Source organism: Mogibacterium kristiansenii (assembly GCF_029224645.1).
Lineage (GTDB): Bacteria > Bacillota > Clostridia > Peptostreptococcales > Anaerovoracaceae > Mogibacterium_A > Mogibacterium_A kristiansenii.
Genome location: NZ_JAQXUZ010000027.1, coordinates 1 through 57,671, shown reverse-complemented (window position 1 = coordinate 57,671; position 57,671 = coordinate 1). Strand labels below are relative to the sequence as shown.

47 protein-coding genes and 1 riboswitch (1 of these 48 running past the window's edge) are annotated in these 57,671 nt (G+C 48.5%); of the genes, 42 read left to right on the top strand and 5 right to left on the bottom strand.

What is annotated here, in order from left to right; genetic code table 11:
* Positions 1–503 carry the 3' portion of a xanthine phosphoribosyltransferase gene (locus PUE40_RS08170; protein WP_154554004.1) on the top strand. 70 nt of this gene lie to the left of the window's left edge, so only the last 503 of its 573 coding nucleotides appear in the window; the start codon falls outside the window, past its left edge; it ends in the stop codon at positions 501–503.
* A 68-nt stretch (positions 504–571) separates the two neighbouring features.
* Here PUE40_RS08170 and PUE40_RS08165 read toward each other — a convergent pair whose 3' ends face one another.
* Entirely contained in the window at positions 572–1,546 is a 975-nt protein-coding gene (locus tag PUE40_RS08165; RefSeq protein WP_277672477.1) for a L,D-transpeptidase, read from the bottom strand.
* Positions 1,547–1,727: 181 nt separating this feature from the next.
* Positions 1,728–1,894: riboswitch (Lysine riboswitch) on the top strand.
* Positions 1,895–2,035: 141 nt separating this feature from the next.
* On the opposite strand from PUE40_RS08165, the gene PUE40_RS08160 reads away from it, so the two are divergent.
* The 7 genes from PUE40_RS08160 (at position 2,036) to PUE40_RS08130 (ending at position 8,863) form a co-directional block, all read left to right on the top strand.
* Positions 2,036–3,673: a Na+/H+ antiporter NhaC family protein gene (locus PUE40_RS08160; protein ID WP_277672476.1), complete on the top strand. Its 1,638-nt coding sequence runs from the start codon at positions 2,036–2,038 to the stop codon at positions 3,671–3,673.
* A gap of 169 nt (positions 3,674–3,842) precedes the next feature.
* Complete coding sequence (locus PUE40_RS08155) at positions 3,843–4,571, top strand: pentapeptide repeat-containing protein (protein WP_154554007.1); 729 nt, start codon at positions 3,843–3,845, stop codon at positions 4,569–4,571.
* A 19-nt stretch (positions 4,572–4,590) separates the two neighbouring features.
* Complete coding sequence (gene pgeF / locus PUE40_RS08150; protein ID WP_277672475.1) at positions 4,591–5,358, top strand: peptidoglycan editing factor PgeF; 768 nt, start codon at positions 4,591–4,593, stop codon at positions 5,356–5,358.
* Positions 5,359–5,461: 103 nt separating this feature from the next.
* Complete coding sequence (locus PUE40_RS08145; protein WP_277672474.1) at positions 5,462–6,145, top strand: MBL fold metallo-hydrolase; 684 nt, start codon at positions 5,462–5,464, stop codon at positions 6,143–6,145.
* 161 nt (positions 6,146–6,306) lie between these two features.
* Positions 6,307–6,834 carry a ribosome hibernation-promoting factor, HPF/YfiA family gene (gene hpf, locus PUE40_RS08140; protein ID WP_277672473.1) on the top strand — a complete coding sequence of 176 codons (528 nt, stop codon included), beginning with the start codon at positions 6,307–6,309 and terminating at the stop codon, positions 6,832–6,834.
* 197 nt (positions 6,835–7,031) lie between these two features.
* The gene (locus PUE40_RS08135) at positions 7,032–8,432 is read left to right on the top strand and encodes an O-antigen ligase family protein (RefSeq protein ID WP_277672472.1); all 1,401 of its coding nucleotides are present in this window, start codon (positions 7,032–7,034) and stop codon (positions 8,430–8,432) included.
* A gap of 134 nt (positions 8,433–8,566) precedes the next feature.
* Positions 8,567–8,863, top strand: coding sequence for a DUF5301 domain-containing protein (locus PUE40_RS08130; RefSeq protein ID WP_277672471.1), 297 nt, complete (start codon positions 8,567–8,569; stop codon positions 8,861–8,863).
* A 481-nt stretch (positions 8,864–9,344) separates the two neighbouring features.
* Here PUE40_RS08130 and PUE40_RS08125 read toward each other — a convergent pair whose 3' ends face one another.
* The 3 genes from PUE40_RS08125 to PUE40_RS08115 form a co-directional block, all read right to left on the bottom strand.
* Positions 9,345–10,580, bottom strand: a complete 1,236-nt coding sequence (locus tag PUE40_RS08125) for a L,D-transpeptidase family protein (RefSeq protein WP_277672470.1) — start codon at positions 10,578–10,580, stop codon at positions 9,345–9,347.
* Positions 10,581–10,691: 111 nt separating this feature from the next.
* The gene (locus tag PUE40_RS08120) at positions 10,692–12,404 is read right to left on the bottom strand and encodes a GH25 family lysozyme (RefSeq protein ID WP_277672469.1); all 1,713 of its coding nucleotides are present in this window, start codon (positions 12,402–12,404) and stop codon (positions 10,692–10,694) included.
* A 218-nt stretch (positions 12,405–12,622) separates the two neighbouring features.
* Positions 12,623–14,107, bottom strand: a complete 1,485-nt coding sequence (locus PUE40_RS08115; protein WP_277672468.1) for a GH25 family lysozyme — start codon at positions 14,105–14,107, stop codon at positions 12,623–12,625.
* A gap of 162 nt (positions 14,108–14,269) precedes the next feature.
* Here PUE40_RS08115 and PUE40_RS08110 point away from each other — a divergent pair, with 162 nt between their 5' ends.
* From PUE40_RS08110 to PUE40_RS08000, 24 genes are all read left to right on the top strand, one after another.
* Positions 14,270–15,445, top strand: a complete 1,176-nt coding sequence (locus PUE40_RS08110; protein ID WP_277672467.1) for a CDP-glycerol glycerophosphotransferase family protein — start codon at positions 14,270–14,272, stop codon at positions 15,443–15,445.
* Positions 15,436–16,596, top strand: a complete 1,161-nt coding sequence (locus PUE40_RS08105; protein WP_277672466.1) for a CDP-glycerol glycerophosphotransferase family protein — start codon at positions 15,436–15,438, stop codon at positions 16,594–16,596. Before PUE40_RS08110 ends, PUE40_RS08105 begins: the two co-directional genes overlap by 10 nt.
* Positions 16,597–16,659: 63 nt before the next feature.
* Positions 16,660–17,367, top strand: a complete 708-nt coding sequence (locus PUE40_RS08100) for an IspD/TarI family cytidylyltransferase (protein WP_277672465.1) — start codon at positions 16,660–16,662, stop codon at positions 17,365–17,367.
* Positions 17,367–18,392, top strand: coding sequence for a ribitol-5-phosphate dehydrogenase (locus PUE40_RS08095; protein WP_277672464.1), 1,026 nt, complete (start codon positions 17,367–17,369; stop codon positions 18,390–18,392). The genes PUE40_RS08100 and PUE40_RS08095 overlap by 1 nt, the downstream gene beginning before the upstream one ends.
* Positions 18,393–18,427: 35 nt before the next feature.
* Positions 18,428–19,807 carry a CDP-glycerol glycerophosphotransferase family protein gene (locus tag PUE40_RS08090; protein ID WP_277672463.1) on the top strand — a complete coding sequence of 460 codons (1,380 nt, stop codon included), beginning with the start codon at positions 18,428–18,430 and terminating at the stop codon, positions 19,805–19,807.
* Positions 19,808–19,822: 15 nt separating this feature from the next.
* Complete coding sequence (gene tagD / locus PUE40_RS08085) at positions 19,823–20,224, top strand: glycerol-3-phosphate cytidylyltransferase (RefSeq protein WP_277672462.1); 402 nt, start codon at positions 19,823–19,825, stop codon at positions 20,222–20,224.
* 150 nt (positions 20,225–20,374) lie between these two features.
* On the top strand, positions 20,375–23,293 hold the full coding sequence (locus PUE40_RS08080; protein WP_277672461.1) for a bifunctional glycosyltransferase/CDP-glycerol:glycerophosphate glycerophosphotransferase: 2,919 nt from the start codon (positions 20,375–20,377) through the stop codon (positions 23,291–23,293).
* Between the two features lie 98 nt (positions 23,294–23,391).
* Positions 23,392–25,974 (top strand): CDP-glycerol glycerophosphotransferase family protein, encoded by a 2,583-nt coding sequence (locus PUE40_RS08075; protein ID WP_277672460.1) that lies wholly within the window; start codon positions 23,392–23,394, stop codon positions 25,972–25,974.
* A gap of 16 nt (positions 25,975–25,990) precedes the next feature.
* Positions 25,991–27,448, top strand: coding sequence for an MBOAT family O-acyltransferase (locus tag PUE40_RS08070; RefSeq protein ID WP_277672459.1), 1,458 nt, complete (start codon positions 25,991–25,993; stop codon positions 27,446–27,448).
* A 17-nt stretch (positions 27,449–27,465) separates the two neighbouring features.
* Positions 27,466–28,683, top strand: a complete 1,218-nt coding sequence (locus PUE40_RS08065; protein WP_277672458.1) for an alginate O-acetyltransferase AlgX-related protein — start codon at positions 27,466–27,468, stop codon at positions 28,681–28,683.
* Positions 28,680–30,311 carry an LTA synthase family protein gene (locus PUE40_RS08060; protein ID WP_277672457.1) on the top strand — a complete coding sequence of 544 codons (1,632 nt, stop codon included), beginning with the start codon at positions 28,680–28,682 and terminating at the stop codon, positions 30,309–30,311. The genes PUE40_RS08065 and PUE40_RS08060 overlap by 4 nt, the downstream gene beginning before the upstream one ends.
* Positions 30,312–30,347: 36 nt before the next feature.
* Complete coding sequence (locus PUE40_RS08055; RefSeq protein ID WP_277672456.1) at positions 30,348–31,544, top strand: glycosyltransferase; 1,197 nt, start codon at positions 30,348–30,350, stop codon at positions 31,542–31,544.
* A gap of 301 nt (positions 31,545–31,845) precedes the next feature.
* Positions 31,846–32,055 carry a hypothetical protein gene (locus PUE40_RS08320; RefSeq protein ID WP_418888097.1) on the top strand — a complete coding sequence of 70 codons (210 nt, stop codon included), beginning with the start codon at positions 31,846–31,848 and terminating at the stop codon, positions 32,053–32,055.
* Positions 32,056–32,131: 76 nt separating this feature from the next.
* The gene (locus tag PUE40_RS08050) at positions 32,132–32,317 is read left to right on the top strand and encodes a hypothetical protein (protein ID WP_277672455.1); all 186 of its coding nucleotides are present in this window, start codon (positions 32,132–32,134) and stop codon (positions 32,315–32,317) included.
* A 168-nt stretch (positions 32,318–32,485) separates the two neighbouring features.
* Complete coding sequence (locus PUE40_RS08045) at positions 32,486–33,268, top strand: ABC transporter permease (RefSeq protein WP_277672454.1); 783 nt, start codon at positions 32,486–32,488, stop codon at positions 33,266–33,268.
* The gene (locus tag PUE40_RS08040; RefSeq protein ID WP_277672453.1) at positions 33,268–34,023 is read left to right on the top strand and encodes an ABC transporter ATP-binding protein; all 756 of its coding nucleotides are present in this window, start codon (positions 33,268–33,270) and stop codon (positions 34,021–34,023) included. The genes PUE40_RS08045 and PUE40_RS08040 overlap by 1 nt, the downstream gene beginning before the upstream one ends.
* A gap of 119 nt (positions 34,024–34,142) precedes the next feature.
* Positions 34,143–35,708 carry a L,D-transpeptidase family protein gene (locus tag PUE40_RS08035; protein ID WP_277672452.1) on the top strand — a complete coding sequence of 522 codons (1,566 nt, stop codon included), beginning with the start codon at positions 34,143–34,145 and terminating at the stop codon, positions 35,706–35,708.
* 127 nt (positions 35,709–35,835) lie between these two features.
* Entirely contained in the window at positions 35,836–37,068 is a 1,233-nt protein-coding gene (locus tag PUE40_RS08030; RefSeq protein WP_277672451.1) for an ATP-grasp domain-containing protein, read from the top strand.
* Positions 37,069–37,081: 13 nt separating this feature from the next.
* Positions 37,082–38,389 carry a phenylacetate--CoA ligase family protein gene (locus tag PUE40_RS08025; RefSeq protein WP_277672450.1) on the top strand — a complete coding sequence of 436 codons (1,308 nt, stop codon included), beginning with the start codon at positions 37,082–37,084 and terminating at the stop codon, positions 38,387–38,389.
* Complete coding sequence (locus PUE40_RS08020; protein ID WP_277672449.1) at positions 38,376–39,632, top strand: hypothetical protein; 1,257 nt, start codon at positions 38,376–38,378, stop codon at positions 39,630–39,632. Before PUE40_RS08025 ends, PUE40_RS08020 begins: the two co-directional genes overlap by 14 nt.
* Positions 39,633–39,748: 116 nt before the next feature.
* Positions 39,749–40,531 (top strand): LbetaH domain-containing protein, encoded by a 783-nt coding sequence (locus tag PUE40_RS08015; protein WP_277672448.1) that lies wholly within the window; start codon positions 39,749–39,751, stop codon positions 40,529–40,531.
* A 6-nt stretch (positions 40,532–40,537) separates the two neighbouring features.
* Complete coding sequence (locus PUE40_RS08010; RefSeq protein WP_277672447.1) at positions 40,538–42,073, top strand: glycosyltransferase family 2 protein; 1,536 nt, start codon at positions 40,538–40,540, stop codon at positions 42,071–42,073.
* 47 nt (positions 42,074–42,120) lie between these two features.
* Positions 42,121–44,034: a hypothetical protein gene (locus PUE40_RS08005; RefSeq protein WP_277672446.1), complete on the top strand. Its 1,914-nt coding sequence runs from the start codon at positions 42,121–42,123 to the stop codon at positions 44,032–44,034.
* A 148-nt stretch (positions 44,035–44,182) separates the two neighbouring features.
* Complete coding sequence (locus tag PUE40_RS08000) at positions 44,183–45,493, top strand: hypothetical protein (RefSeq protein ID WP_277672445.1); 1,311 nt, start codon at positions 44,183–44,185, stop codon at positions 45,491–45,493.
* An 82-nt stretch (positions 45,494–45,575) separates the two neighbouring features.
* Here PUE40_RS08000 and PUE40_RS07995 read toward each other — a convergent pair whose 3' ends face one another.
* Positions 45,576–45,824 carry a TM1266 family iron-only hydrogenase system putative regulator gene (locus PUE40_RS07995; protein WP_154554039.1) on the bottom strand — a complete coding sequence of 83 codons (249 nt, stop codon included), beginning with the start codon at positions 45,822–45,824 and terminating at the stop codon, positions 45,576–45,578.
* Between the two features lie 168 nt (positions 45,825–45,992).
* Between PUE40_RS07995 and PUE40_RS07990 the strand changes: the two genes are divergently transcribed.
* The 10 genes from PUE40_RS07990 to panC all read left to right on the top strand — a co-directional run bounded on the left by PUE40_RS07990 (position 45,993) and on the right by panC (position 57,142).
* Positions 45,993–46,973: a DUF5688 family protein gene (locus PUE40_RS07990; protein ID WP_277672444.1), complete on the top strand. Its 981-nt coding sequence runs from the start codon at positions 45,993–45,995 to the stop codon at positions 46,971–46,973.
* Positions 46,974–47,218: 245 nt separating this feature from the next.
* Positions 47,219–47,998, top strand: coding sequence for a nitrogenase iron protein NifH (locus PUE40_RS07985; protein ID WP_154554041.1), 780 nt, complete (start codon positions 47,219–47,221; stop codon positions 47,996–47,998).
* Entirely contained in the window at positions 47,998–49,326 is a 1,329-nt protein-coding gene (locus tag PUE40_RS07980) for a nitrogenase component 1 (RefSeq protein ID WP_330636980.1), read from the top strand. Before PUE40_RS07985 ends, PUE40_RS07980 begins: the two co-directional genes overlap by 1 nt.
* A 12-nt stretch (positions 49,327–49,338) precedes the next feature.
* Positions 49,339–50,427: a nitrogenase component 1 gene (locus tag PUE40_RS07975; protein WP_277672443.1), complete on the top strand. Its 1,089-nt coding sequence runs from the start codon at positions 49,339–49,341 to the stop codon at positions 50,425–50,427.
* Positions 50,424–52,760 carry a carbamoyltransferase HypF gene (gene hypF / locus PUE40_RS07970; protein ID WP_277672442.1) on the top strand — a complete coding sequence of 779 codons (2,337 nt, stop codon included), beginning with the start codon at positions 50,424–50,426 and terminating at the stop codon, positions 52,758–52,760. The genes PUE40_RS07975 and hypF overlap by 4 nt, the downstream gene beginning before the upstream one ends.
* Positions 52,751–52,957, top strand: coding sequence for a HypC/HybG/HupF family hydrogenase formation chaperone (locus tag PUE40_RS07965; RefSeq protein WP_154554045.1), 207 nt, complete (start codon positions 52,751–52,753; stop codon positions 52,955–52,957). Before hypF ends, PUE40_RS07965 begins: the two co-directional genes overlap by 10 nt.
* Positions 52,957–54,039: a hydrogenase formation protein HypD gene (hypD, locus tag PUE40_RS07960; RefSeq protein ID WP_277672441.1), complete on the top strand. Its 1,083-nt coding sequence runs from the start codon at positions 52,957–52,959 to the stop codon at positions 54,037–54,039. Before PUE40_RS07965 ends, hypD begins: the two co-directional genes overlap by 1 nt.
* A 19-nt stretch (positions 54,040–54,058) precedes the next feature.
* Positions 54,059–55,066, top strand: coding sequence for a hydrogenase expression/formation protein HypE (gene hypE, locus PUE40_RS07955; RefSeq protein WP_277672440.1), 1,008 nt, complete (start codon positions 54,059–54,061; stop codon positions 55,064–55,066).
* Between the two features lie 339 nt (positions 55,067–55,405).
* Positions 55,406–56,233 (top strand): 3-methyl-2-oxobutanoate hydroxymethyltransferase, encoded by an 828-nt coding sequence (panB, locus tag PUE40_RS07950; RefSeq protein WP_154554048.1) that lies wholly within the window; start codon positions 55,406–55,408, stop codon positions 56,231–56,233.
* A 42-nt stretch (positions 56,234–56,275) separates the two neighbouring features.
* Entirely contained in the window at positions 56,276–57,142 is an 867-nt protein-coding gene (panC, locus tag PUE40_RS07945) for a pantoate--beta-alanine ligase (RefSeq protein WP_277672484.1), read from the top strand.
* Positions 57,143–57,671 lie beyond the last annotated feature (529 nt).

Genomic DNA, 57,671 nt, shown 5'->3' with positions numbered 1-57,671 from the left:
CCTTTCTGAATCATCAGATCGATGTCAGTCTGATTCGTCAGATTGCAAAAGCACTGAAAGAACATTTTGGAAATCGGGAGATTACCAAGGTGGTGACCATAGAAGCGTCCGGAATTGCCATTGCAAGCATCACGGCAGAGGAGCTCGGCGTGCCGATGGTGTTCGCCAAGAAGTCCAAGAGCCGGAACCTGAATTCGGATACCTATAAGTCCCGGGTATATTCCTATACCCACGACCGCTATTACGATATTGTGGTGAACGAGAATGCCCTGAACGACAACGACAAGGTGCTTCTCGTGGACGATTTCCTGGCGAACGGGCAGGCCATGCAGGGATTGCTGGACATCTGCCGGCAGGCCGGAGCGGATGTTGCCGGAATCGGCATCTGCATTGAGAAATCCTTCCAGCCGGGCGGAAAAGCACTTCGGGAAGAAGGATACGATGTTCTGAGCATGGCAAAGATTAAGAGCCTGGAGAACGGAACCGTCGAATTTGAACAATAAAAAAACGAATCGTCAAAAGGAGCTGCGCAGTAGACACACTGCAGCAGCTCCTTTTTCAAATCCAAATTTTAATCTCCCACAATTACCGGTGTGCCGATGTCAACCTTTTGGAACAGTTCTCCGGCGGCGTAGACCGGCATATTGACGCAGCCGTGAGAGCCGCCGTACTGATAGATATTTCCGCCGAAGGCACCTCGCCACTGGGCGCTGTGGATTCCGAAGGATCCGCCGATAAAGGCCATCCAGTATTGAACGGTGACATCGTAACCCTGCCCCTTGAGGCGGGTGCCGGTGCTCATGGAATTGATATAGTAACTTCCCCGAGGCGTATCGTGAACTCCTTGGGTGCCGGTAACCACCGGCGAGGACATATTGATTTTACCGTCAACGAAATAGGTCAGCTGTTGTTTCGGGATGCTGACGTAGATGTAGGTGCCCATGGCGCCGTATTCCGCTTTTTGAACGTGGAAAGTGGCCTTGGCCTGGGAAACGTTGCCGTAGGGGTCGGTGGCGGTGGCGTGTACGATGTAGTTCCGAACCTTGTGAACGTTGATTTGCTCATGGGAGAGCTTCAGCTTCACCTTGCCGGAATTGTCGGTGGCCTTGAACATTCCTTTTAGCAAATCCTGAAGTTCGTAGTCCGTCAGCTCCGTATCTTTGAAAATATAGACATCTTTCGCCTTCTTGAATTTCGGCTTTTCCATATCCTTGATGGTCACCTGGTATTTCCGGTAGACCTGATCCTCGTAGTAGATGGTGAGGGGATAGGTGCCGGGACGGTCGTATTTGTGCCCGGAAACCTTATTTCCATGATAGACGACGGAAGAGTTCTTCTTTACATATTTCTGTTCTTCTTTGGACAAGGTATCCATGTTCACGTATTCGGATATGTCCGTAGATACCGCGGTGCCGTAGTTGACATAAATTTCCGAGTGGGCGTATTTCTGATTCAGCTCCAGCAGCGGACCGCAGCCGGTGAGGGCGAAAACCGCCATCAGGCAGAGCAGCAGCGGAATCACCTGCCGACGTATTTTGCTTGGCATAAAATATCCTCCATTAATGTGCATATGCCTTGAGATTATACTATAGAAATCATTTTGCCGCAAATAACAATACCGCAGATTGTACGAAAAAAAGTGTTTGTAGAAAACAACAAAAAAATTGAAAAAATTGTTGACAAGATCATGAAAAAAGTTATAATAAGATAAGTCAACTGAATAGACCTGATTCGATAGAGGTTGCGGAAATCAAGAGTACGGAGTTACGGACGCAGAGGATGCGGTAACTCGGGAAAGGGAAATCCGCCGAAGGCTGAAGCATCCTACAGCGGAGGCCTGGGACATCGCAGAATATGCGATGGACTGTCACACATGTGGAGCGCTATCAATGGTATATATTTGTACAGAGAGAGTTTTTTTGAGTACTTAGCCATGGATACGTTTCAGACGTTATTCAGGGCTTTTTTATTTACACTTTACGAGAAGTCTGCAACAGAAGGGTATTGCAGAGAAAAGAACAATGGGAGGATTAAAATGACACATTCAATTCGAACAAGGCTGAATTACATCTTCGGCCTAGCGATTCTGATAATCGCTTCTATGCCGGCACTTTGTTTCGCAGCAGAGGAAACGGCAAAGAAGCCGGCACTGTACGCAACCGGATTTTCGGTTCTGCCACCGCTGATTGCCATCGTGCTGGCGCTGATTACAAAGGAAGTATACAGTTCCCTGTTCATCGGCGTTTTCGCAGGTGCAGTGCTGTATGCCGGTGCCAACTTCAGCGGCATCATGAACCACCTGCTGCAGGACGGCATCATCGCATCCCTGTCCAGTGCCGGTAACGTCGGAATTCTGATTTTCCTGGTAATCCTGGGCATGTTCGTTGCCATGATGAACCTGAGCGGCGGATCCGCCGCCTTCGGAGAATGGGCTTCCACCAAGGTAAAGAGCAGAAAGCATGCGCAGTTCACCACCATCCTGCTGGGAATTCTGATTTTCGTGGATGACTATTTCAACTGCCTGACCGTAGGAAGCGTTATGAAGCCGCTGTCCGACAAGTTCAATATTTCCAGAGCAAAGCTGGCATATCTGATCGACGCAACGGCAGCTCCGGTCTGCATCATCGCTCCAATCTCTTCCTGGGCGGCTGCAGTATCCGGCTTCGTTCAGGGTCAGAACGGACTGACCATCTTTATCCGCGCGATTCCGTACAACTTCTATGCGCTGTTCACCATCGTGATGATGTTCGCCATCGTTGCAATGAACTTTGATTACAGCAAGATGGCAATCTATGAAAAGAACGCCATTGAGAACGGCGACCTGCTCACCGTTCACGAGAACCTGTCCTCTCAGGACGAAGAGATTTCTCAGAATCATAACGGTCACGTCGCAGACCTGATTGTTCCGGTAATCGTGCTGATTATCTGCTGCCTGATGGGAATGATCTACACCGGTGGATTCTTCAGCGGAACATCCTTTGTAGACGCTTTTGCCGGCTGTGATGCCGCTGCCAGCCTGTCGCTGGGCAGCTTGGTTGCACTGATTATTACCATTGTATACTACTGTGCGCGCCGCGTCCTGACATTCCGTGAATGCATGGGCTGCGTTCCGGAAGGATTCAAGCAGATGGTATCCCCAATCCTGGTTCTGACACTGGCATGGTCCTTGAAGTGCATGACCGACAGCTTGGGCCTGGCTCCGTTCGTTGCAGGAATGGTTGAAAAGATGCCGGCTAGCTGGATGGCACTGATTCCGGCCGTTCTCTTCGTCATCTCCTGTGCACTGGGCTTTGCATCCGGTACATCTTGGGGAACTTTCGGAATCCTGATTCCGATTGCGCTGGCAATTACCGCATCCCGTCCGGATATGATGATTCCGGTAATCTCCGCTTGCATGGCCGGCGGCGTGTGCGGCGACCACTGCTCGCCGATTTCCGACACCACCATCATGGCTTCAGCCGGTGCCGGATGCAACCACATCAGCCACGTGGAGACACAGCTGCCATATGCGCTTACCGTATTGGTTATCTCCACCATTTCCTACGTCGTTGTGGGATTCACCAAGTCCGCAATTCCGGGACTGATTGTCGGTGTGGTTCTGCTCTTCCTCTTCCTGAACATGATGAAGAAGAGACAGGCACGCATGAACATGGTGGCCAACGCAGAAGCGTAGGAACATCGCATTGCGAGATATCGAGGTAACCTAAAAAAACATTTTGCAAGCCGGGGCTTCCGAGGAAGCTCCGGTTTTTCGCTGGGCGAAATGGGTGGACTTATCTCCTCAAACAGAATATACTTTACGTGTAATATTCCGGTGCACGGATGAAGAGGGGAGGAAAACGATGAATTCATGGGAACAGAGTTATACCACTAATGAAATTCTGGAGATGATTCGAAATCACGACGGAAAAGAAACGTTGAATCTTCGGAAATGCGAAATCCAAAATGCGGATATTTCCGGCTGGGACATTCCGGAGAACATTGACTTCGAGTGGAGTGTTTTTACCAATGTAAACATGACCGGAACCACCTTTCGAAAATGCAATCTGAATCACGTATGGTTCAAGGAGTGCAGTACGGAGAGCATTCGGTTTCTGTACTGTGACGTGCAGGAGGCGAATTTCCGGTGGATGAATTTCCGGGGAGCGGATTTCTCCGGTTCCAATTTCCACCATACTTTGTTTGAATATGCCAATACCGAGGATATAACGGATAACGAGGACACGAAATTTTTCCGGATGGTATGTCCGGCAACCGGGCCGTTCATCGCCTGGAAGTGCTGCACGGAGCTTCGGGTGGTGCAGCTTCTGGTGCCGGCGGATGCCAAGCGGGTGTCGGCCACGGCGGAAACCTGCCGGTGCAATAAGGCGAAGGTGCTGTCCATCAAGAGCATTGATGAGACAAAATCCTATGATTGGGCCCAGTCCACGGTGGATCCGGATTTCTACTACGAAGTGGGGAAGTGGGTGGAGCCGGCCAACGGGTTTGAAGAGAACCGTTGGCGGGATTCCTCTCAGGGAATTCACTTCTTTATGGAACGGCAGCAGGCCGTGGATTATCAATCGAAATAGGAAAGGATTATTGTTTTTTATGAATTTTAACGATTACAGCGATGATATCGTATTTGGTTTTAACACCCGTACCGGCGGTGTCAGCACCGGGGTGTACGATTCCATGAATCTGAGCCTCACCCTTCCGGACGATCCGGAAGATGTCATGAAGAATTACGAAATATGGTGCCGAGACCTGGGAGTCCGTATGCAGGATCTGGTCATCGGTCTCCAGACCCATACCAACAACGTGGTTCGGGTGGATGAGCGCAACAAGGGGCAGGGGCTTTTCCGAACCCGAATGAAGGATGTGGACGGAATGGTGACCAATGTGCCCTGTGTGGCGCTGGTAACTTATCATGCGGACTGCACGCCCGTGTACCTGTACGATCCGGTGAAAAAAGCCATCGGTATGGTGCACGCCGGATGGCGAGGCACGGTAAAGGAAATTGCCGGAGCAGCGGTTCGAAAACTTCAGACGGAGTTCGGAACGGAACCGGCAGACCTGGTGGCCATGATCGGTCCGTGCATTTCCAAAGAATACTTTGAATGCGACCGGGATGTGGTGGATGCGGTACGGGCCATGAATATTCCGGCAGAGGAAATGATTTCCTACGACACGGTCAAAAATAAATATCACGTCTCCATCGCCGGGGTGAACCGGCTGGTGCTGGAAGCGGCCGGCGTTCCCGGGGATCATATCGACATGCAGGACCGGTGTACCTACGGAAATCCAAGCTTGTTTTTCTCCCATCGCCGGGATGGATTGAAGAGAGGCGGTCACTGCGCATTGCTGATGCTTCGGTAGATTTTGCGCCAACCCCATAAAGGCAGAGAATTCGGTTGAAAAAAAGCGCTGAATAGGTTATTCTAATATGAGTGTTGAAAATTGAAGTAAAGGGAGTGTTATTATGAAAATTACATGGATTGGACATTCGTGTTTCAAAATTGAAGAGGGTGGATATTCCATCATTATCGATCCGTATCAGGACGATTGCATCCCGGGACTGGCTCCGGTTCGAGAGAAGGCCAACGAGGTTCTGAAGAGTCATGAGCATGACGACCACAATGCTGTAGACAATGTGGAAATCGTAAAGACCGTGGCTTCTCCGTTTAAGATTACCACCATCGATACGTTCCACGATGAAAAGAACGGAACCGAGCGCGGTAAGAACAAAATTCATATCATCGAGACAAAGAATCAGCGGGTGGCACACCTGGGCGACCTGGGCTGTGAACTGACAGATGAGCAGATGGGACAGTTGTATCAGGTAGATGCACTGCTGATTCCGGTAGGCGGCGTCTACACATTGGATGCGGCACAGGCGGCACAACTCACCGTGGATTTGGATGCCAGACATACCATTCCGATGCACTACAAGAGCGTAGAAAGTGAATTCGATCTGCCGGAGCTGGGCACCGTATACGATTACACCCTGCGTCTTTCAGGTGTGTGGGTGAATTCCCTGAACACCCTGGACCTGGACGAAAAATATCCGGCAAAGGTAGTGGTTCTCCAGCCGCAGAACATGACCAAGAAGTTCATGAGCATCGGCGAGATGGAGAAAATGAGCAATACAAAGAATGCGAAGTAGTCCCATTCGAATGCGGCAAAAACAAATTTAATGAAGCCAAAGGTGACCGGTGGGAACACAAAAAGTTCTCCGCCGCGTCACCTTTTTTATTTGGAAATGACAATACATTTTCGGAGAGATGTGGTATAATTCAATTAACCCAATTAAAGGAGGTCACAACTATGAAGGTTATGATTACAGCGAAGAATTATAAGCCGAGTGAGCGTCTGCAGGACAACATCGAGAAGAAATTTTCGAAATTAGAGAAGTTCTTCGATGAAGATGTTACCGCGAATGTGATTGTTTCGAAGTTCAAGGACAAGACGAAGTTGGAAGCAACGATCAATACCAAGCAGACACTGTTTCGTGCCGAAGAGATTTCGGACAACGTGTATGAGGCAATGGATCTCATCATCGACCGACTGTCCAGCCAGATGAAGAAATTCAAAGGCAAGCTGGAATCCCGGTACAAGGAGAACAAGGCGCTGAAGTTCGAGTTCATTCCGGACGATGAAGAGGAAGAAGATAATCTCACTGTTGTGAAGAGAAAACAGTTCGAGCTGCAGCCGATGAATTATGAAGAAGCCATTCTTCAGATGGAGATGCTGGGACACAATTTCTTCGTATACTTCGATATGGATACGGAATCCACCAACGTGGTATACAAACGGAAGGGCGATGCATACGGTTTAATTGAAACATACAGATAGAAGGCAATCCGATCCCTATCCGGACGTGACCGGACAACTGAATATTGATTTTATGGGGCTGTCATCGAGGCAGCCCTGTTTTTATGAAGTAAAAATAGGTAATTCCCCGGCCTTGCGCCCATTTTCTTGACACCGCAAAAACCCTACGGTAATATATTGACATGAGTAGAAGAACTCCGAGGAGACAGGGCGCATCGGTGTCGAGACGAACATCTCAGCACGGAAATGCCGGCCGGACCCGGGCGGGTTCCAGGGCATCCCGGAATGCGTCTCGGAAGAACGGCGGCGGCCGAAGACATGCAACGAAACAAAGGGCATATACCACCTCCGAGAGTCGGATACTGGACTTCCTGGCCACCATACCGGCCATGATTGTGATTCTTATTACCCTCCGGGAGATTTTTCTGGCGGTAACGAATTCCGCAATGGGGAAGGAACAGTACACGAAATTCCCGGAGCTTTTTCAATTTGGCAATTTTATTATCATTATTGTAGGAATTCTCTATGTCGTGCTGTCCAACATGGTTCCGGTGAAAAAGAAGCCTCTCCTGCAGCGGAATCCGGAGTTTCTGTTTTTCGGTATCTTTATGATCTGCATGGCGCTTTCCACCTTGGTGAACGGCATCGATGGGAAGGCCATCCACGGAATCCCGTATCGGAATCAGGGCATCTTCCATTTTGCCTTTTACATATTGATTTATTACTTCGTTTCTTCCAAAGTCAAGCTGCAGCAGCTTCGGAAGTTTGTGCTGCTGTCCTTTCTTTTTACCGCGGATGTGCTGGGCGTTACCGCAATTGGGCATCAATTCTTCCTGAACATTTCGGCTTATTCCGGGAAAAAAGGCCTGAGTGCGATCTTCTTTAACAGCAATCACTACGGATATTTTCTGGCCATGGCTTTGATGGTGGCGGTAACTGCTTTTATCGTGGGCGATAAAGTGTGGGTGCGGGAATTCGGCTTCCTGTCCGGGATGCTGAACTTAATCGTGTTGTTCATGAACAACACCTTCGGAGCGATTCTGGCTTCTTTCATCAGCTTGCTGGTGGTGCTGTTACTGTCGCTGATCAAGCTGCCGAAGAGCAAGTGGCGGGCGGTATCGGTGGCGTCTCTGATCATCGCCATTCCGCTGGCGGGGGGCGTGCTGCTGAACGCCCAGTTCGACAATTTCGTGGTGTTGCTGCAAGATATTGGAAAAATCATGTCCGGAAGTTCCGATGCGGCATCGGCCGGAACCAATCGGTGGGGTCAGTGGGTCAAAGCCGTGCAGTACATTCAAGAGCATCCGCTTCTGGGATATGGCTGCGAGGGGATGGCAGACCGGATGATGAACGATGTCGGCATTTCCAATCCCCACAACGAGCTGCTGACCTATGCGCTGTTCTTCGGCGTCCCGGCGGCGGTGTGCTATACCGTGGCGGTGCTGATGATTTTCTTGAGGCACCTTGTGAGCGGTGCCTGGAAAGATCCCTATGCACTGATGGCGTTTTCCGCCGCATTGGCGTATTTTATCTCTTCATTTTTCGGAGTGGCCATGTTCTATACCACACCGTTTTTCTTTATCATGCTGGGGTACAGCTCCGGGAAGGGGAAACGGTGAGGAGTTAACGAAAGTCGAGTGAATTTATGAAAAAAGCGAACTTATTCTTTCTGATTACAATGATTGTTATCGCTTGTGTTTTATCGGGATGCGCCGAAAATGATAATGCAGAAATAGTGTAGGAATCTTCTAAGTTGCAAGAAATAAACCTGACTTTGTACAATGGAAAAAGTGTAAATGTGACGGAATCAGAGAAAATAGAAGATATAGTGAAGGTAATCAACGGTGCAACACCTACAAAAGAAGAATCTGTACAGGATGTACCGGATGCAGAGCAGTATGGAAAAATTATCCTTGTATCGAAAGAGGATGAAAGAACCCTGTATTACTATGAAAGAGAGGGTAAATACTATATTGAAGAACCGTATGTAGGAATCTATCAATGCGATCAAGATCTTAATTTGTATTTTAAATCCATCGCGGACCTCTAGTTCGGGCACCCGGTGCCTTTGCCGGCTCCCATGTTGGCGTCGACCTCTCCGCAAAGCCTTTATCCTCCGTCGGGACACGCCAACATGCTCAGGATTTTTCCGACCTGTCGGCGTCATTGTTGGCGTCGACCTCTCCGCAAAGCCTTTATCCTCCGTCGAGGCACGCCAACATGCTCGGGATTTTTCCGGCCTGTTGGCGCCCATGTTGGCGTTGACATCCCCGCAAAGCCTTTATCCTCCGTCGGGACACGCCAACATGCTCAGGATTTTTCCGACCTGTCGGCGTCATTGTTGGCGTCGACCTCCCTGCAAAGCCTTTATCCTCCGTCGAGGCACGCCAACATGCTCGGGGTTTTCCCAGTTTGCCGGCGCCCAAGAATGAAAAAACCTGCATCCGGAAAGCTTTGTTAAGCTGCTGCTGACCGGTGCAGGTTTTTGCTTTGTTAAATCCCAAAGAGCAGAAGGAAAATCATAATCGGACTTACTTCCGGATGATGACCCGTGTGCCGTTCGGAACCATCTTGTACAGCTTGCTGACCTTGGAGCGCGGCATATTCACGCATCCGTGGGAGCCGTTGTATTTGTAGATGGAACCGCCGAATTGGGAACGCCAGGAGGCATCGTGCATTCCGTAGGATTGTCCGATGAAAGGCATCCAGTAGCTTACGTGACTTACGTATCCCGGACCGGTGAGATTTACGTTCCGAGCTTTGTGATGCAGTTTGAATCGACCGGTAGGCGTTCCGCATCCTCGTCCGCCGGTGACCACATTGCTCTTTAGTTTTACCTTACCCTTGACGTAGTACTTCAGCGTCTGATCGCTGATGTCGATCAGAATATATTTTTTGTAATTGTACGGACTGTAGCTTGCCCGGCGGTATTGCTTCTTGGTGATGGCACCGGTCTTCTTGTTGGGACGGATGGTGACATCGTGGTATTTAAACGCCTTGGTTTTCGCCTTGGCGGCGGAATCGAAATAGTAGTAATACTTTCCGGACTTCACCATCTTCTTGGTGGTGAGCTTTCCGCCTTTATTGCAATAATAGGTGTTGCTCTTCCAGCGGAAACGACCTTTCGCCGTGCGGAGGACGCCTTTGGAATCGGAGTAGTAGTAATACTTTCCCCATTTGTACACGCCCCGCATGATGACACCGTTTCCGGCTGCCCGGTAGGTTTTCTTGCCGAGCTTGAACGTCTTTCCTGCGAGAATCTGTCCGCCGTTCTGAACGTAGTAGAGTCTGCCGCTGCAGGAAACGAAGCCTCTTGCCGTGCGAATCACTCCTTTTCCATCGGCGTAATAATACGCCGTGCCGATTTTCAGAATTCCTCTTTGCAGGATACCGTCGTTATTGAAATAATACTTTTTTCCCTTGATGGTATTCATTCCGGTGACAAAATGATTCTCCGTATCGTAATAGCGGGTCTCATTGTTGTCCGAAACCCAGCCCAAGTTCTTTGGGGATTCCGGGGTGGTCGGGTTTTCCGGAGATGCAGAATTTTCCGGTTTCTGTTCTTGCTTTTGTTCCGGATTCTGCTCCGAAACCGCTGAATCCGACTCTTTCGAAGCCGGCGGTTCGCCGGATTCTTGCTGCACCGCGGAATCGGTACCGGTCGCAGCGGTGTCTGCTGCGAAGATGCTGTTCATGCTCAGCGCCAGGGTTAGGACGAGCAGCAGCGCGAAAAATGAAATAAACCGATTCTTACCAAAATGTTTCATCAGTCTGAATTCCTTCCTTTGATTTTCTGATAATTATTCCCATTCAGTGTAGCCCTTTTCGTAACAGAAAGCTATAACCGAATGGTTCAATTTTGGGGACTGCATTGGAAACTACAATGCCCAATAATTTAGATCCACTCGTCCGCTGATTCCCGGAACTTTCCCGGAGCTGGTGTACTGCCAGCATCGGTATGAGCCCTTGTAGGTGACGGTGTCGTTGTACTGCGCCACCCATACCCGATAGCCGGACAGTTTCTTCATGTCCAGGTTGTTGTTGAGCCAGCTGGTGCTGGCATAAATCATCGGGGTATAGCCCTTGGATTTCACATAGTCGCAAAAAGCTTTTACCGCCGCGGTTCGCTTGGTCCGGTTCAGCTTTGAGGAGGATGCTCGTCCGCCCGGGTAATTCTCGGTATCGATAACCAGCGGCAAATTGAGTTTGCAGCCGGATTCCTTCACCTGCTTGACGGCGAAGGCGGCTTCCGCCTGAGCTTCTTTTACCGTGCGTGCCTGCGAGAAGTAGTAGGCTCCTACGTCCACTCCGGCGGCGGTGGCCCGCTGTATGTTTCCCTTGTGTTTTTTATCTCCATTGAATGTGCTGTCCGGATGGCATTTTCCATCCTTCGTTCCGGAGTAGCCGCACCGCAGAAAGGCGAAACTGATGCCGCCGGATTTCACCTTTGCCCAGTCGATATCCTTCCCTTGATAATAGGAAACGTCGATGCCTCTCATATATTTCCGATTCGAAGAGATAATGGATCCGGATGCGTTCGCAGTGTAGGTGTATTTTCCCACCTTAAAGGTGCCGGTGAGGGCAGCGGCCTTCGGCCCGGCGTAGTAAATGTTGCTTCCGCTAAAATAAAAACGGTTGGTATACAGGGTGCCGCTCTTTCGGCTGTAGTAGGACTTTCCCTTCCAGGTAATCCGGCCGGCCTTTTTCCGCAGTTTTCCGCTGGAAGTGGAGTAGTAATAGTACTTTCCCCATTTGTGCACGCCCACCTTGATGCGCCCGTCGGAACCGGCCCGGTAGGTGTACTTTCCGATTCGGAAGGCTTTGCTCTTCTGAATCTTCCCGCCTTTTCGAATGTAGTAACGGTTCTTCTTCCAAGTGATAAAGCCCTTGGACTTCCGAAGCCGCCCCTTGCTGCTGGAGTAATAATAGCTTTTTCCCCATTTGTATACGCCGACTTTTATTTGACCTTTTTTGTTCGCCCGATAGGTGTATTTACCCACCTTGAACGTCTTTCCGGTCTGAATTCGGCCGCCTTTTCGAACGTAATACTTATTTCCGTTCCAGGTGACAAATCCGGCTTTCTTGCGAATCTTTCCCTTGCTGTCCCGGTAAAAATAATATTTTCCTTTGCGAAGGACCCCGGCTTTGCTCTTGGGTTTGGACGGTTTCTCGGACGGCGGTTGGATCGCGTTCGATTCTTTTACCGTAAAACGCATCCGGACGCTGTCTTCATATAGGATTTCCCAGCTGCCGATTTCATCGGTGTTCAGAAGATAGAGACCTTCCGAATCCGGCTGAAGGAGGATTTCCTTAGAAGTATCCGCAGAACGCTGCCGGAGAACCGGTGCAGTGCCGGAGTCTTCCTGCGAAGAGGTGCCGGATTCAGTGGATTCGGCAGCTGAAAAACGCAGGTATATTTTCTTATTCTGCTCAAAAGTGACCGATTGACTCGAATCGCAGCTTTGCCAGCTTTCCGCATTGGACGAATCCGCAGTGTATTGCAGGACATCCGTTTTCCCGAAACAGGGAAGGGGAGCGAGCATCATTACAAGTGCAATGACTGCGGATAAAATAATTCGATTGTATTTCATGAAAAAAATCCTTTCATTTGATGATTGATGACGGAATAAAATCTGCATTGTTATTCCTTAATTATAATATAGGAGCTTCCGGAAGGGAAGAATATAAGGAAAACAAAAAGAGATGAGGGAAAATCTCATCTCTTTCTTCGGGAATGTGATACGGTATGTGTAGGTGGTACCGAAATCAAATTCTCATGTGTATAGGTGTGTAAATTTATGATGGCGATTTAATAATACCAGTAGTCCATATCTACGCGGGTGCTGATTCCGTTTACTTTGCCGGAACTGGTGTACTGCCAGCATTTATAGGAGCCGCCGTAAGTGACCTTCTTGTAATACTGAGCAACCCATACATAGTAGTCAGACAGCTTGCTCATATTGAGCTGATTGTTGAGCCAACTGGTGCTGGCATAGATCATCGGCGTATATCCCTTGGCTTTTACCTGCTTGCAGAACGCCTGAACCGCTTCGGTTCTCTTGGTCTTGGAAAGTCTGCTGCTGGATGCCCGTGCACCGGACAGGTTCTCGGTGTCGATGACAACCGGATAGGTGACATTTACACCGGATTTCTTAATCTGCTTGATGCAGAAATCGGCTTCTTCCTTGCCTTCCTTCGCATTGATCGCTTCCGTAAAGAAGTAGACGCCCACATCGATTCCGGCTGCTTTCGCGCCCTTGATGTTTCTCATAAAAGTACTGTCGGTGTACAGCTTGCCGTTGGTGCTTCCGCGGTAACCGCAGCGAATGATGGCAAACTTCACGCCGGAGGCTTTCACCTTCTTCCAGTTGATTTCGTACTGGAAATAGGATACATCGATTCCGATGGCTTTGCCGGTATTCAGCTCGATAATCCGGCCAGTAGATGTGGTCTTGTAGTTCTTTCCATCCACTTTGAAGGAGCCGGTCTGAATGGCACCGGTGGAGGAGGCGTAGTACCGGTCTCCGCTTACGGTGATGAACTGATCCTGATAGATTTTTCCACCGGATGCGGCATAGTAACGCTTTCCGTTGTAATTAATCCAACCCTTGGTGGTCTTCACCCGGCAGTTGGAATCACCGTAATAGTACTTGGATCCGTATTTGAAGATTCCTTTTCCCAGGCGGCCGGTGGCATACGCCTTATAGGTGTAGCCGGAAACCTTGAAGGTGTGACCCCATTCAATCTTTCCTTCGGAGTTCACATAGTAGCGGTTTCCGTTGTAATTGACAAATCCCGGGGTGGTTTTTACCACGCCGTTGCTGTCCGCGTAGAAGCGGGAAACGGTTCCGTATTTGAAGACGCCGGTTCCCAGTCTTCCGGTTGCGTAAGCCTTATATCTCTTTCCTTTTAACTTCAAGGTGTGGCCGGTATAGATGGTGCCGCCTTTGGTGACGTAGTAGCGATTGCCGTCGTATTTCACGAATCCCGCGGTGGTCTTCACCTTGCCGGAAGAGGCATCGGAGTAGTAGTAATTATCTTCATGAGAAAAATGTCCTTTAACAAGGCGACCTTTCTCATCAAAAAAATACTTGCTTCCCTTGATGGTGGCAAAGCGGTTCTTGTAGTATTTGCCGCTCTTGTAGTAGTAGTACGTATAGGAACCGGACTTCTTCCAGCCGGTCTTGCTCTTCTTGGTTGCTCCCTGAGCCGGAACCATGGCCAGCGCAAAAATAAGAAGCACCGCCAGAATTGCGATTCCGATATTGATTTTCTTCGTGTGTTTCTGAATCATAACGCTTTCGTCATTGCCCTTTCTTAAATACCTGTAAGGATAATATCATTGTTGGGAATAAAATGCAATAATATTATTTGTAAACTGGCGGAAATATTTTATCGGTTAACTTGTGACAGGGGCGGTTATGTGCTAAAATCGCACTATATTGAGGTGATACCAATGAGATATATCAGATATTGTATAAATCTTATGACTGCCGGCGTTTTTATTCTGTTGAACCGGATTATCGGCATCTTCTGTCCGGTGCGAAAGAACAAAGCGGTATTTATTTCCGACGTTCGCGCAGAGAACGGCGGAAATTTAAAGTGCGTATATGACGCCATGGGCGAAGACTACGAGAGAGCCACGTATTTCAAAGCAGATCGGCGGAATTGGAGTTCCTTCGGAAAGTTCTGCAAATTAGTCTATGACATGACCACGGCAGAAGTTGTTTTTCTGGAGGATTATTTCCGTTACACATCGTATTACAAGGTGCGAGAAGGTCAGAAAATCTGCCAGCTGTGGCACGGTGCCGGCGCCTTCAAGAAATTCGGATACAGCCGGGCGGAAGGAAATGAGAATATTCGCATCCATAAAGGATACCGGAAGTATACCCACGTGATTACCAGCAGTGAAGCCATTAATTCTTGCTACGCAGAGGCATTCGGCGTAACTCCGGATAAAGTGCGGGCCACCGGTGTTCCCCGGACGGATATTTTTTTCGATGAGGAATATCTGAAGGAAACGAAGACACGGCTGTACGAGACGTATCCGCAGCTGCGGGGAAAGAAACTGATTCTCTTTGCACCGACGTATCGAGGTCTTCGGGCGGATGATGCAAGCTATGATTTCAACCGGATTCCGCTGGATGAAATCTACGAAGCGCTTCACGAGGAATATGTGTGGGCCTTTAAATGGCATCCGGCACTGTACAACAATCTTGCAAACGGCAAAGTCCGGATGCCGGATTTCGCAAAGTATCCGGATTTCTTTCTGGACCTTTCGGAAGAACGGGAAATTAACGATATCCTGACGGTTACGGATGTGATGATTACGGATTATTCTTCCGTTATTTTCGATTACTATTTGACCGGCGGCAGGGTGGTGTATTATCCGTATGATTTCGACACCTACTATAACGGCCGGAGTTTCTATTTTGATTACGAGGAATACCTCTTTGGCCCGGTGGCAAAAACACCGCAAGAACTCATTTCGGCAATTCAGGCGCCGGCGGAGGACGAGTCGGAGATTCGCCGGAAGTTCGGGGAGAAATACATGTCCGCATGCGACGGCCGCGCCACGGAACGGGTTATCCAATGGGTATTTGAGAAGAACGGGAGTGAAGAATGCAGATAATGCTGAAAATTGCCATTGCCATCTGTAACGGCATCTACGGAATTCACAAGCTGTTCCCGGTTCGGAATCGCATCGCCATGGTGAGCCGGCAGAGCAGCACCTTGACACTGGATATGCGCCTCCTGAAGGAAGAACTGGAACGTCAGAATCCGGAGGTAGAAATTCTAACCTTGAACCGGATGATTCCACCGGGATTGGCGGGTAAAATTAAATATCTTTGGTACATGGTAACCCGGGAGATGCACGTCTTCGCTACATCCAGAGTCGTGCTTCTGGAAGGGTATTGCATCAATGCCAGCATTCTCCATCATCGGAAGGAGCTTTCCATTATCCAGCTGTGGCACGCACTGGGTGTGCTGAAACAGTTCGGGTACTATGCGGTAGGAACGGAAGAAGGACACAGCGAGGCCTTGGCAAAGGCGATGCACATGCACGAAAATTACGAATATGCTATCTGCAGCAGTGAATTCTGTCGGCCCTACTATGCGAAGGCCTTTCGTATGCCGGAATCTCGGGTAAAAGTATGCCCGCTGCCGCGGACAGATTTGCTGACGGACCGGGAATACCGCCGCCGAAAGCGGGAAGAAATTATTCGGAGGTATCCGGAATTGGGCAAACGCCCCAATGTCCTCTATGCTCCCACATTTCGAAATGGAGAGGATATCACAGAACATTTAGATTCTTTATTCGAAGCGTTCAATTATGAAGAGTATAATCTGATAGTAAAACTCCATCCGGTGGACCGAACCGGCATCCATCGAGATGAGATTTTTGAATGTCCGGAATTTACGGCGATGGAGCTGTTCAGCCTAACGGATGCGTTGATTACGGACTATTCATCCATTATCTATGAAGCGGCGACAGCAGAAATTCCAATCTATCTATACACGTTCGATTTGGATCGGTATCTGGAGCGGAGAGGTTTTATCATCGATTTCATGAAGGATATTCCGCTGGAGAAATATCGGAAGCCGACCGAGTTGCTGGAACGGGTGTATGAAGATGAGAAAAGAAGAAGGGCGGAGAGTGCAGAACTGCACCTGGATACGAGCCAATCGTTCATTCAGAAATACGTACAGCCGGGGACCGGAAATACCCGTCGGTTGGCGGAATGGGTGCTTCAGGAACTGGCGAAGTCCAGTAAATCTTGAACATTATACAAATATGAGATATAATTACATGATTTAACTCTGATACATGAGGGAGGAAGAAAAATGGTATACGGCGTTGTTCTGGCAGGTGGCATCGGAAGTCGAATGGGAAATGTGGATCGTCCGAAGCAGTATCTGCACATTGGGAAAAAACCGATTATTGTTCATACAGTAGAGAAATTTATCATCAATGACAATTTTGAGAAGGTAATCGTTCTGTGCCCGGCACAGTGGATTACTTATACGAAGGATTTGTTCCGGAAACACCTTCCGGAGAACAGCAATGTGGTTGTGATTGAAGGCGGAAAAGATCGAAACGGCACCATCATGAATGCCATTCGCTACATTGAAGAAACCGACGGATTGAATGAGGAGACCTCTTTGGTAACGCACGATGCGGTTCGTCCTTTCGTGACGCATCGAATCCTGGAAGAGAATCTGGAATCCGTTCGAAAGGGAATCGCTTGCGATACGGTAATTCCGGCAACGGATACCATCGTGGAAAGCGTCGATGGAGAGACCATCGCCAGCATTCCGAACCGGGCGAACTACTATCAGGGACAGACCCCGCAGAGTTTCCGGGCGAAGAGATTCAAGGATTTGTATGAAACCTTGAGCGAGGATGAACGGAAGATTCTGACCGATGCGGCGAAGGTGTTTGTTGTAAAGGGTGATAAGGTGGCATTGATTAAGGGAGAGACCTTTAATATCAAAGTAACCTATCCGTATGATCTTCAGTTGGCAGAAACGCTGCTGGGAGGAGAGAAGTAATGCTGAATACAGTATATCGGTTGGTAGAGCCGCGACGAATTGAGTCGGAATTCTCCAATATTGATGTAAATGGTGATTCGGTGCTGGTGCGTCCGACCCATTTATCTATTTGTAACGCAGACCAGCGCTATTTCCAAGGGACCAGACCGCCGGAAGTGCTGAAGAAGAAATTGCCGATGGCGCTGATTCATGAAGCAATCGGTGAAGTAATCTACGATCCGAAAGGGGATTTTGAATCGGGCCAGAAGGTGGTAATGGTACCGAATACTCCGATGGAGGAGGATGACATCGTTGCGGAGAATTATTTGCGCAGCAGCAAATTCCGTGCCAGCGGATTTGACGGTTTTATGCAGGATATCGTAGCCATGAGACGGGACCGAGTTGTGGCCGTGCCGGACGGAATCGACGATTACGTTGCTGCTTTTACCGAATTGGTATCCGTAAGCTATCATGCCATCGATCGCTTTGACCGGAAAGCACATGGAAGAAGAAATGTGTTGGGCGTATGGGGCGATGGAAATCTTGCTTTTATCACATCATTGCTTTTGAAGAAGAGATTCCCGGAGAGCAAGGTGTACATCTTCGGAAAGCATGAATACAAGATGGATGACTTCGTCTTTGCGGACGAGACGTACTTCATCGATTCCATTCCGGAAGATTTGAGAATCGATCACGGGTTTGAATGCGTAGGTAAAGCCGGTTCCGGTACATCCATCAATCAGATTATCGATTACATCAATCCGGAGGGATGCATTGCGGCACTGGGCGTTTCCGAAGACCCGGTACCGATTAATACTCGAATGATTTTGGAGAAGGGATTGACACTCTACGGAAGCAGCCGAAGCAGTGCGGATGATTTCCGCCATTTGCTGCAGTTCTACAAAGAGCATCCGGAAGTGGTGGATTATCTGTCCAGCATTATCGGAGAAATCGTAGAGGTCCGCACTATCAAGGATATGACCCATGCGTTTGATGCGGATATCCAGAAACACGGCGGAAAGACCGTTATGGTGTGGAAGAAATAGCGAGCGAAACGAATTGATTTGAGTGGGGGAATAAAATGAGTATCAGGCAGATTTGCAAGAATCTCCGAACCAAGGGTTTTAAGGAAACCTATCGAATTCATCGGGTACACAAATGCGAAGAGGGTTTGTATGGGTATGCGACGAACCGGCCGTATGGAAACTTGCCGCTGGAGAAGCGGCATAAAGCGCTGGAAAAAACCGTCAAGTGGGAAAAGACCTTGGAAGAGCTGGATCCGAAGAAGTATAAAAAGTTCAAGAAGTGGCTGAAGCCGCATTATTTGAAGGAAGTGATTCCTCAAAGATATGCGGAACTGGTTCGGCAGTGCGATGTGAAAGACAAAGTCGTCTTTATGGAGAAATATGGGCCAACGACGCCGTCCAATAAGTATATCGCCAAGGTTCTTCAGGAGGAAGGCAAGTACGAGGTTGTGAAAATCGGGCTGGACAAAAATCACAATTCTGATTTTGGAATCTTTGAGAATGTGGTTCACCTGGTGGAGGAGATGGCGGATGCGAAAGCAGTCTGTATCTCCAGTGCAAACCAGTACCTCAGTCATGTGGAAATCCGTCCGGAAACAAAATTTATCCAGCTGTGGCACGGTTGCGGTTGTTTCAAAAAGGTGGGATATTCCACGATAGACAGTAATAATTTTGGGCGAAGTGAAAAGAATCTTCAAGAGTATGAGCAATATCATAACTACAGTTATGTGTGTCTGCCGGCAGAGGATCAGAAGTGGGTATTCGAAGATGCCATGCGCATTCCGCGAGACAGCGGAAAGCTGGTGCCGGTGGGGGTTTCCCGTACGGATCAGTTCTACGATCCGGAATACAGCAAGGCAGCTAGAGAAAAGCTGGAAGAGAAGTTCCCTCAGATTGCCGGAAAGAAGATTATTTTCTACGCACCGACGTATCGAGGCAGAATTTCTCAGGCGTACACTCCGAATCAGTTGGATGTCGCAGCCATGGGTGCGGCCTTGAGCGATGAATACGTCCTTTTGATTAAGTATCACAGCTTTGGATGCAAGACGAGGCCGGCACTTCCGGAAGAATACGCCAATTCCTTTGCATTCGATATGAATGCGAACGGTATCTTGGATATCGAATCGTTGCTGGCAATATCGGATATTCTGATTACGGATTATTCCAGCGTGGGTTTTGAATTCGCAATCCTGGAACGGCCGATTGTGTTCTTTGCGTATGACAAGGATCAGTATTTAGACGAACGGGGAATGTATTACGATTATGAAGAAATTACGCCGGGACCGATATGCACGGAAACGGAAGAAATTATTTCATATATCGATTCATTAAAGGATGGATTTGACGATACTGAAATCAAGAAGTTTAAAGAGCAGTATGTGAAAATGTGTGATGGACATGCCACCGAAAGAACGATTGCGTTGTTTGATGAATAGACGAGGAGGAAACCGATGAAGAGAGTGATTACATATGGAACCTTTGATTTGCTCCACTACGGTCATATCAATCTCCTGCGTCGTGCAAAACAACTGGGGGATTATCTGATAGTCGTGGTTTCCAGTGATGAGTTCAATTGGAATGAAAAGCACAAGAAGTGTTACTTCACTTATGAGCAGCGAAAGGCTCTGGTGGAGGCGGTGCGCTATGTGGATTTGGTCATTCCGGAGACCAGCTGGGATCAGAAACGTTCGGATATGCATGAATATCATATCGACACGTTTGTCATGGGAGATGACTGGATTGGAAAGTTTGATTTTCTGGAAGATGAAGGCGTTGAAGTGGTATATCTGCCCCGCACACCGGAAATCAGTTCCTCCCAGATTAAAGAAGATTTGAATATGCAGAATAAGTAGAAAAAGAATCTCAGGACGACATCCTGAGATTCTTGCTTTTCTTGAAGAAAGTCGCAAACTGGTATATAATAAAGAGCTAAGTGTATAAAAATCGGTGATAGGGAAATCGATTTTAGATATAGAACCATAATGTACGAAAGGAAGTTTTATATGTCACCAAAAGTATCCATTATTGTTCCTGTATATAATGCGGAAAAAACATTGCCGCGGATACTGGATGCAATTAAAGCACAGACTTTTGAAGATTATGAAGTCATTTTGATGAATGACGGCTCCGTGGACGGAAGCGAACAAGTTATGAGAGCGTATTCCGAGGAAGATGAACGTTTTCGGGTATACTCTCAGGAGAATAAAGGTGTCAGCGCCGCAAGAAATGCCGGTTTGGATTACGCTCAGGGCGAGTATATTCTCTTTTACGATGCGGATGATTTCGTGCCGGAGGATGCCGTTCAAAAGATGTATCATAGAGCCCGGGAAAAGATGGCGGATCTGGTAGTGGGCAAGACGGTGATACATTACATGTCGGAGGAAACACTATCAAAGCCGTCGGTTACCCTTTCCGAACTGGAAGATATTCCGAAATATAAGACTACGATGGTGTGGAACTTCACTCTCTGCAACAAGATGTTCCGCAAAGCGGTAATTGACGAACAACACATTCGTTTTAACGGAACTTCTCACGGAGAGGATGGTGTATTCCTGTACGAATTCATCCGGAATTGCGAAACCATGGTGGGTTGCGAACGAGAAGTTTACAATTATTACAAGAAGGGCTTTATGGAGGAATCCTCTTTAAGCCAGAGCGTGTCCACTGCATCTTTCCGGGATATTTGCAAAAATTTTGAAACAATTTGCCGTACTTTAGATGCCATGGCGGAGGAAGAGCTGGCGAAATTTGATAAGACACAGCAGTCCGGTCCGGCTTGGGACGAGGAGCGTTGGCGCTGGAGAAGATTGAAAGCTACTGTATGGAAACGGTTTGCCGGTATTTCTATTCTGAATGAATATTATCGGATGATTTGGCGCAGCGATGAGGATTTGTATCCTCTGCTGAAGGAATGGCTGAAGAAATGTGAAGAAAACATGTTGCCCAGTCAGTGGCAGGGAATTCTGGAGGATCATGCGGATTTGCAGCTGGAATCGGGACTTCTGTCAAAGGAAGAACTGGCAGAAAATCCACTGATTTCGGTAATCATTTCAGACAAGCTTCCGTCAAAATATGTAAATAAAGTACTGAGTGCGTATTATCATCAGATTTTCCCATCTTTCGAAGTGCTTGTGGACGAGTCCATGGCAGATGCTGTAGCGGAAGAATACAAAGGCATGATGAATCTGCATTTCTTAGAACATCGGGATACCGCTCACTGGAAAAAGGAGGCTCTGCAGCAGGCAAAAGCAACGCACTGCATTTTCGTGGAGGAACCGATTTATCCGGTGGCACGGACTATTCGTCAGATGTTCGAAGCGATGGAAAAGGGGACGTTCATCACTGCACCGCTTCTGCAGTATTCCAACGGGGAATACAAACCGCTGAAAACGCAGTCCACGGCGTTCATTAACGAATTTATGATGGTTTATTATCGGTCGCCGTACAACCAGCTGGATTCTACCTGGGGAAATAAGATTTTCAATGTGAAGAATCTGCTGGCCAAAAAGCGCCTCTTCGAAAAGAAATCCGAAACGGATATGAACCGTTTGTACAACAATTCCAAGTATACGAAATTTACGGATAATTCTTTCGTAACGGATTTGACGGATCAGGATATTCTGAAACGGGTGGAAAAACTCTCCGTTAAACTGGGATATCCGCGAAAGCTAAGACAAGAAGCGAAGCGGCTGGCTCGAATTGAAAAGGAATCCACCCGCATTGTCCCGCTGTCGCTGAGGCTGAAAAAGTGGAGAAATAAAAAGCTTCGTCAGGGATACAAGTTCCTGACTTTAAAGGTGATATTCCCGTTGTACTATAAGTGGCATGCCCGGAAGCCGATTGAAAAGAACAAGGTTCTTTTTGTGGTAAACCGGAAGCCGACGCTGCCGAATTCCATGACGTACGTACACAGTTTGCTGGAGAAATCCGGGAAGTTTGATATTCACAATAAATTCCTGCTGAACCTGTCTCTGCGGTATCGCCAGAAGTTTAAGGTGGATTTGGAATTCATCAAGGATTTGGCAACGGCAAACTATGTATTCTTAGATGAAGCGACGGTGACCACCTGTGGAATTCACAAGAGACCGGAAACAAAAATCGTCCAGCTTTGGCACGGATGCGGTGCCTTCAAGAAGTTCGGCTTCAGTACGGCGGACAAGATTTTCGGTGGAAATGCAAAGGAGCAGTCCCGGTATCCGATGTATCGAAATTTCGACTTGGTATGTGTCAGCAGCCCGGAAGTGGTATGGGCTTACGAAGAAGCCATGCAGCTGGAAGGGAAAGGAAATGTTAAGCCGGTGGGTGTCAGCCGAACGGATGTATTTTTCCGGGATGATTATATTGAAGCAGCGAAGAAACGGGTCATCGAACAGATTCCGGCAGCGGCGGAGAAAAAGATTATTTTGTATGCTCCGACATTCCGCGGTCATGTAGCAAAAGCCTATGGCCCGGATCAGTTTAACTATGATAAGCTCTACGAAGCTTTGGGAGATGAATATATTATCTTAATTAAGCATCATCCACTGGTGAAGAAACTTCCGGATATTCCGCTGGAATACCGTGATTCGTTTGCATACGATGTATCTCGTACGATGGAGATTGAAGATTTGATTTGCGCTTCTGATATCTGCATTTCGGATTATTCGTCGTTAATCTTCGAGTACTCTTTGTTTGAGAAACCAATCATTCTCTTTGCGTATGACTTGGATGTGTACTTTGATTGGCGCGGGTTCTACTATGATTACTTCGAAATGGCTCCGGGACCGGTTTTAATCAGTACCGAAGAGATTATCGATTACATTACTCATATTGATACGAAATTCGATCGGGAGAAGATGCACGCATTCCGCGAGAAGTTCATGCGTTCTTGCGACGGGCACTCTACGGAACGAATTTTGAACGAAGTGGGCTTAAAGCTGTAAAAAAGTCTGGGCATGATGAGCACCATCGTGCCCTTTTTACTACCGAAAGCTATACGGTTTTGGATTAGAAAAGATGTTGGACGTACGGAGAAAAATGTATGAAAAAGATTAGTATAATTATCCCTTTAATTGACGAAAGATATTGTGAAGCGACGAATATTCAAGAAGGAATGAATTGCATTCTGAACCAGAGTTTGGAAATGAGTTCGATGCAGCTTGTTTTTTTGCCGCTTCTTAATCGTCCAATACTCATTCAGCAGTTAAACGAATACGCTCTGTCCTATCCGGATTCCGTGCATATCCTTCCGGCTCCCGATAAAAATACGGACATTGTTTCGATGGTTTCCGAAGCCGTGACCGGAGAATACGTTCTTTTCTATGATATGGGAAACCGATGGGAAGAACATGCACTGGAGAAGGTGTATCAGCATTTTGAAAAAACGCCGAATTCATTTGATCTGTGCTTGTGCAACGAAGTTTTTCAGAAAAAAACATCTTCGAAGAGCACGTTCCGTTTTATGTACAAATCCGGCAACACATTTAAAGATGTTCGAGAGAATCCAAGATATTTGGCGGTTTCCCTGAACAATGTGATTTTTCGAAGAGATGCTCTGTGTCGGGCTGCGATGAAATTAGAAAACCAAATTCGGGCGTATTCATACGGTTGGGACCTGATGCTGATTGCGGAAATTCTGAAAGAGAATCCGGTGGTTGGAATCGCTGCTTCTGCAGATTTCATCTATTGCGGTTCCGAAGAACTTAGCGGACAGAAACCGGTAGAAGCCAATGAATATCCTGAGGCACTTCGGCGCTTGTTCTGTGCGTTGAAGGAAGGATGCGTGACGGAATTGGATTCCTATATTCAAAATTTGCAGATGTATATTATGCGTCAATATTTGGAAGGCACGGATACCCGGGGTGAATTCAGCGAAGAATGCAGAACGGAGTACATCCGGCTGCTGCGTCAAGAATTGGCCGGAATTCCGGATGATATCATTGACAAAGCACCGGGGACGGTGAAGCGTCAGCGACTGGGACTGTATGTCCTGAAATACGGAAAGCATATTCTCCGGAATCTGAAAGAATCCTCCGGGCAGCTTGCATATAACGGACATCGTCTGGTTAATTTGAAACATGATTCATTTCGTTTCTATACGATGACGGTGGAACAGGGGATGCTCCATATTTGCGGAAGCATCTGTGCCGGAACGTCTGAACAGAAAATAAGTGTGCTTGCGCAGGATCAAACCGGCAAGACTTGGAAAGCGACGATGCAAGACTGTTCGAGTGAAGATGTGCGAAATCGATTTGGGGAAGTGCTGATTGCCGGAAAATCGTTCTCGTTTACCATTCCGTTGCGGGATAAGATGAAGCTGACGTTCATGCTTTCCTTTGATGGAACCGATATAAAAGTATATCCTAAAATGATGAAGGATACCGAATTAAAGCATAAATACCGTCATTCCTACACGGAGAAAAATGGATGGCTGATTCGATATAATAATGGTTCACTGTTCACGAAAAAAGCAACGGCTTGGAATCGAATCAAGTTCCATCGGCATTATCTTGCGGAACTGCGGCAGAAAAAGAGTGAAGAAGATGAATCTACCTATCTTCGAGACTGTCATTGGAAAAAGCAAATTCGGAAGATGAAGCTGAAGAATCAAATTGCTTTTGTGACGGCGCGAAGCAATGAAGAATTGCTTCCGAATATGCGGGCAGTATATGACCGAACGAATGGGAAGAAGGTGGTGTTCACCCGGATGATGCCTTACGACGATGAACAGATGAATGCGGCGATTCAGACGGTGTATTCCAGCAAAGTCGTGGTCACGGATGATTATTTTTACCTGTTCCGAAAATTCGGAAAGAAGCCGGGACAGAAAATTGTGCAGTTGTGGCATGCTGCCGGCGCTTTCAAAAAATTCGGCATGGACGGAACATCGCTCTTTCCGGAGGTGGATCACCTATACCATAAGGATTATGACTTGGTATCTGTAAGTGGGGAGAACATACGGGGGATTTATGCTCGGGCTTTCGGAATAGGGGAAGACCGGGTGAAGGCCTATGGTGTTCCGCGTACCGATGAATTTCTGGATTCGGAGTATGTGTCCCAGGTAAGGAAAAGGATTCGGAGCAGATATCCGAAATTAGATGGGAAGCAGGTGATTTTGTATGCGCCTACTTTTCGGGATGGAAAGGGACAGGATAAACATGAGTTCCGTCCGGAGATGAATTTTGAATCGTTAAGCCATTCCTTAAAAGAAAATCAAGTGTTCCTGATCTGCCCGCATCCGGTAATGCAGAATCGAATTGTGACGGGTTCGTACGAGAACATCATTCAGGTGAAGGATTTCACTACTAACGAGATGATGTGCATTGCGGACTTGCTGGTGACCGATTATTCCTCGGTCGTCTTTGAATATTCTCTGCTGAATAAGCCGATGGTATTCTACTGTTACGATTATGATGAATACAATCGGGACTTCTATTTGGACTACGAAAATGACTTGCCGGGACAGTTGTTCCGCAATTATGCAGAGTTAGAAAAATATATCAGTGCAGGCGATTTTGAGGAAACAGAGGGGGTGAAGGATTTCCGAAACCGTTATATGTCCGCTTGCGATGGAAAAAGCGGAGAGCGGATTGCTCATGTCTTAGAGAAGATGTTGAAAGAATAATAGAAAGGAAAAAAAGTTGTTATTCTCAAGTAATGTATTTATATTTGTCTATCTTCCGGTAGTATTGTTTGTTAATTACGCACTTAAATTCAGTCGCCGGGTACAGAACGTTTTTCTGTGCCTGGCCAGTTTGCTTTTCTACGCTTGGGGCGAGCCACGGTTCGTGTTGGTGATGATGGCATCCATTCTGGTGAACTGGTTTTTTGGCCTGCTGGTAGAGAAATTTAAAGAAAATGAGAATGTACGGTGGCTGATTGCACTGGATGTTTTTATCAATTTATCGATTATTTTCATATACAAATACCTGGCGTTTACGGTGAAAAACCTGAACCTGCTCTTTCACGCACACCGGAATGTGCCGGAAATCGCATTGCCAATCGGAATTTCTTTTTTCACGTTTCAGGCAATCTCTTACGTAATCGACGTGTACCGTGGACGGGGCGAGGCCCAGAGAAACCTCCTGAATGTGGGGCTGTATATCTCCTTCTTTCCTCAGCTCATCGCCGGACCGATTGTGCGGTATGAAACCATTGCGGACCAGATTAACAACCGAAGGGAAAACCTGCAGGATTTCTCCGATGGAGTGGTGCGATTCATCATCGGATTGGGAAAGAAGGTACTGCTGGCCAATAACATGGCACTGATTGCGGATCACGCCTTTGGGTTCGGAAACGGAACGGTGCAGTGGTTCGGTGCAGACATGCCGCTGACGGCAGGGATGGCCTGGCTGGGAGCGTTGGCCTACACCTTCCAGATTTATTTCGATTTCAGCGGATATTCCGATATGGCCATCGGCCTGGGTAAGATGTTCGGGTTTCACTTCGATGAAAACTTCAATTATCCGTATGTTTCCCGTTCCATTACGGAATTCTGGCGACGCTGGCACATCTCTCTGTCCAGCTGGTTCCGGGATTATGTCTATATTCCGATGGGCGGGAACCGGGTGAAGACGGAGGCAAGGCATATCTTCAACCTTTTCGTAGTATGGCTTCTGACGGGAATCTGGCACGGAGCGAATTGGACCTTCATCCTGTGGGGACTGACCTATTTCGTGCTTCTGGTGACAGAGAAGAAGCTGGGACTCCATAAGGAGGCAAAATACCGCTGGATGAATCCGCTGAAGTATATTGCAACCATGTTCTTTGTCATCATGGAGTGGGTGCTCTTCAGGGCGGATAGTTTGGGAGATGCCGTACACTATATGAGCTGCATGTTCGGAGCCGATGGCTGGGGGCTTTCCGCACCGGGAATCTTCTATCTAACCCAGTATCGATACTTCTGGCTGGCGGCGATTGTAGGATCCCTGCCGTGGGTTCCGTGGCTTGGAAAACGCTTGAAGCAGGAATGTGTTTCTGCTAAAAGGAAATGGGCCGCGGATGTGATTTCCGGTGTATTTATTGTCGGAATTCTGTTTGTGTCGGTATCGTATATCGTCATCGGAAGCTACAATCCATTTATTTATTTTAACTTCTAGAGAAGAAAGGAGAAATCATGAGAAATCGAATCATTGCAGTAATATTTCTTTGTTTTCTGCTGTTCTTCGGGGTTCGCACCGGAATGAATGTATGGGATTCCATTAACGGTACGGAAAGAAGCCACCGGCCTCAGACGGAGGCATTAGGCAGCAACGGTCAGATAAGTGGTTTTAATAAGGAATCCTTGGAGGAAATCTCCAACACGATAACGTTGAATTTAGCAAATCGAAATCAATGGATTAATCTAAATGGTATGTTTCAAAAGGGGATGGGAAAAACCGCTGACTTGGAGAAGGACTGGTATCGTCTGGAAAATGGAATGCTGATGTACAGTCTGAGAAAGGACTCTCCGGAAGATTTGCATAAATATGCGGATAACGTGGTGGAATTGTCCCGATATGTAAAAAAGCACGGAAAGAATTTCCTTTACGTGGAACTTCCGTATAAAGTTCAAGACGAGGATGAATATCCGGCAGGGGTTCCGGAATACGGGAATCCAAATGCGGACGAGATATTGAAGGTTCTTTCCTCGAAATCCGTGCACAGAATGGATGTTCGAGATATCATGAAGGATAAGAACATGAAGTCTACGGATAGTTTTTTCCGAACAGATCAGCATTGGAAGCCGGAGATTGCGCTCTGGGCGGCGGGAGAGATTTCCAAGAAATTATCTCAGGTGGATTCGGAGTGGAAAGATCATCCGGAATATCGCAATTTGAACAATTATCGGAAAGAGCATTATTCAGATCTGTTTTTGGGAGCCATTGGAAAGAAAATCGGTAGTGCTTATGCCGGAATGGATGATTTTGACATGTTAATCCCGAAATTTGACAATCAGTTTCGGTACTGCATGCCAAAGGAGAAAAAAACCGTAGAGCGGACCGGTAATTTTAAAACAGCCTTTATTGTGCCTGAGAATTTAGAAAAAGATCCGTTCCGGGTAAATACCTACGCCGCATATTGTGGAGGAGATCATCCGAGAGAATGTGTGACAAATGAGAAAGTGAAGAACAACCGACACATTCTATTGATACGGGATTCTTTTTCTTGTGCGTTGATGCCGTATCTATCCCTTTATACAAAGAATGTCACCACGTTGGATTTGAGACATTATAAAACCGAGTCTTTATACGATTACATTCGAAATCATCCGGAAATTGACACGGTAATTGTGGCTTATAATCCAAGTGCCATTACAGAGATACAATATACTTTTGACAAGGTTGTAAAATGAAGAAGATAATTAAGACGACAATTAAATCTGTTTTGTATGTTCTCTATTATGGAATCATTGCTTTGCTGCTGTATTTTGTTGTAGCCGGACGGACTTTGACGGACTGGTATGATGTTACATTCGGCACGCGATTCCGGGAAATCGTGTACACCTTTAACCTGGGGTTGACCGGCGCGGACACCAGTTTCATGAACGAAGCACTTCAGGAGTGCCGACCGGATTTGATTAAAGCGACGGCCATCGTAGTGCTGTTCATTTTGGCGGATTTGGTTTTGTTCCGAAGAGTGGGACGGAGAAAGGTTCGGGTGGATGAAGCCAAGGGACAGCACGATGCACAGAAGGAAACGGCAAAGCACGAAACGGTAGAAGCAAAGCCGGAGTACCGGTGGGTGCGAAGCAAGTGGGGTTATGCTCTCCGCGGAGTGTATCATGTGACTATTCTTTTAATCTGCATTTTTCTGGCAAAACCGGTGTATGCGTATGCCGACCAGGTGCTGGAAGTGTCGGATTTTGTGCGTTCGAAGCTAACATATACGAAAATATACGATGAAAAATACGTGGCTCCATCCTCTGTTCAGATTCAGAACACACGAAAGCAGAAGCGAAATGTTATCATCATATATATGGAAAGTATGGAGACTACTTATGCGTCGAAGAATCTGGGAGGCTATCAAGATCACAATTTGATGCCAAATCTCTATAACCTGCAGCAAGAGAACATCGCTTTTGGGGATCGAAAAGGAATGGCCGGAACGCACAATCCGTCCGGAACGACATGGACGACGGCCTCTATCCTGTCATCCTCTTCCGGAATTCCATTTGCCTTTAACATGGGAATGAATAAGAATGAAGGAAATGATGCGAATCAGGGAAAATTTGCTAAAGGGATAACCACGCTGGGGGATATCCTGGAGAAGCAGGGATACAATCAGGAATTCATCTGTGGATCGGATTCCACTTTCGGTCGAAAGAAGAAACTGTTCCGGGAGCACGGAAGCTACAAAATTTTCGATTATTACTCTGCAATCGATGCCGGATATATCGACAAGGACTACAAGGTCTGGTGGGGAATGGAAGATTTCAGAACCTATGAAGCGGCAAAGGATGAAATCCTGAAGCTATCGGAGAAGGACAAGCCATTTAACTGCACGATGCTGACGGTGGATACCCACCATGTGGGCGGATACAAATGCCAGAAGTGTCCGACGGGGAATGGTAACAAAACCGCCAACGTGGTGGCATGTGCCGATCGGCAGGTACAAGAATTTGTAGACTGGTGCAAGGCACAGGATTTCTATGAGAACACTACCATCGTCATTCTGGGAGATCACCCGCGAATGGACAAGAAACTGGTGCAGGGAGTGGATAAGAAAGATCGGGAAGCGATTGATGTGTTTATCAATTCTGCATCTCCTTATCAGAAGATTAATCAAAAGAGGACAGCAGCGACGATGGATCTTTTCCCGACCATCCTGTCTTCCATGGGTTATTCCATTGAAGGAAATCGACTGGGCTTGGGAACGAACCTGTTCTCTTCGAAGAAAACCCTGTCCGAAGAGATGGGATACGATGAATTCAATCTGGAATTAGGAAAGAACTCCCGGTTCTACCACAAAGAATTCGAATAGAATAGCTGTTTTATTGAGACATAGGCTGGAGACATCATGGAAAAACAATACGACATCAGTGTAATTCTTCCGGTGTACAATAACGTGCAGTATTTGGAGGAATGTTTAGACAGCGTTTTGGCAGAAAAAAAACTATCCATTGAGATTGTTGCGATAGACGATGGATCTACCGATGGATCCGAACAAATACTGGATGATTATGCCGGAAAATATGAGAACATTCGGGTCTTTCATCAGGAGAATTCCGGGGTCAGCGTCGCCAGGAATTTGGGCCTTAAAAAAGCAAACGGGGAATACATCTGTTATCTGGACAGCGATGACCGTTATTGTCCCGGGGTGCTGGAGAAAGGACTCGCCCTGTGCAGTGAAAAGAAACTGGACGTACTCTTCTTCACCTATGAGAATTTTTTCGAAAACGAGATTGCCGCGGAGCGATGGCAGAACAATCGGGTGAATCAGCCCATGCGAAAAAGAGAATATCCGAAGGAACCCATCTGCGGTCGGGAAATGCTTCTTTTATTCAAAACACAGCTGGAATACCGAGTAAATGTATTTCTGCAGATGGCTCGACACGATTTCCTTCAGAAGAATCAGTTTTCTTTTGAGCCCGAAATTATTTTCGAAGATATTCCCTATACATTCGAAGTACTCCTGCGGGCGGAACGAGTGATGGCATTGAATGAAGTGTTAGTAAAAAGAAGAATTCGGGATAATTCTCTGGAACATCGTCCGACGACGGTACATCGGTGCAAGAGCGCATTTCGAAGCCTGATTCTGGATTACAAGTTGGTGCGGCATTTCGGATATGATTTTCCGGAATGCGAACCGGCGGTAAGTCAGGAATTGGCGTTTCGACACGAATTTGTGAAAAATACCTATCTGGAATTAGATGAGGAGAATCAAGAGACATTCCTTCGACAGTGCAGCCCGGAGGAGCGGATTTTCTTTGAGGCAGCGATTCTTCCTCGTATACAGAAAGAACAGAAAGATCGGGCAACGATTGATCGGTTGAAGGACAAACACAGAGAAAAAGCGGAGAAGTATAAGGCGAAGATTGCAGACCAAAAGGAAACGATTCGGATACTGAAAAAAGAAAAGAAGGATTTGCAGCAGGAGAAAAAGCGCCTTCAAGGAGAGATAAAAAGAATTCGAAAATCCCGAGCTTTTCGATTGGGCCGATGGATATTGAGACCCTTTTCATACATAAAACGACATATGAAAGGTAAGCGATAAAAGTTAAATTTTGATGAGTGTATTTTTGGGATTAGGGGAGTGATTTCAATGAAAGGATTACTTGTTTGTTTTGTTTAATCTTGAGTTTTGTTTGCGTGCCGATTGGCAGTCAAAACAGCTATGGTGCAACGAAAACTAAAGCACAAAGTAAATATGTTTCCAATAAAGTTTGAAAAAATGGAAAAAAAGGATGGCATTCCCGTGCCGGAAGAAAGTATTACTGTGTGAAAAAAGGCAAGCTGGCAAAGGGCTGGAAAAGGATAGAAAAAAACAAGTATTATTTTGATAAAAAAATGGGTTCATGCTGCGATTTCGTCAAACGATTCGCGGTAAAAAGTACTATTTTAATTCAAAGGGCGCAATGAAGACCGGTCTGGTTAAGTTTAAGGCTGGGAACTGGTGGTATGACAAGAATGGGAAACAGATCACCGGATGGAAAACGGTTTCGATAAACGGGAAAAAAGAAAAACACTGTTTCGATCCGAAGACGGGCATCATGATTCCGGGATGACCAGTGGGTCGCGTCCGTGGAGGATTTCAAGGAACAGACGCAATATTTATACGAACACGATTATAAGACGCTGTCCATGGATGAGTATTATGATTGGTATAAGGGAAAACGTACGCTAAAGAAAATGAGTATTGTATTGACCATTGATGATGGGGATTACGAATTATATTATTTGGTAGCTCCGGTTTTGAAGAGATACGGATTTGCCGTGGTCGGTATATCGGGTGAAGATCAACGGGCAGATGAAAATGGACGTCTTTAAAAAGAAGGTAGAAAGTCAGTAGCTTCAGGAAATAAAAAGATATGAGTTTGGAGCACGCGGAACTTTCGGATTGACAAATGAGACATTTTATTCATATAGTTGAAATGAGTGACTTTATGCGTTATAATAGCGTGGTTTATGTTAACGTTTTTTTTAAAAGGTGGGTGCATGAATAAGTTTTTTTCGAATATAAAAAAGTATCACAAATATGCAATTCGAAGTGCGAAGGCAGAGCTCAAGAGTGAAGTTGCGGACTCCTACTTAAACTGGTTGTGGTGGATTATCGAACCGGTATGCTTCATGCTGATTTACACGTTTATTTTTGGATATGTATTTCATAACAAGACGCCGTATTTTGCATCTTTTGTATTTATCGGACTGACTGCTTGGGATTTCTTCAACCGCATGGTGAAGGGTAGCGTAAAGCTGATTACCAGCAACCGGGATTTGGTCAAGAAGGTATACATTCCGAAGTATATTCTGTTGTTGGCAAAATCCTATACGTATCTCTTTAAAATGGGAATTTCCATGATTATCACGTTCTGCCTGATGTTCGCTCAGGGAGTGCGTTTGAGTTGGCATATCATTTTCTTTATTCCGATTATAGCGATTCTCTATATTTTGACCTTCGGAATCGGAATGATTTTGATGAATTATGGGGTTACGGTAAACGACTTAGCAAATCTCACAAACGTGCTGCTGCGAATGGTATTCTATCTTTCCGGTATTTTCTATAATATCAATGAAAGATTGGCAGGACCTTTGTGTTTTATCCTGCTTCGTGTGAACCCTATTGCGATGCTGATGAACGAACTCCGACGGACGATGCTGTACAATCAGTTGCCGAGTTTCAAGTGGCTTCTGGTATGGCTTGGCATTGCGTTGATTCTGAATGTAATCGGCATTCATTTAATTCATAAAAATGAAAACAGTTATGCGAAGGTGATCTAATGAGTGATAATGAGAAGAAAATTGCACTGTCGGTAAGAAATTTACATATCTGCTACCGCGGCCTTAAGAAAACATCCATTCGATCCAGTTGGATGCGGTTGAAAGATAAAGTTGAAATTTTCGAAGCTCTCAAAGGTGTAAGCTTTGATTTGGAAGAGGGAAAGATTCTGGGAATCATTGGCAAAAACGGAAGTGGTAAGTCCACCATGCTTCGGGCCATTGCGGGAATCTTCTCTCCGGATGAGGGAACGATTGACCTGCACGGTCGTCGGGTATCCTTGTTGTCCATCGGTGTTGGTTTTAACAAAAAACTGACCGGAAGAGAAAACGTATATCTTTCCGGAATGCTGCTGGGTTTCTCGGAAGAACAGATTGCGGAAAAGGAAAAAGAAATCATCGATTTCGCAGATATTGGCAAATTCATCGATCGTCCGGTAAAAACTTATTCTTCCGGCATGTATTCGAAACTGGCGTTTGCGATTACGGCGATTTTGGAAACGGATATCATGTTGATTGACGAAGTATTGAGTGTGGGCGACCAGCGCTTTAAGGAGAAGAGTTACAATAAGATGAAGGAACTCATCTCTGATGATACGCGTACCGTGGTAATTGTTTCTCACAGCTTAGGTACAATTGAAGAATTGTGCGATGAGGTTCTTTGGTTAAACGACGGCGAGATGATTGAACAGGGAGATCCGGCAGATGTGCTGCCGAGATACACGGAGTTCATGAAATCTAATAAGAAAAAGAAATAAGTTTAAACAGATGTTTTATAAAATACCCTTGCGGTAGTTTATTGATATTTTGGCTCCGTTATGCTAAAATCACGGAAACGAAGAAACAAATTTATCAACTTGATGAGAAAGGAAGATGTATGTTTAAAAAGAACGGAAAGAAAGCCGTAGCGTACGTAGCCTTGCTTTTAACATTGATTATGTGTCTGGGTACTTTGTTGGAAGGTGCAATTGCATTTGCAGATGTAGATACGCCAAATGCTTCAACGCAGACCGGCGAAACGGTGCAGGAGGATACGCCAAAGGCAGAAGAATCTGCTACAGATGGCGAAGAGCAGACAAAGGCTCCGGCGGAGGATGAGAATACGAATCCAAATGTTTCCGGAACTGCCGCTTCTTCAGAAGTGGTGACAGATAAACTAAAGATGACGGTTGCTCCGGTAAACAACAGCCTGTATCTGAACGTATCCGGAAAAAAGAAGGTAACCGTTCAGTGTGAACTGGATGCCGGATACAAGGCACAGACTTTTGATGTCTTTGACCAGACGAAAAATGTTGCAGTGTCGGAAGGCATTGTGATGGGAAGCAAAGCAACGGTTACAGTTGAGGACAATCACGTGTACTGTCTTAAGGCTAAGGCCACAGATGCTTCTGCAAAGGAAGTAATCCTTCGGTCTAAGGAAACGTATTCCGTCAACTTCCCGAAGAATGTAACCGACTTAAAGGCGTCCTGTGCCAAGAAGGACAATTTGATTAAAGTAACTTGGGATAAGGTGAATGGTGCAAATCGGTACTACGTTTATCGGAATACGAAGGCCACTCGCCCGAGCAAGCCGATTAAGACGGTAACCGGCAACTCCTTCTCCGAACGGAGAAAGGGTGGATCCTATTACTACTGGGTTCAGGCCGCGAATACTACGGATGCAGCTGCTTCGATGCATGTAAGGAGCGGAAAGGTTACCGCTGGAAAGTATCTGACGATTGCGGTGCGGAATTATTGGTTCACCGCAAAGGCCAAAAAACGGATTCCGATTTATAAATCCGCAAAGAGCAAAAAAGTAATCGGTTATCTTCCAAAGGGGAAGACCGTGGTAATCAAGAAGAAGAGTCCGAAGGTGGTTCCGCAGTACGGCGTGGTAAAGCGGGTATATTTTAACGACAAAAAATTAAAGAAAAAGGGTTGGGTGAATTACAGATCCATTAAATTAAAGAGCCACGTTGCCGGAAAGTCCAATGACTGGAGCAGAAGCGTAAAGGAGAACTACGTGAACAAGAAGAAGTTCAAGAGTTCAACTAATTACCTGATTTGGCTCAGCAAATACACCCAGAAGGTGTACGTGTTCAAGAGAGCCAACAAGCACAGCAAATGGGTTCTCCAGAAGACATATCGTTGTTCTACCGGTACGTTTGCGCATCCGACACCGACCAACATGAACTATATCCTGATTCGGAAGCAATACGATCGCCATCGTGTTACCAATAAGGGAATGAGATATTACTACAAGTATCTGTCCGCATTTGGAAAGAAGGGATCTTCCGGAAGAGGAAACGCATTCCATACGGTATGTTGGAGAGAAGGAACTCATAAGATGCTGAAGCCGGTAAAGGATAAGCCGAACACCAAGGGCTGTGCCAGAATGTTCACCGGTGAGGCAAAGTGGATTTATAAGCACGTTCCGACTAAGACTCGAGTAGTCAGTTATTAGTTGAATTGCATAAAGAATTTAATAATCGCATAGGACATCGTCCTATGCGATTTCGCTGTGTTCGCCTTTTCCAAAGTGTGATACAATAGACTCATTGACGTTAAAGAAAACAGAAAGAATTGGTATAATGAGAAGAAAAAAGATTGCAATCGTGGGAGCCGGTGATTTCCAGCTTCCTTTGGTTCAGGAGGCGTCAAAAGAAAACGACGTGGTGCTGATTGCACCGGTAATAGGCAAAGCATTTGAACCCTACATCAAGGAGTGCTGTCTCATCGATGTGAGAGATCAGGATGCAGCGCTGAACTTCTGCAGAGAACAGAAAATTGACGGAATCATTACGGATCAGACGGACATCTCCGTTCGCACCGTGGCTTACGTGGCGGAACAGATGGGACTGCCGGGAATCGGTTACGAGACGGGACTTCTTTTTACCGACAAGGCGAGGATGCGAGACGTGATGGAGGAAGCGGGAATTCCGTGCCTCCCGAACCGTACGGTAACTTCCGTGGAGGATGCGGTGTCCTTTTGGCGAGAATTGGAGGGAACGACGGTCATCATCAAACCGCTGGACTCCCAGGGAAGCCGGGGAATCTATTCCTGTGATTCGGAGGAGGATATCCGAAAGCATTTTGACGAGAGTGCCGGTTTTTCTTCCAACGGAGAAGTAATCGTCGAAAAGATGGCCACGGGAATGGAATTCTTCGTAGAAGGGATGGCTTTTGGCGGAACGTTCCGGAATCTGATTATCGGAGATACCCATTACTTTGATATTGAGAACGCTTACGCAGCGGAAAGCCGCCGCACACCGTCGGTACGGAATCCAGAGACAGTGCGGCGCGTGCTGGAACGAAACCGGGAAATCATCGAAGCCTTTGGGCTGAAGCAGGGACTGACGCACAGCGAATTTATCATGGACGGCGACGAAATCTACCTGCTGGAGACGGCGGCCAGAGGCGGCGGCGTGTACATCTCATCGGATTTGATTTCCCTGGAAACGGGAATCAACGTGGAGAAGTTCCTGGTAGACATTGCTTTGGGGCAGCTTCAAGAAATGCCGCAATCGAAAGCTACCGGAAAGTATTCCGGATACAAGGCTTTCTACGTGCCCTTTGGAACGGTGAAGAGCATTACAGGCCTGGAGGAAGTAAAGGCACTGCCGTATGTCCACCGCAACCAACTGGATAATTTGCATGTCGGAATGAACGTTCCGGTGGAGAAGCTGAACAAGACCAATCGGCTGGCCCTGATTGTGGAGGCGGAGTCGGAGGAGCAATGGCAGGAGAGAGTCGCACATATCCGGGATATTCTGCATGTGGAATGTGAATCGGCCGGCACAACCCGCGACCTGGTGTGGAAATAGGAGGAAAAATTAAATGCTGGATAAGTTTCAGAAAAAAATGGTAAACGTATTTCTGTTCTTTGACCTGATGAAACTGAACAGAAAGTATCCGAAGGGAGATGACTACATTCGCCTGAAGAAGATTCAGGAGAAGCGTCTTCACAAGCTCATGAAAAAGGCATATCAGATTCCATTCTATCGGGAGCGTTTCGACAGAGCCGGCGTGAAGCCGGAGGATATTCGTACTGCGGAGGATTTGGTGAAGCTGCCGCCTCTCACCAAGGATGAGCTTCGCGCTTGGATGAACGAGGAAGCGGAAAAGCCGAAATACAAGGATTGGTTCCATGACACCACCAGCGGTTCTTCCGGAAAGCCGCTGATGCTCCTGTATTCTCCAAAGGAGAAGGCGTTCATGATGGCGGACTGGTTCCGAGTAATGCGTATGGCGGGATACAACCCGTTCCTCGGAAAGACCATGAGCCGAAAGAGTGCTCACAGTACTTCCGCCGGTGCGGATACGTTCCTGCAGAAATTCGGCATCCTCCGAAGAGGTTTTCTGAATCAGTATGCACCGGAAGAGGACATGATTAAGCAGGTGAACGAATACAAACCGGATTTCCTGTACATGAACAAGACGGAATTGATGCGTCTCTGTCTGTACTGCAAGGAGAATCACAGCGATATTTGGCAGCCGAAATTCTTCTGCGCCTCCGGCGAGATGACGGATCCGGCAGCCAGAAAGCTATTCAAGGAGATTCTGGGAGATGGCATTATCGATGCGTACGGCAGCGCCGAAACCGGTTCCTGCATGCTGAAGCTTTTCGACAGCCCGGAGCACATCATTCACTACGATGCGTATGTAATCAATATTTATGACGAAAACGATCGGCTGGCCGATGCGGGTTCTGTGGTAATCACCCCGCTGTTCAAGACGGATATTCCGCTGATTAACTATAAGATTGGCGATAAGGCCATCTCCGAAGTGCGGGACGGCGTTCGTTACGTTACCAGTCTTCAGGGACGGATGAACGACTTCTTCCGCTACGACACCGGCGAGGTGACCACTTTCTTTGAAATCGCTCCGATTATCGCACATTGCGAGGACGTGGTTCAGATTCGTTTCGTGCAGGATTCCTACACTCATATCGTGGTTCAGTGCGTCCAGAGCAAGGAATCCCCGAAGACATTGGAACAGATCGAAAAAGAATTGGATGAGGCATTGAACAAAAAATTCAAACATCATATGGATATCGACTTCGAATGGTCCAACTCCATTCCGCCGGACAGCAACGGCAAACTGCGAATGATTGTATGCAAGGTGGACGAGAATGGAAAAAAATAAATTAGAACGGCTACAGCGTCCGGCAGATATCGTGTTCGGCATCTGTCTGGCGCTGACATTTGCGATGGAAACTCTGCTGGCATATCGGCAGAGTATTCTGTATAACGGAAAATATTTTTCGGATATGGCACTTCACCTGAACATTGCCCGACGCGACCAGTATACCTATCGGATGATTGGATTTCTGGTGAAATACATGGACAAGATGACTGCCAGCCCTTGGGGCATCGCCGCGGTAATCGGCTTGCTGGTGTTCTTTACGGTGGTAGGGAACTACCTTTTGATACGATTCTTCACGAAAGGAATCACCAAGACCCGGATTCCGGCAGAAGTGCTTTCCCTAGTGGCGTTGTACACCGGACCGATTTACATCCCGAAGTTCATGCCGTATTTCTATGCAAAGACCCAGAGCAAATATGCATGGCAGAACCCGACTCAGATTATGGTAACGGTCTTCTCCATCTTTGCACTGTTGGTTTTCTATAAGGTATACGAGAACTACATGGAGGGGATTTCCATGAAATCCTGGATTCTTCTGGCGGTGACTTTTTTGCTGTCCGCCTGGGCGAAACCAAGCTTTATCATGGCCTTCTTCCCGGCGGCAGCGATGGTACTGCTGGCGGATGTATTCCGTACCGTCGATATATCGGAGATAAGGGATTGCTTAATCGTATCCAAGGCGTACCGCTTCCGACAAGTAGTGATTATGGGGCTTACCATGCTTCCGTCCTGCATTTACTTCCTAATGCTGAATCAGACCCTGTTCGGAAAGGATACTCAGCAGGCCTCCGTGGAAGCGGGGAAAGAAGCCTCCAAGGTGGTCATCGATCTGGGGCGGGCCTACTTCAATCAGGATTTCTCCATTACGCTGAGCATTATTGCCGGACTGGCGTTTCCGCTGTTCGTACTTGCTTTTAACCTGAAGTCGTTAAAGAAACCGGAATACGCGGTTGGCTGGCTGACGGTGCTGTGGGGATATGCGGAACACTTTACCTTTTCGGAAAGCGGTCCGAGAGCGACTCACGGTAATTTTGCCTGGGGAAAGAAGGTTGCGGTATATCTGATGTTCGTTATCAGCATGGCAAAGTTCATCGAGAACCTGTACGATCCGGAATTCTGCAAGGGAAAGAAGAATCTGAAAATCGCCTACGGTGTCGTCGGCATCGGGCTTTTGGTTCTCCATATGGGATCCCAGCTGGTGTACCTGAACCATATCGGTCATGGCGGACGGTATATGATATAATATTCGATGGATGGTTCTATTGTAATGAGAGGGGAATGGTTTAAATGGAAGAATTAACTGAATTTGGGCAGGAGCTTTAGGAAAATACCGTGTATGTCAATCCGGAAAAGTCGACGATGGATGATTGTACGAGTATTCGTTTTACCGGAAAAAACAGCATTCTTGTCATTGAAGATGGGGTAAACATACGCGATTCTGAAATAATATTTGATGGAAATAATGCCGTAGTCTATCTCAGCAGAAATAAACATACATATCGCTTGGCTATACATGCACATTCAAATACGTGCATATATATCGGCCGGGATAATTATTTCAACGGAAGGGCTACACTGATAACATCGGAAAGACAAAATATCATTATCGGAGATGATGGCCTTTTTTCTTTCGGAATATACGTGAGAACGGCGGATCCGCACCTTCTTTACAGCTGTGATACGAAAGAACGGATTAACGAAAGCAAATCCGTGTTAATGGGGGATCACGTGTGGATCGGTCAAGGTGCGTTGATTCTAAAAGGATCCTCCATCGGTTCGGGTTCGGTAATCGGTGGTGGTGCGGTTGTTTCCGGCAAAGCCATTCCTTCGAATACCGTGGCGGCCGGAAATCCTGCCAAAGTAGTAAAGAGAAAAATATTCTTTTCTAAAGAGTGTGTTCATAATTATGGAAAAAAGAAATCCGATAGGTACAAGAGAATGGATTCGGATTGTTGGATATATGAGCCGGAGCAGAATGAATACAACCTAAAGAATGTTGATTGTCATTTGTGTCGAAGCAAGAGTGCGGAGGATAAGCTGGCGATTATACAGCGGGAACTTGTGAATAACACAGAAAAAAACCGGTTTTACATCGGCGAAAAACAGCCTTCAAAGAAGTTCAGATTTCGCTTTTGGAGGTAATGAAAGATGCAAAAGGAGGGAGTATTGAATAAGTATAAATTCTCAATTATCGTACCTGTGTATAATGCGGAGAAATTTCTGGAAGAGTGCATCGAATCCGTCTTAAACCAGTCTATCGGATTCAAAGAGAATGTTCAGTTGATTCTGGTAAACGATGGAAGCAAGGATAATTCCGGCGAAATGTGCGAAAAATACTTTCAACGGTTTCCGGAAAATATCATATACATCGACAAGGAAAACGGCGGGGTCGCCGATGCAAGAAACGCTGGAATGGAACGAATTGAAGGGGAGTATACGGCTTTTCTGGATTCTGACGATTACTATTCTCAGACCATGCTGGAAAATGTGTATCGTTTTTTTAAACAAAAAAAGGATGCCTTTGACGTATGCGTTTGCCGTCTGGAACATGTAGGGGATTTTTATGGAAAAGAACATGCCCTGAGTTGGCGTTTCGAAAATGGAAATCAAGTAATCGATCTTAAGGTGAATCCGGAATACGTTCAATCGGCAATCGGAAATTCCGTGTTTCGAAGCGAAGCAATTCATGATGTGCGATTTGACAGGAGTCTGCAAACCGCAGAAGATGCGTTGTTCAATACTTTTGTAATTCTAAAACGCCTGAAGCTCGGAATCTGTGCAGATGCAACGTACTTTTATCGTCGATTTGAACGGGGGAATTCTCTGACCGGAACTATACGAATGCAAAAAGCGTTTTATTTGGATATTCCCCAAAACTATTATTTGTATCTGATAGAATATTCAAAGAACAGATATGGCTTTGTTCCTGCGTATGTTCAGCACCTGATTCGTTACGACATACAATGGCGGAAGTACATTCCGGAAGCAATTCGTCAACTGAATGCGGAAGAACGAAATGCGTATATTCAAATGATGAAGCAGACGTTGAAGTGTATTGATGATGAGGTAATATCTACGCACGATGGATTAAACCAATACCGTCGGCTCTATCTGTTCCTGTTGAAACATGGGATTCAAATTCTCGATGAAGCAACGCTTCAGAGCGGTGTTCTGTATTATAAGGATTTGAGACTCATCAATTTCACGGCGCCGAGTGTTCTAAAGGTTACCGCTATTGAATTAGATGAGAATACCGCATACATTGAAGGACTTGTGACGGATTGCCTTCCTCGTGCAAAGAAAAAAATATTTCTCTGTTCCAATTCGGGAGAACGCATTCCGATTCATTTAGAATACGGAAAAGCGGGTTTTGTTGCAGGCTACGTTGGCGAACACGTGGCGGAGATTGGAAATTTCAAAGTTGAAATACCGATTTCTCCTTGCATTAAATGGCAGTTTACTCTAGAATTTAATCAAGATACGATTACATTGAATCCAAATTTTGACGAATCGGTGGGAGTAAGCCGAAAGCATAAGGAATCATTTTTTGTTTCGGGAAGGTATATTGTCAAGTATAGAAAAAAGAAAATCTGCTTTTATAAGAATACTTTCAAGACGAGACTGGCATCCGGATTCCGTTACAGAAAAGAGCTTCGGTCTCAATTCGCAAAAGGAAGAAAATAGTATTCGTTGTGAGTTATTTTTTATGGTTTATGAGAGAAGGTGGAAGTATGACTAATGTCAAAAGAAAAAGCTTGGTCTATGCTTTGATTCTGACACTCTGCTTGGGCGTGATTCCGTTTAACGTGACATCCTTTCAGGCAGCGGCAGAGACCAAAAGCAAGGCACCGGCAGTAACCGCAAAGACCTATTCCAAGAAGGCAGGTCGTTATACGGTAAAGGTAAAACAGGCGAAGGTGGATTACAAGACCGTGAATGTATACGTTCCGGGCGTGAAGACACTGAAGAAGGTGAAGGGGAAGAAAAAGGTCTATAAGATTAAGGCAACGGCTTATATGTACTGCGATAAGAAGGTTTCCAAGAAGAAATCCAAGACGGTAAAGCTTTCTTCGATTTCCTCAAAGAAAAAGTATTTCACTATGGCTACACCGGCAATGGGTAAATACAATTTCGTGGTTAAGTACTACAACAAGAAAGGCAAGAAGCTGAAGACTGTTACGGTGAAGAATGCCGGCGTAATCGCACAGGAATACAATATCGCAGTGCTGAATGCGACTTACGGACCGTTGCAGTTCTCCCTGTCCCTGTGGGATATCACGAAGCGTGATGATGGAAGACCGATTCCGACGACCATCGCAACGACCCGAAAGAAATCCTACAATTGGTCCAAGATGCCGCCGAACGTACAGCAGAATCCGAAGATGAAGAATCCGATGTCCACCAGCAATGTGGCTTCCATGACGAACTACATGCGGAAGTACGTGCAGGATTTGAGATCGTTGAATAAGAATTCCAAGTTCCACATCTATTTGACGGATACCTATGTTAAGGGTGTTTTGGAATTGGCTTGCAGGACGAAGCTGCCGGAGAACCGCTACGATGTAACGTTCCTGTCGGACGGAAGTTCCAGCTATGTATTCTTCAACCAGCTGTATGGCGGTGAGAATGCTAAGAGCGTATACGATACCACCGAGGCAGAGTGGAAGCTTCTCAAGAGTGCTTGGAAGAAGGGTCATTACGTAGACCCGAGAGATGTGAAGTATGCGGCAAATCACGAGTCCTACAGCCTCAGAAAGTACACCTATGCGGCGGTAGCATCTGCGAATAATGTGAAGTGGTGGGTCGGCCGTAAGGACGGTACCTTTGAATCCCAGGATGCGGAATTCCTGGCTCAGGCAAAGGCCCGCATGGAACAGTACAACATGAATGACAAGCTGAATAAGCTGAAGGCGGAGAAGCACGATAAGGCGTTTAAGGCATGGTATCATTTCAGCGACAGCATGTTTGCGGATGCGACGAAGAATCACAAGAAGGTCATGGTTCTCATGGGCGGACGTGTAACATCCGAAAAGGATTTTGCAGAGTTTACCGCCTTTGTTAAGAAGTACTACGGCTCTGGATACGAATACTACTATAAGGGTCACCCGGCAACTCCAACCGTGAAGTATCCGGAAAAACAGAAACAGCTGAAGGACGCAAACGTACACGACGTGGATTCCACCATTCCGGCAGAACTGATTCTGTTCTTCTATCCGGACGTGTATGTATCCGGTATGTCCAACAGTACCCTGAACACCAGCTACAAAGATGGCAGAACCTGTGCATACCTGGGTGCCAGAAAGGACTGGGCGCTTGACAAGGATGACAAGGGAAATATGCATGTCATCGATGGAAACAAGTTCCAGATTTTCTTTACGCAGCTGACGGATGCCGAGAAGGCAGCCGGAAAGTACGGAGAGCTGGGTATTCCGGCAGGGCACAAGTGCTATCTGGTGGAGTTCAACAAGAATCCAAAGTACGATTACGCTCTCTATGATTACGATACCAACAAGATTCTGTATCATGAAATCAAGAAGGCCGGGGAAGAGACGAAATCTGCGGGTGCAGAAAAACAGGGAGCTGAGAACAATACCGAAGCGGCTGCTCCGGAAAATGAGAAAACCGCTGCAGATTCTGCAGAATAGGGTGAACCTATCGAAAAACTGAATAGTTGAATTAGAAGGCGTTGTCTTGACAACGCCTTTTAATATGCTAAAATAAATTTATCGGTTAAGTTAACAAATAATTTTATTTTGGCGCTCTTTATACATATTCAGAAAGGACAGAAACCAAATGGAAGAAAAAACATGTGGGGGAGAACCCCGGGGAATGCAGACCGGGGTGCGGCAGCTCCTGCGGTGGTTTGGCATTGCCCTGATCGTTATCAGCATGCTGGGACCGGCGTTTGCACCGGTGAGCTACGGCGCAGAAGATTCGCAGGTAAAGACGGTAAAGATTACCACAAAGCCGGCTTCCGGACAGATTAATCGTCGGACGGGCGCTGTGGTGCGGAAAAGTGCCTCTTCTCGTTCCAAGAAGGTGGCCCGACTTCCGAACAACAAGAAGATTACCATGGGACACATGACATTCACCACTACCAAGAACTATTCCAGAAAGCAGCGGTGGTTCTACATTAAATGCGGCAGTGTGAAGGGATATGTACCGGTGAATCAGGTAGATCACGTGCGGTATCAGTATCGGAAGGTAAAAGCGAAGCGAAACCTGACATACCGTTACGGAGCCGGCTACAAGATGCGGAAGAAGGGAACCTTGAAGAAGGGAACCACACTCTCCTTGTGTCTGGAAACCAAGGCGAAGGGGTCCAAGACCCTGTGGTATCGTTTCCGTTACGGCAAGAAATTCTACTTCGTCAGCTCCAAGGATTTGAATCTGACGGAGACCGTGCGAATCGAGCCGGATCGTGACAACGGCAGCAGCCCGGCAAAACCCTCCGACAACGGAAGTTCCGGAACTCAGACGGATAATAAAGGTAACGAGACAAAGCCGGATACAGAGAATATAGTCACACCGCCGAAAACCAATCCATCGGTGAATGCGACGGTGCTTCAGAGCAATAAGAAACCGATGACGGCGCAGATGCCGAAGTCCACTCTTACTGCGTGGTACAATTCGCTGCTCAAGATGGCGAATTTAATTGAGACAAACAATCTGAAGTACAATACGAGCGGCGGCGGAACGACTTACAAAAAAGGTCTGGCGGCCAAGAAGGTGAATTGCGCTACCTATATTTCCTGGTCCTTGCAGGATGCGGGTTTTGAGCCTTCCGGATTCTGTTTTTACCTGGGATACGGAAAGATTTACGACCAGAAGATTCCGAAGAATTATTTCATCAAGTCGCCGAATTACCTGGTGCAGACCAATCTGAACATGTCCTTGGCGGATTGCGTGAAGAAGGGATACTTAAAGCCGGGGGATATCGTGGGCTGGCAGAACGGATACCACACCATGGTGTACAAGCATACGAAAAACGGAAAGTACTATTTCTTCTCCGTGGGACCGACGAGTGTGGCTAATAAGGTGGTTCACGAGAACACGTACAAGGCGAGCTATCGCATCGGGGTAATCATTCGGCGGATTGCCTAATTTGGAATGAGCAGAATGGAGATGAATCTCCCACGAACAACAGAAGAGGGACGACACGGCGTGTTGTCCCTCTTTTCGCATCTTACTCTCTGGAATAGGTCACCTTGCAGCTGATTCCGCTGAGACGCCCGATTCGGCCGGACAGGGTGCTGATGATCTGCTGGGGTGCATCCAGGACGATGCTGATGATATTGATTCCCCTTTCCCGGTAGGGAAGTCCCATTCGTCCGATGATATAGGGACTGTTTTCGTGCAGCAGCGCGTTTACCGGTTCGACAGAATCCATGTCGGAAATGATGATGCCGAGAATGGCTACCCGTGTGTTTTCCATTGTTCCTTCCTCCTGTTGAATCTTCTTGAATTGTATCACAAAGGGTTTCTTTTTTCTGTGCAAATTGAACAAATTTCTCGATTTTTCTCGAACGATGTGTACTGAAGGGGAATTTTTTTTCTGCCATAATGGAGTCAGAAGCAATGCTGATTATTTAGGAGGTATGAAATGAAAAGAAAAAAGGAAAAAATGAGCAAGAAGCAGTTTGCGGAGACGATGGCGCAGGAACTGAACCGGTATTTCGAGGAGAATCTGACGATGGAAGTGCACGCTGCCATTCGGGAATTCGTGAAGACCAACGATTACACCCACTACGCCATCGTGCTGGAACGGCCGGGCGTGTATGCCCTTCCGGCGCTGAACGTGGATATTTTTTATGAAGAGTACAAGCATGGAGACAGCATCGAATCGATATCCAGATCCCTTGCCTGGAATGCGATGGGGGCGATTATGATGCCGCCGCCGGTGAACGGCATGGACGGGATCCCAAAGAAGGATTTTGGAGTGAAGTTGTCCGCACGGGTGGTGAGCAAGCAACGAAATGAGAAATATCTGGAGGATGTGCCGTGCCGGGATGTGGTGCCGGGCATTACCATGTTCGCCAGCGTGGAGATTATTGTGGAAGACATGGATTCCTGGCAGTGCCGGATTACCAACCCGATGATGAAGGAGATGGAGTATCAGCCGGACGAATTGATTGACGAAGCGCTGATGCTGTCCGAAGAATACTATCCGCCGATGCTGATGACCTTCTCCGATGGCAATGCGGAAGGGGAGAATTTGCTGGAAAAAGAAGGTTACGCGATGAACGACGATTCCATGTACATCCTCACCACCAATCGATTTCAGTTGGGTGCGGTGGCATTGTTCTATCCCGGCGTTGCGGAAAAAATTGCCGAGATGGCCGGGGGCAATTTCTACGCAATTCCAAGCTCCGTGCATGAATTCATTATTCTACCGGAAAGCGATAAGTATTCCGAAGAGGAACTGCAGGCGATGCTGGAGAGCGGAAACCGGGAGGTGGTCTCCGAAGACGACATCCTGGCGGATACCATTTACGTCTACGACCGGCACCTGGGATTGCTCCTTTCTTGCTCTGAGTACAGCGGCATGTGCGGCACGGAATTCTGTGAGACCATGTGGTGTTAAGCGGGAAAAGGCGGTGAAAGAACGATGGAATCTGTGATAAAAATATGCCGAAATCTGTGGTAAACTTAACGCTTTGAATACTGTCCGGGGTGTGCTAGAATAAAGGCACAGAGAACTTACTGACCGTAAGGAACACCAAGCGGGAAGAAGTGCCGGATACAGTATATAAAGGGCTCGTGGAGACCCGTATCGGATGGACTTCTTCTCGGAGGAAGTCCATTTTTTATGTAGTTTGGAGCAGAGGTATGATTAAAATTGCAATATACGGAAAAGGCGGAATCGGTAAATCCACAGTAACGGCCAATCTGGCGGCGGCATTTGCCATGCGGGGCAAGAAGGTCCTGCAGATTGGCTGCGATCCGAAAGCGGATTCCACCATCAACCTGCTGGGGGGAGAACCCCTGGAACCGGTGATGAACTTTCTTCGGGATCACGACCGTGAGCCGGAAATCGACGATATCGTGCGCACCGGATTCGGCGGCGTGCAGTGCATCGAGACCGGCGGTCCGACGCCGGGCATCGGCTGTGCGGGACGGGGGATTATCGCTACCTTTAACCTGATCGACGACCTTCGAATTTTCCGGAAGTTTCAGCCGGACATCGTGCTGTACGACGTGCTGGGCGATGTGGTGTGCGGCGGTTTTGCGGTGCCGATTCGAGAGGGATATGCGGAAGATATTCTCATCGTCACTTCCGGCGAGAAAATGGCCCTCTACGCAGCGAACAACATTCGCACGGCTGTGGATAATTTTGCGGATCGGGGATATGCTTCGGTAAAAGGAATCGTATTCAACCATCGAAATGTTCCGAGAGAAGAGGAAAAGGTGGGAGAATTCGCTCGGAATGCGGGGATTCCTATTGTAGGGGATATTCCGAGATCCGATGAAATCATCGAATGCGAAGAAGAGGGAATGACGGTGGTTCAGGGACTTCCGGATTCCGAGATTAGCGGAAAATTCTTTGAACTGGCGGACTTCCTGTTGAAGGAACACGAAAAAGAACAGAAAGATGCGCAGGTGCAATAATGAAAAATGCCTACTATATCACAATAGAAGAACTTCTGAAATCAGCGGAACTTCGGATTCCCGGGGAACTACTGTCCGGAGAGCATTTGATATACAGCTCACCGGCCACCTTGTCCTACAACTCTCCGGGCGCCCAGGGATTCGGAGTGAAGCGGGCCGGCTTGGTGATTCCGGAGTCCATCATGCTTCTGATTGCGCCGGCCTGCTGCGGACGAAATACCACGATTCTGGCGGACGAAGGCGGATACAGCCATCGGATGTTTTTTCTCCAGATGGATGAATCGGACATCGTCACCGGAAGACATCTGTCGGAGATTCCCGAAGCCATTGAAGAAATTCTGGAAGTGTGCGAGACGAAGCCGAAGGTGGTAGTGCTGTGCATCACCTGCGTGGACGCCCTGCTGGGAACGGATTTGGAGAGAGTCTGTCGAAAGGCAGAGGAGGCGCTGAACGGTGAAGTGCGCGTGGTGCCGACCTATATGTATGCGTTGACGCGAGAGGGAAAGAATCCGCCGATGGTGGCGGTGCGGGAAAGCATCTATTCCCTTCTGGAGAAGGAAGAACGGAAGATGAATCAGGTGAACCTGCTGGGATTCTTCACCCACCTTGCGGATGACTGCGAGCTGTACGATTTGTTGGGGCAGATTGGGCTGGACCGAGTGCTGGAAGTGGGTCGATGTGAGACCCTGGAGGAATACCGGGAACTGGGTGCGTCCAACTTTAACTTGATTCTCAATCCGGAATCCCGGAAGGCGGCTTTCGCACTGGAAGAACGGCTGGGAATGCCGTACGCGGAGTTGACTCGGCTCTACCAGATTGACCGAATTCGCCGCCAGTACGAGCTGTTCGCCGCCGCTTTGGGGACGGAATTCCGGCTGGAGGAATACCACCGGGAAGCGGAGCAGGCGGTGCAGGAACTGCAGGAAGTCTGCAAAGGAAAATCCTTTGTGGTGGGCCAGGTGGTAAACGGCAATCCGCTGGAGATGGCACTGGCACTTCTGAAAATGGGATTTGAAGTAAAATCCGTCTTCGCGGCGATTACGGAAGAGGATTATCCATATATTCGGGAAATCGGGGAATACAATCCGGATCTTCGAATATATTCCACCCTTTCCCCAACCATGATGAATTACGATGGGGATCAGGACGTGGACATCTCCATCGGTACGGATGCGGCATTCTACTATCCGAAATCCGTGAACGTGAAATGGAACGATGAGATTCAGCCTTTCGGTTACCGCGGACTGAAAAATTTCGCCAATGAGGTGGCGGAAACCTGGAAGCGGGCAGCGGCAGACGACGCTAAGATGAACGAGACGAAGGAATAGGAGGATCCGGAAATGAAAGGACTTCGTAAATATATTTCACCTTTTTCCCCGGATCAGTCCGGAGCGGCCTCGGTGCTGTTCGGGTACGGCGGGATGCTGATTATCATGGATGCCGGCGGCTGCGTGGGCAACGTGTGCGGATATGACGAACCCCGGTGGGGCGGTGCCAAGAGCGCCATTTTCAGTGCGGGCCTTCGAGATCTGGATGCGATTCTTGGACGGGATGAGCTGCTGATTCGAAAGATTCGACAGGCCTTACAGGATATGGATGCCACCTTTATCGGACTCATCGGAACGCCGGTTCCGGCCACCATCGCTACGGATTATCGGGCGCTGAAGCGGCTTCTGGAGAAGGATACGGGAATTCCGGTTCTTCCGGTGGAGACCAACGGCATCGAGCTGTACGATAAGGGTCAGGAGAAGGCCTACCAATGGCTCTTCCGGGAGTTTTTGGACGAGTCGGTGACCGAGAAAGAGAATCGCGTGGGCATTCTGGGGGCAACCCCGTTAGACACCACCGCGGTGGACAGCGGAGCGGAATTCCGCCGGTTGGTTCCGGGCGGCGTGGTGTACGGAATGGGCGACACCTTGGAGGATGTGCGAAAAACGCTTTCTGCCGAGAGAAATCTGGTGGTATCTCCTTCCGGTTTGAAGATCGCCCGAATGCTAAAAAGAGAATACGGCATGCCATACGAAACCGGCTATCCGGTGGAGGCGGAAAGCCGAAGGGAATTCACGGAACGAATCCTTCCGGAGCTGGGTTCCCATATACTGATCGTGCATCAACAGATTTTCGCCAATGAAATCCGGAAATGGATTCGGGAACGGAAGCCGGATGCGAAGGTTACCGTGGCCGGTTGGTTCCGGATGGACGGAACCCTAAAGGAAGAGGGAGACCGGCATCTGGACGAAGAATCCGATTTGCTGAAGCTGGTGCGAGATGGCGCTGTCGATACGGTTCTGGGAGATCCCCTTCTGAAGCGGGCCCTTCCGGGATGGCAGGGAACCTATCTGGATCTTCCCCATTATCCGGTGTCCGGAGAACTCCATTCCGTGGAAACCTCCCGAGATTATTGGAAGAAAGCGGGGCATAGAAGATGACAAAGGAAGCGGAAAACCGGATGCGAATCCGCATCTACGGAATCGTCCAAGGTGTGGGATTTCGTCCTTTTATCCGAAAATTAGCCCTTCGGTTCCGGATTACCGGAACCGTCTGCAACCGGGGAAGCTACGTGGAAATCTACGCGAGAGGAGAGCGGCTTTCGGAATTCCTGGAGGCAATTCCGAAGGAAGCGCCGGCTCGGTCTGCGATTCTAAAGATCAAAACGACGGTGCCGGAAGAGTCGGATTATCCGCCGGGATCGGAAGATTTTGAGATTATCGAAAGTGCGAAGGAAGAGGGAATGGTGTTCGTTTCACCGGACATCGCCACTTGTCCGGACTGCGAACGGGAGCTTTTCGACCCGACAAATCGGCGGTACCTACATCCTTTTATCAACTGCACGGCCTGCGGACCGCGGCTGACGATTCTGGATTCCATGCCCTACGACCGGGTTCGCACCAGTATGGGGGAATTCCCCATGTGCGAGGACTGTAACCGGGAGTATACGGATATTCGGTCCCGGAGATATCACGCTCAGCCAATCTGCTGCAACGACTGCGGACCGGAACTGTACCTGCTGAAAGGACCGGAAACGGGGAAGGATGCCCTGATTCAGGTGCGGAACCTTATCCGCCGGGGCGGCATCGTGGCCATTAAGGGCATCGGTGGCTTTCACCTCTGCTGCGACGGAAGCAATGACGAGGCGGTGGGGCGGCTTCGGAGGCTGAAGAATCGGCCGTTCAAGCCTTTTGCGGTGATGATGCGGGATATGGAGACGGTGCGCCGGGAGTGCGAGGTGCCGGAGGGTGCCGAAGAACTGATGACGGGACCGCAGAAACCCATCCTGCTTCTGGCGAAAAAGAAAACTCACGAGGCGGGCGCTTCCGTTCTGAGCGAGGCGCTGGCACCGGGAAATCCAAATATCGGGGTGATGCTTCCGTACACGCCGGTGCACATGCTTCTGTTCCGGTATCCGGAGGAGGAAAACTCGCAGGAGCCGGCGATGCCGGAGGTGCTGGTGATGACCAGCGGAAATCCTTCCGGCGCACCGATTTGCATGACGGATGCGGAAGCGGAGAAATATCTGGCGCCCATGTGCGATGAAATTCTGTCCAATCCCAGGAAAATTCGGATTCGTGCGGATGACTCGGTAATGTCTTTTTACCGGAATAAACCCTATATGATTCGCCGGTCCAGAGGTTATGCGCCCCTGCCGACGGTACTGCCGCAGGAATATCACCATTCGGTGCTGGGCATCGGCGGGGAGCTGAAGAATACCTTCGGGCTTCTGCGGGGGGATATGAACTACATGTCCCCGTACATCGGCGATATGGCGGACGTGCGCAGCGTGGAGGCTTTGGAGCTGGCGGAAGAGCGGCTGGAACGGCTGCTGGAAATTACGCCGGAGGCAGTGGTGTGCGACCTACACCCGAAATACAACACGGGCGAGGTGGCCCGGAAGCTGGCGGAGGAAAAGGGCATTCCCTGCATGGAGGTGCAGCATCACTACGCTCACGTGCTTTCCTGCATGGCGGAGAACGAATGGGATTCGCCGGTGATCGGCGTCTCCTTTGACGGCACCGGGTTCGGAACGGACGGCACCATCTGGGGCGGCGAGTTCCTGCTCTCGGATTACGACGGCTTCCGTCGAAAGGGAAGCATTCAACCCTTCCTGCATGCCGGCGGGGACCTGGCATCGAAGGAAGGCTGGCGCATTGCGGCGGCGATGCTGGAACCGGATGCGGCGGAGCAGCTGAATCTGGGAAGCCCGAAGGAGCGGGCGGCGATTCGGTTCATGCTGGGCAATCGGGTGAATGTGGTGGAATCCACCAGTGCCGGCCGGCTGTTCGACGGAGTCAGTGCCATCCTGGGATGCAAGGAGCGGAATTCCTTTGAAGGGGAGATGTCCATGCAGCTGCAGTTCGCGGCGGAACAGGCAGAGGTGCCGGAGATCTATGACGGACCGCTGATTTCGGAAAAAGAAGATTTCTTTTATCTGGAGACGAGTAGCCTGGTGCGGGAGATTGCCCGGAGAAGGCTGTCCGGGAAGGATGCGGGCGCGCTGGCTCGTATGTTCCACGAGGTGCTTTCTCGGATGGTTCTGGAAGGTTGCCGGCGCATTCGCCGAGAGAACGGCATTTCAACCGCAGCCCTCACCGGCGGGGTATTTCAGAACACCCTGCTGCTGGAGCTGTGCCGAAATAAATTAGAACATGACGGTTTTCGGGTGCTGACCCATTCCCTGGTTCCGTCCAACGACGGCGGAATTGCTTTGGGACAGGCGGTGTACGGTGCGCGAAAGCTGGAAAAGGAGGATTCGAGATGTGTGTAGGAATTAAAGCAAGGGTTTCCGATGTGGAGAACGGAATGGCCGTCATCGACAATTCGGGTGTTCGGAGAAAAATTTCCTCGGAGCTGATTGAAGATCTGGCGCCGGGAGATTACGTAATGGTTCATGCAGGAATCGCTATCGCCCGCGTTACGGGAGATGACAGCGAGGAAGCATCGGAAGTGATGGAGGCGTTATAATGACTTTAAGCAAGGGGGCAGCGGAGGCTGCCGAGATTGTACGGAATTACGACGGCCCGAAAATCCGGGTGATGGAGGTCTGCGGAACCCATACCCACGAGATTTTTCGCTTGGGGATTCGGCAGATGCTTCCGGAATCCATCGAGCTGATTTCCGGCCCGGGATGTCCGGTATGCGTCACCCCGGTGGGCTACATCGACGAAGCGGTGATGCTGGCCCTGGAGAAAGGGGTAAAAATATTTACGTTCGGCGACCTCATCCGGGTTCCCGGAACGAAGAAGAGTCTGGCAGATGCCCGCAGCGAAGGGGCGGAGGTGCAAATTGTCTACTCCCCGATGGATGCTTTGGATTATGCCAAGGCGCATCCGGAAGAAGAGGTGTGCTTCCTTTCCGTGGGGTTTGAAACCACCACGCCGGGCAGTGTAATCGCCCTTCGGAACGCAATTTCCGAGAAGGTGGAGAACTTCTCCCTGCTGACGGCGAATAAAATCATGGAGCCGGCATACCTGGCCCTGAAGGGAAGCGCCGATGCCTTCCTCTATCCGGGTCACGTGAGCACTATGACGGGCATGGAGGTGTACCGAAAAATTGCGAAAGAATGGCAGATTTCCGGCGTGGTAACCGGCTTCACCACCTCCGAAATCGTCACCGCTCTGGCGACGGTGGTTCGCCGAGTGGAAGAGGTTCGCGCCGGCGAGCGGGAATCTTTTGCGGAAAATTGCTATCCGTCGGTGGTGACGGAAGAGGGCAGTCCGGCGGCACGAAAGCTGGTGGACAAATACATGGAACCATGCGACACGGAATGGCGAGGACTTGGAATTATTCCGGGCTCCGGCATGAAGCTGCGGTATGAATTCTCGAAATACGATGCCCGGGTGCGCTTCCAATTGCCGAAGGTTCAGGGCAAAGCCAGTCCGGCCTGTCGCTGCGGTGAAGTTCTGCGAGGCCTGATTCGCCCGATGGACTGCAAAATCTACGGAAACACCTGCACGCCGGAGCATCCGGTGGGCGCCTGCATGGTGTCCAGCGAGGGCGCTTGCTCCGCATACTACAAATACGGTGATACACTGAAACTGAAATAAGATACCGAGGTGGAATACAATGAATGACAAAATCACACTTGCGCACGGTGCCGGCGGAAAACAGACATCGGAACTTATTGGCGGATTGTTCAAGAAATACTTCGACAATCCGAATTTGACCGCGGACGATGCGGCGGTGCTGACGCCTCCGGCAAGAAGAATGGCCATGTCCACCGACGGATTCATCGTCTCTCCGGCCTTTTTCCCCGGCGGAAATATCGGAAAGCTGAGCATCTGCGGAACCGTGAACGACTTGGCCTGCATGGGTGCGAAGCCGCTGTATATTTCCTGCGCCTGTGTCATTGAGGAAGGATTCCCGATGGATACCCTGGAAGAAATCGTGAAGAGCATGGCGGAGACCGCTGCGAAAGTCGGTGTTCAGATTGTCTCCGGAGACACGAAGGTTGCCGGTAAGGGACAGGTGGATGGAATCTTCATTACCACTACCGGTGTGGGCGAAATCATGCCGAAGGCAGAACTGTCCGGTGCGTATGCCCGTCCGGGAGATGCCATCCTCGTTACCGGCGATGTGGGACGACACGGATGCACGATTCTGCTGGAGCGGGACCGCTACGGAATGGAAGCCGAGGTGACCAGTGACTGCGCACCGCTGTGGCATCCGGTGCGGGATTTGATTCAGGAAATTCCGGAAGTGCACGTAATCCGGGATGCTACCCGGGGCGGTGTGGGCACGGTGCTCTATGAAATTGCGGACGAAAGCAAGGTGGGCATCCGACTGGATGCGGAATCCGTGCCGGTATGCGATGAAGTCCGGGGTGTGACCGGTATGCTGGGCCTAGAACCGCTGTACCTGGCCTGCGAAGGACGCCTGGTCATTTTCGTTCCGAAGGAAAAGGCTGAGGATGCGGTTCGCATTCTGCGGGAAGCAAGCCCGGATACGACTGGTGCGGCCATCATCGGCGAGGTGACGGATCATATGACCGGTCACGTGGTGATGGCAACGGAGCTGGGAACGGAAACGCTGCTGCCGCCGCCGAGCGGTGAACTCCTTCCGAGAATCTGCTAGAAACGGCGGACGCCCGGAATCAAAAAAACAATTCTTTACACCGGAATGGGAAAAGAGTACAATAAGCGAGATGGACGGTATTCATAGGAAGCTGTACCTTTTCAAAAACTGTGTAAAGAATAACAGGCGAGTACATTTGCATATGTGAAAGAGGAATCGGTCTATCCGAAGGAAGACAAGGTTTTCGATTTTTGCGGCGCAGGGTATTCGGGTACATTTATGATGAATACAATCCATCCGTGCTTTTCGGAATCCGACGCATTGTCGGACGTCCCGGGAGGTGCGGATGCTTTTTTTATGAGAAAAGGAGAAGTCTGGAAAAGGAGGATATTTTTTGTAATGAAGACTACCGTATTGACTTTTCGGAAGATGAAGCGACAGGGTGAGAAAATTTCCATGCTGACCTGCTACGATTACACCACCGCCCGGCTGATGGACGGAACGGTGGACGGAATTCTGGTGGGGGATTCGTACGGAAATACCATGCTGGGATACGATTCCACGCTGCCGGTGACCATGGATCACCTGATTGCGGCGACGCAGGGCGTAGTGCGGGGATGCAAGGAGAGCCTGGTGGTGTTCGATATGCCGTTCATGTCGTATCAGGTTTCGGTGGAGCAGGCGCTGGAGAACGCCGGCCGGGCGCTCAAGGAGACCGGATGCCAGGCGGTGAAGTTGGAAGGCGGCGCGTCGGTGTGCCCGCAGATTGCGGCGCTGAGCCATGCGGGAATTCCGGTGGTGGCGCATATCGGGCTGACCCCGCAGTCGGTAAATGCTCTCGGCGGAAACCGGGTGCAGGGAAAGACCGGGGAAGAGGCGGAGCGATTGATTGAGGATGCCCGTAAAGTAGAAGAAGCCGGGGCTTTTGCCGTGGTGCTGGAGTGCATTCCGGCGCCGGTAGCGGAGCGAATCAGCCGGGAAGTGAACATTCCAACCATCGGAATCGGTGCCGGTGCGGGCTGTGACGGCCAGATTCTGGTGTATCAGGATATGCTGGGCATGAACGAGGATTTCAAGCCGAAATTCGTAAAAAGATATGCGGCGCTGGCGGAAGAGATGCGCAGTGCGTTCCGGGAGTACACGGCGGACGTGAAAGGCGGACGTTTTCCGGAGGCGAGTCATCAGTTTGAGATGAGCAGCGAGGAAGAGCTGAAGAAATTATATTAGCAGAAATTAAAGAAGAAAAAAGAAGAAAAGAGGCAAAAAATGATTCAGGTAATTAATACAATCGATGAACTGAGAAAGCAGATTAAGGAATGGAAGAAGGCGGGGCTCACCGTGGGCCTGTGCCCGACCATGGGTTACCTGCATGAGGGTCATGCGTCCCTGATGGATGCGGCGAGAGCCGGAAATGACAAGGTGGTGGCTTCGGTGTTCGTGAATCCGATTCAGTTCGGTCCGAACGAGGATCTGGCCACCTATCCGAGAGACTTTGAACACGACTGCCAGCTTCTGGAAGCACACGGCGTGGACCTGGTATTCCATCCGGAACCTTCGGAAATGTACGCCCCGGATTTCACCACCTTTGTGGATATGAATGAGCTTTCGGAAACCCTGTGCGGCAAAACCCGCCCGATTCACTTCCGGGGCGTGTGCACCGTTATTGCTAAACTTCTGAACACGGTAACGCCGGACCGAATCTATTTCGGACAGAAGGATGCCCAGCAGCTGGCCATCATCCGCCGGATGGTTCGGGATCTGAATTTTGACGTGGAAGTAATCGGTTGTCCAATTGTTCGGGAGCAGGACGGACTGGCAAAGAGCTCTCGGAACACCTACCTCAGCCCGGAGGAACGAAAAGCGGCGCTGGTACTGTCCCGTTCCGTTCGAAAGGGTCAGGATCTGGTGGCCTCCGGTGTACGGAATTCCGCAGAACTGCTGGCTTCCATGAAGGAACGCCTGGCGGAGGAATCGCTGGCGAATGTGGAATACGTTGAGGTGGTTGACGGCGAAAGCATGCAGCCGGTGGAAACCTTCAAAGATGGAGATCTGGTGGCTATGGCCGTTCGCATCGGCACCACCCGCCTGATTGACAACTTTACCGTGGGCGACCCGGCAATTTCTTTTGATGCATAGGTAGGACGCAGGGAATCGGCCGGCCCGAGCATTTGTGGATGACGGTTCCGGATAAAGAGAATTATAGGGAAGCAGTGTGCGATGTTGACAGAAACGTTGCACACTGCTTTTTTCGATCCAGCACCAAAAGAACGGACACAGAAAATGCCGGCCGGCCCGATCGCCGGCGAAACCGCGCTTTTCGGCCGGAAGTTGTGTGAAGAATTTGCTCCCCGAAACGAAGGAATAAGGCTTAGCGAGGAACGGGGAGCAAACCGGCCTCGGACCCGGGCCGCCATTTCCGAATCTTGCGGTTCGTGGTTCGCGCCTGGGAACCGAAATCAAAGGCTTAGCGGGGAATCGAGCGCGAACCGTGCCGGCACCCGGTCCTCCCATCTCGGAATTTCCGGTCCGTGGTTCGCGCCCGGAAACCGAAATCAAAGGCTTAGCGGGGAGTCGAGCGCGAACCATGCCGGCACCCGGTCCTCCCATCTCGGAATTTCCGGTCCGTGGTTCGCGCCCGGAAACCGAAATCAAAGGCTTAGCGGGG

Excerpts from the sequence above, each read along its gene's own strand:
- PUE40_RS08165 (WP_277672477.1), bottom strand. The coding sequence starts at position 1,546 with ATGCCAAGCAAAATACGTCGGCAGGTGATTCCGCTGCTGCTCTGCCTG.
- PUE40_RS08160 (WP_277672476.1), top strand. The coding sequence starts at position 2,036 with ATGACACATTCAATTCGAACAAGGCTGAATTACATCTTCGGCCTAGCG.
- PUE40_RS08155 (WP_154554007.1), top strand. The coding sequence starts at position 3,843 with ATGAATTCATGGGAACAGAGTTATACCACTAATGAAATTCTGGAGATG.
- pgeF (WP_277672475.1), top strand. The coding sequence starts at position 4,591 with ATGAATTTTAACGATTACAGCGATGATATCGTATTTGGTTTTAACACC.
- PUE40_RS08145 (WP_277672474.1), top strand. The coding sequence starts at position 5,462 with ATGAAAATTACATGGATTGGACATTCGTGTTTCAAAATTGAAGAGGGT.
- hpf (WP_277672473.1), top strand. The coding sequence starts at position 6,307 with ATGAAGGTTATGATTACAGCGAAGAATTATAAGCCGAGTGAGCGTCTG.
- PUE40_RS08125 (WP_277672470.1), bottom strand. The coding sequence starts at position 10,580 with ATGAAACATTTTGGTAAGAATCGGTTTATTTCATTTTTCGCGCTGCTG.
- PUE40_RS08120 (WP_277672469.1), bottom strand. The coding sequence starts at position 12,404 with ATGAAATACAATCGAATTATTTTATCCGCAGTCATTGCACTTGTAATG.
- PUE40_RS08115 (WP_277672468.1), bottom strand. The coding sequence starts at position 14,107 with ATGATTCAGAAACACACGAAGAAAATCAATATCGGAATCGCAATTCTG.
- PUE40_RS08110 (WP_277672467.1), top strand. The coding sequence starts at position 14,270 with ATGAGATATATCAGATATTGTATAAATCTTATGACTGCCGGCGTTTTT.
- PUE40_RS08105 (WP_277672466.1), top strand. The coding sequence starts at position 15,436 with ATGCAGATAATGCTGAAAATTGCCATTGCCATCTGTAACGGCATCTAC.
- PUE40_RS08100 (WP_277672465.1), top strand. The coding sequence starts at position 16,660 with ATGGTATACGGCGTTGTTCTGGCAGGTGGCATCGGAAGTCGAATGGGA.
- PUE40_RS08095 (WP_277672464.1), top strand. The coding sequence starts at position 17,367 with ATGCTGAATACAGTATATCGGTTGGTAGAGCCGCGACGAATTGAGTCG.
- PUE40_RS08090 (WP_277672463.1), top strand. The coding sequence starts at position 18,428 with ATGAGTATCAGGCAGATTTGCAAGAATCTCCGAACCAAGGGTTTTAAG.
- tagD (WP_277672462.1), top strand. The coding sequence starts at position 19,823 with ATGAAGAGAGTGATTACATATGGAACCTTTGATTTGCTCCACTACGGT.
- PUE40_RS08080 (WP_277672461.1), top strand. The coding sequence starts at position 20,375 with ATGTCACCAAAAGTATCCATTATTGTTCCTGTATATAATGCGGAAAAA.
- PUE40_RS08075 (WP_277672460.1), top strand. The coding sequence starts at position 23,392 with ATGAAAAAGATTAGTATAATTATCCCTTTAATTGACGAAAGATATTGT.
- PUE40_RS08065 (WP_277672458.1), top strand. The coding sequence starts at position 27,466 with ATGAGAAATCGAATCATTGCAGTAATATTTCTTTGTTTTCTGCTGTTC.
- PUE40_RS08060 (WP_277672457.1), top strand. The coding sequence starts at position 28,680 with ATGAAGAAGATAATTAAGACGACAATTAAATCTGTTTTGTATGTTCTC.
- PUE40_RS08055 (WP_277672456.1), top strand. The coding sequence starts at position 30,348 with ATGGAAAAACAATACGACATCAGTGTAATTCTTCCGGTGTACAATAAC.
- PUE40_RS08320 (WP_418888097.1), top strand. The coding sequence starts at position 31,846 with ATGCTGCGATTTCGTCAAACGATTCGCGGTAAAAAGTACTATTTTAAT.
- PUE40_RS08050 (WP_277672455.1), top strand. The coding sequence starts at position 32,132 with ATGGATGAGTATTATGATTGGTATAAGGGAAAACGTACGCTAAAGAAA.
- PUE40_RS08045 (WP_277672454.1), top strand. The coding sequence starts at position 32,486 with ATGAATAAGTTTTTTTCGAATATAAAAAAGTATCACAAATATGCAATT.
- PUE40_RS08040 (WP_277672453.1), top strand. The coding sequence starts at position 33,268 with ATGAGTGATAATGAGAAGAAAATTGCACTGTCGGTAAGAAATTTACAT.
- PUE40_RS08035 (WP_277672452.1), top strand. The coding sequence starts at position 34,143 with ATGTTTAAAAAGAACGGAAAGAAAGCCGTAGCGTACGTAGCCTTGCTT.
- PUE40_RS08030 (WP_277672451.1), top strand. The coding sequence starts at position 35,836 with ATGAGAAGAAAAAAGATTGCAATCGTGGGAGCCGGTGATTTCCAGCTT.
- PUE40_RS08025 (WP_277672450.1), top strand. The coding sequence starts at position 37,082 with ATGCTGGATAAGTTTCAGAAAAAAATGGTAAACGTATTTCTGTTCTTT.
- PUE40_RS08020 (WP_277672449.1), top strand. The coding sequence starts at position 38,376 with ATGGAAAAAAATAAATTAGAACGGCTACAGCGTCCGGCAGATATCGTG.
- PUE40_RS08015 (WP_277672448.1), top strand. The coding sequence starts at position 39,749 with ATGGATGATTGTACGAGTATTCGTTTTACCGGAAAAAACAGCATTCTT.
- PUE40_RS08010 (WP_277672447.1), top strand. The coding sequence starts at position 40,538 with ATGCAAAAGGAGGGAGTATTGAATAAGTATAAATTCTCAATTATCGTA.
- PUE40_RS08005 (WP_277672446.1), top strand. The coding sequence starts at position 42,121 with ATGACTAATGTCAAAAGAAAAAGCTTGGTCTATGCTTTGATTCTGACA.
- PUE40_RS08000 (WP_277672445.1), top strand. The coding sequence starts at position 44,183 with ATGGAAGAAAAAACATGTGGGGGAGAACCCCGGGGAATGCAGACCGGG.
- PUE40_RS07995 (WP_154554039.1), bottom strand. The coding sequence starts at position 45,824 with ATGGAAAACACACGGGTAGCCATTCTCGGCATCATCATTTCCGACATG.
- PUE40_RS07990 (WP_277672444.1), top strand. The coding sequence starts at position 45,993 with ATGAAAAGAAAAAAGGAAAAAATGAGCAAGAAGCAGTTTGCGGAGACG.
- PUE40_RS07985 (WP_154554041.1), top strand. The coding sequence starts at position 47,219 with ATGATTAAAATTGCAATATACGGAAAAGGCGGAATCGGTAAATCCACA.
- PUE40_RS07980 (WP_330636980.1), top strand. The coding sequence starts at position 47,998 with ATGAAAAATGCCTACTATATCACAATAGAAGAACTTCTGAAATCAGCG.
- PUE40_RS07975 (WP_277672443.1), top strand. The coding sequence starts at position 49,339 with ATGAAAGGACTTCGTAAATATATTTCACCTTTTTCCCCGGATCAGTCC.
- hypF (WP_277672442.1), top strand. The coding sequence starts at position 50,424 with ATGACAAAGGAAGCGGAAAACCGGATGCGAATCCGCATCTACGGAATC.
- PUE40_RS07965 (WP_154554045.1), top strand. The coding sequence starts at position 52,751 with ATGTGTGTAGGAATTAAAGCAAGGGTTTCCGATGTGGAGAACGGAATG.
- hypD (WP_277672441.1), top strand. The coding sequence starts at position 52,957 with ATGACTTTAAGCAAGGGGGCAGCGGAGGCTGCCGAGATTGTACGGAAT.
- hypE (WP_277672440.1), top strand. The coding sequence starts at position 54,059 with ATGAATGACAAAATCACACTTGCGCACGGTGCCGGCGGAAAACAGACA.
- panB (WP_154554048.1), top strand. The coding sequence starts at position 55,406 with ATGAAGACTACCGTATTGACTTTTCGGAAGATGAAGCGACAGGGTGAG.